Origin of the sequence: Herpetosiphon sp., assembly GCF_003512625.1 — a bacterium.
Taxonomy (GTDB): Bacteria; Chloroflexota; Chloroflexia; order Chloroflexales; family Herpetosiphonaceae; genus Herpetosiphon; species Herpetosiphon aurantiacus.
The window spans coordinates 258,099-312,112 of record NZ_DOPT01000059.1 but is presented as its reverse complement, the minus strand read 5'-3'; the positions used below and the strand labels follow the sequence as shown (position 1 = coordinate 312,112).

Annotated in this window: 46 protein-coding genes; 27 read left to right on the top strand and 19 right to left on the bottom strand. The window is 50.1% G+C overall.

Annotated features, from left to right (window positions below; all coding sequences use genetic code 11):
• The 12 genes from ilvD to leuB form a co-directional block, all read left to right on the top strand.
• Positions 1-1,107, top strand: a 1,107-nt coding sequence (ilvD, locus tag DEF47_RS13890) for a dihydroxy-acid dehydratase (protein WP_287045183.1), incomplete at its 5' end; no start/stop codon positions are given.
• 47 nt (positions 1,108-1,154) lie between these two features.
• Positions 1,155-2,867, top strand: a complete 1,713-nt coding sequence (ilvB, locus tag DEF47_RS13885; protein WP_012191973.1) for a biosynthetic-type acetolactate synthase large subunit — start codon at positions 1,155-1,157, stop codon at positions 2,865-2,867.
• A gap of 20 nt (positions 2,868-2,887) precedes the next feature.
• A complete protein-coding gene (gene ilvN / locus DEF47_RS13880) occupies positions 2,888-3,409 on the top strand; it encodes an acetolactate synthase small subunit (RefSeq protein WP_012191972.1) in 522 nt (173 codons plus the stop codon).
• 222 nt (positions 3,410-3,631) lie between these two features.
• Positions 3,632-4,645, top strand: coding sequence for a ketol-acid reductoisomerase (ilvC, locus tag DEF47_RS13875; RefSeq protein WP_012191971.1), 1,014 nt, complete (start codon positions 3,632-3,634; stop codon positions 4,643-4,645).
• A 162-nt stretch (positions 4,646-4,807) separates the two neighbouring features.
• The gene (locus DEF47_RS13870; protein ID WP_012191970.1) at positions 4,808-6,475 is read left to right on the top strand and encodes a 2-isopropylmalate synthase; all 1,668 of its coding nucleotides are present in this window, start codon (positions 4,808-4,810) and stop codon (positions 6,473-6,475) included.
• 44 nt (positions 6,476-6,519) lie between these two features.
• Positions 6,520-7,344: a prephenate dehydratase gene (gene pheA / locus DEF47_RS13865; RefSeq protein ID WP_012191969.1), complete on the top strand. Its 825-nt coding sequence runs from the start codon at positions 6,520-6,522 to the stop codon at positions 7,342-7,344.
• Positions 7,345-7,465: 121 nt separating this feature from the next.
• Positions 7,466-9,061, top strand: a complete 1,596-nt coding sequence (gene cimA, locus DEF47_RS13860; protein WP_012191968.1) for a citramalate synthase — start codon at positions 7,466-7,468, stop codon at positions 9,059-9,061.
• A gap of 40 nt (positions 9,062-9,101) precedes the next feature.
• The gene (locus DEF47_RS13855; protein WP_012191967.1) at positions 9,102-10,025 is read left to right on the top strand and encodes a branched-chain amino acid transaminase; all 924 of its coding nucleotides are present in this window, start codon (positions 9,102-9,104) and stop codon (positions 10,023-10,025) included.
• Positions 10,022-10,426 (top strand): GNAT family N-acetyltransferase, encoded by a 405-nt coding sequence (locus DEF47_RS13850; RefSeq protein WP_012191966.1) that lies wholly within the window; start codon positions 10,022-10,024, stop codon positions 10,424-10,426. Before DEF47_RS13855 ends, DEF47_RS13850 begins: the two co-directional genes overlap by 4 nt.
• A gap of 265 nt (positions 10,427-10,691) precedes the next feature.
• A complete protein-coding gene (gene leuC, locus DEF47_RS13845; protein ID WP_012191965.1) occupies positions 10,692-12,107 on the top strand; it encodes a 3-isopropylmalate dehydratase large subunit in 1,416 nt (471 codons plus the stop codon).
• A gap of 117 nt (positions 12,108-12,224) precedes the next feature.
• Positions 12,225-12,815 (top strand): 3-isopropylmalate dehydratase small subunit, encoded by a 591-nt coding sequence (gene leuD, locus DEF47_RS13840; protein ID WP_012191964.1) that lies wholly within the window; start codon positions 12,225-12,227, stop codon positions 12,813-12,815.
• Between the two features lie 163 nt (positions 12,816-12,978).
• Positions 12,979-14,052, top strand: a complete 1,074-nt coding sequence (gene leuB / locus DEF47_RS13835) for a 3-isopropylmalate dehydrogenase (protein ID WP_012191963.1) — start codon at positions 12,979-12,981, stop codon at positions 14,050-14,052.
• Positions 14,053-14,109: 57 nt separating this feature from the next.
• Here leuB and DEF47_RS13830 read toward each other — a convergent pair whose 3' ends face one another.
• The 7 genes from DEF47_RS13830 to def all read right to left on the bottom strand — a co-directional run bounded on the left by DEF47_RS13830 (position 14,110) and on the right by def (position 21,519).
• On the bottom strand, positions 14,110-15,255 hold the full coding sequence (locus DEF47_RS13830; protein ID WP_012191962.1) for a glycosyltransferase family 4 protein: 1,146 nt from the start codon (positions 15,253-15,255) through the stop codon (positions 14,110-14,112).
• A gap of 255 nt (positions 15,256-15,510) precedes the next feature.
• The gene (locus DEF47_RS13825; RefSeq protein WP_012191961.1) at positions 15,511-15,984 is read right to left on the bottom strand and encodes a DinB family protein; all 474 of its coding nucleotides are present in this window, start codon (positions 15,982-15,984) and stop codon (positions 15,511-15,513) included.
• Positions 15,985-15,991: 7 nt separating this feature from the next.
• On the bottom strand, positions 15,992-17,152 hold the full coding sequence (locus tag DEF47_RS13820; RefSeq protein WP_012191960.1) for a lysylphosphatidylglycerol synthase transmembrane domain-containing protein: 1,161 nt from the start codon (positions 17,150-17,152) through the stop codon (positions 15,992-15,994).
• A 33-nt stretch (positions 17,153-17,185) separates the two neighbouring features.
• Positions 17,186-18,139 (bottom strand): GDP-mannose 4,6-dehydratase, encoded by a 954-nt coding sequence (locus DEF47_RS13815; RefSeq protein WP_012191959.1) that lies wholly within the window; start codon positions 18,137-18,139, stop codon positions 17,186-17,188.
• Positions 18,136-19,560, bottom strand: coding sequence for an O-antigen ligase family protein (locus DEF47_RS13810; RefSeq protein ID WP_012191958.1), 1,425 nt, complete (start codon positions 19,558-19,560; stop codon positions 18,136-18,138). The genes DEF47_RS13815 and DEF47_RS13810 overlap by 4 nt, the downstream gene beginning before the upstream one ends.
• Before the next feature lie 105 nt (positions 19,561-19,665).
• The gene (locus tag DEF47_RS13805) at positions 19,666-20,622 is read right to left on the bottom strand and encodes a UDP-glucuronic acid decarboxylase family protein (protein WP_012191957.1); all 957 of its coding nucleotides are present in this window, start codon (positions 20,620-20,622) and stop codon (positions 19,666-19,668) included.
• 261 nt (positions 20,623-20,883) lie between these two features.
• Positions 20,884-21,519 (bottom strand): peptide deformylase, encoded by a 636-nt coding sequence (gene def / locus DEF47_RS13800; RefSeq protein WP_012191956.1) that lies wholly within the window; start codon positions 21,517-21,519, stop codon positions 20,884-20,886.
• Between the two features lie 158 nt (positions 21,520-21,677).
• On the opposite strand from def, the gene DEF47_RS13795 reads away from it, so the two are divergent.
• The 4 genes from DEF47_RS13795 to DEF47_RS13780 all read left to right on the top strand — a co-directional run bounded on the left by DEF47_RS13795 (position 21,678) and on the right by DEF47_RS13780 (position 26,429).
• Positions 21,678-23,441 (top strand): PhoX family protein, encoded by a 1,764-nt coding sequence (locus DEF47_RS13795; RefSeq protein ID WP_012191955.1) that lies wholly within the window; start codon positions 21,678-21,680, stop codon positions 23,439-23,441.
• A gap of 74 nt (positions 23,442-23,515) precedes the next feature.
• On the top strand, positions 23,516-23,836 hold the full coding sequence (locus DEF47_RS13790; protein ID WP_012191954.1) for a site-specific integrase: 321 nt from the start codon (positions 23,516-23,518) through the stop codon (positions 23,834-23,836).
• A gap of 183 nt (positions 23,837-24,019) precedes the next feature.
• Positions 24,020-25,606 (top strand): sensor histidine kinase, encoded by a 1,587-nt coding sequence (locus tag DEF47_RS13785; RefSeq protein ID WP_012191953.1) that lies wholly within the window; start codon positions 24,020-24,022, stop codon positions 25,604-25,606.
• Positions 25,607-25,625: 19 nt separating this feature from the next.
• Positions 25,626-26,429: a response regulator gene (locus tag DEF47_RS13780; protein ID WP_012191952.1), complete on the top strand. Its 804-nt coding sequence runs from the start codon at positions 25,626-25,628 to the stop codon at positions 26,427-26,429.
• Between the two features lie 8 nt (positions 26,430-26,437).
• On the opposite strand, the gene DEF47_RS13775 is transcribed toward DEF47_RS13780, so the two are convergent.
• Both DEF47_RS13775 and DEF47_RS13770 read right to left on the bottom strand, forming a co-directional pair.
• A complete protein-coding gene (locus tag DEF47_RS13775; RefSeq protein WP_012191951.1) occupies positions 26,438-27,097 on the bottom strand; it encodes a redox-sensing transcriptional repressor Rex in 660 nt (219 codons plus the stop codon).
• A 335-nt stretch (positions 27,098-27,432) separates the two neighbouring features.
• The gene (locus tag DEF47_RS13770; protein WP_012191950.1) at positions 27,433-28,005 is read right to left on the bottom strand and encodes a hypothetical protein; all 573 of its coding nucleotides are present in this window, start codon (positions 28,003-28,005) and stop codon (positions 27,433-27,435) included.
• Between the two features lie 407 nt (positions 28,006-28,412).
• Between DEF47_RS13770 and DEF47_RS13765 the strand changes: the two genes are divergently transcribed.
• The 4 genes from DEF47_RS13765 to DEF47_RS13750 all read left to right on the top strand — a co-directional run bounded on the left by DEF47_RS13765 (position 28,413) and on the right by DEF47_RS13750 (position 35,354).
• Positions 28,413-32,504 carry a hypothetical protein gene (locus DEF47_RS13765; protein WP_012191949.1) on the top strand — a complete coding sequence of 1,364 codons (4,092 nt, stop codon included), beginning with the start codon at positions 28,413-28,415 and terminating at the stop codon, positions 32,502-32,504.
• A gap of 73 nt (positions 32,505-32,577) precedes the next feature.
• Positions 32,578-33,225 (top strand): hypothetical protein, encoded by a 648-nt coding sequence (locus DEF47_RS13760; RefSeq protein ID WP_012191948.1) that lies wholly within the window; start codon positions 32,578-32,580, stop codon positions 33,223-33,225.
• The gene (locus DEF47_RS13755; RefSeq protein ID WP_012191947.1) at positions 33,226-33,642 is read left to right on the top strand and encodes a hypothetical protein; all 417 of its coding nucleotides are present in this window, start codon (positions 33,226-33,228) and stop codon (positions 33,640-33,642) included.
• Between the two features lie 233 nt (positions 33,643-33,875).
• Complete coding sequence (locus DEF47_RS13750) at positions 33,876-35,354, top strand: PAS domain-containing protein (protein WP_012191946.1); 1,479 nt, start codon at positions 33,876-33,878, stop codon at positions 35,352-35,354.
• A gap of 43 nt (positions 35,355-35,397) precedes the next feature.
• Here DEF47_RS13750 and DEF47_RS13745 read toward each other — a convergent pair whose 3' ends face one another.
• The 3 genes from DEF47_RS13745 to leuS all read right to left on the bottom strand — a co-directional run bounded on the left by DEF47_RS13745 (position 35,398) and on the right by leuS (position 39,694).
• Positions 35,398-36,213 (bottom strand): STAS domain-containing protein, encoded by an 816-nt coding sequence (locus tag DEF47_RS13745; protein WP_012191945.1) that lies wholly within the window; start codon positions 36,211-36,213, stop codon positions 35,398-35,400.
• A 111-nt stretch (positions 36,214-36,324) separates the two neighbouring features.
• Positions 36,325-37,140, bottom strand: a complete 816-nt coding sequence (locus DEF47_RS13740; protein WP_012191944.1) for an STAS domain-containing protein — start codon at positions 37,138-37,140, stop codon at positions 36,325-36,327.
• Between the two features lie 109 nt (positions 37,141-37,249).
• The gene (leuS, locus tag DEF47_RS13735) at positions 37,250-39,694 is read right to left on the bottom strand and encodes a leucine--tRNA ligase (RefSeq protein ID WP_012191943.1); all 2,445 of its coding nucleotides are present in this window, start codon (positions 39,692-39,694) and stop codon (positions 37,250-37,252) included.
• A 381-nt stretch (positions 39,695-40,075) separates the two neighbouring features.
• On the opposite strand from leuS, the gene DEF47_RS13730 reads away from it, so the two are divergent.
• Entirely contained in the window at positions 40,076-40,987 is a 912-nt protein-coding gene (locus DEF47_RS13730; protein ID WP_012187867.1) for an SRPBCC family protein, read from the top strand.
• A gap of 93 nt (positions 40,988-41,080) precedes the next feature.
• On the opposite strand, the gene DEF47_RS13725 is transcribed toward DEF47_RS13730, so the two are convergent.
• The 3 genes from DEF47_RS13725 to pth form a co-directional block, all read right to left on the bottom strand.
• A complete protein-coding gene (locus DEF47_RS13725) occupies positions 41,081-42,223 on the bottom strand; it encodes a GNAT family protein (RefSeq protein WP_012187868.1) in 1,143 nt (380 codons plus the stop codon).
• Positions 42,224-42,299: 76 nt separating this feature from the next.
• Positions 42,300-42,650 (bottom strand): MmcQ/YjbR family DNA-binding protein, encoded by a 351-nt coding sequence (locus tag DEF47_RS13720; protein ID WP_012187869.1) that lies wholly within the window; start codon positions 42,648-42,650, stop codon positions 42,300-42,302.
• Positions 42,634-43,254 (bottom strand): aminoacyl-tRNA hydrolase, encoded by a 621-nt coding sequence (gene pth / locus DEF47_RS13715; RefSeq protein WP_012187870.1) that lies wholly within the window; start codon positions 43,252-43,254, stop codon positions 42,634-42,636. The genes DEF47_RS13720 and pth overlap by 17 nt, the downstream gene beginning before the upstream one ends.
• 93 nt (positions 43,255-43,347) lie before the next feature.
• Here pth and DEF47_RS13710 point away from each other — a divergent pair, with 93 nt between their 5' ends.
• From DEF47_RS13710 to DEF47_RS13695, 4 genes are all read left to right on the top strand, one after another.
• The gene (locus DEF47_RS13710) at positions 43,348-43,884 is read left to right on the top strand and encodes a hypothetical protein (protein ID WP_012187871.1); all 537 of its coding nucleotides are present in this window, start codon (positions 43,348-43,350) and stop codon (positions 43,882-43,884) included.
• Between the two features lie 80 nt (positions 43,885-43,964).
• Positions 43,965-45,131, top strand: coding sequence for a class I SAM-dependent methyltransferase (locus DEF47_RS13705; RefSeq protein ID WP_012187872.1), 1,167 nt, complete (start codon positions 43,965-43,967; stop codon positions 45,129-45,131).
• 400 nt (positions 45,132-45,531) lie between these two features.
• Positions 45,532-47,412: a molecular chaperone DnaK gene (dnaK, locus tag DEF47_RS13700; protein WP_012187873.1), complete on the top strand. Its 1,881-nt coding sequence runs from the start codon at positions 45,532-45,534 to the stop codon at positions 47,410-47,412.
• A 320-nt stretch (positions 47,413-47,732) separates the two neighbouring features.
• Entirely contained in the window at positions 47,733-47,924 is a 192-nt protein-coding gene (locus DEF47_RS13695; protein ID WP_041303836.1) for a hypothetical protein, read from the top strand.
• Positions 47,925-47,979: 55 nt separating this feature from the next.
• Here the strand turns inward: DEF47_RS13695 and DEF47_RS13690 are convergent, their stop codons facing one another.
• The 3 genes from DEF47_RS13690 to DEF47_RS13680 all read right to left on the bottom strand — a co-directional run bounded on the left by DEF47_RS13690 (position 47,980) and on the right by DEF47_RS13680 (position 51,610).
• Entirely contained in the window at positions 47,980-49,188 is a 1,209-nt protein-coding gene (locus DEF47_RS13690; RefSeq protein WP_012187874.1) for a hypothetical protein, read from the bottom strand.
• 216 nt (positions 49,189-49,404) lie between these two features.
• Complete coding sequence (locus DEF47_RS13685; protein ID WP_012187875.1) at positions 49,405-50,760, bottom strand: trypsin-like serine peptidase; 1,356 nt, start codon at positions 50,758-50,760, stop codon at positions 49,405-49,407.
• Positions 50,761-50,842: 82 nt separating this feature from the next.
• Positions 50,843-51,610 carry an MBL fold metallo-hydrolase gene (locus DEF47_RS13680; protein ID WP_012187876.1) on the bottom strand — a complete coding sequence of 256 codons (768 nt, stop codon included), beginning with the start codon at positions 51,608-51,610 and terminating at the stop codon, positions 50,843-50,845.
• 110 nt (positions 51,611-51,720) lie between these two features.
• Here DEF47_RS13680 and DEF47_RS13675 point away from each other — a divergent pair, with 110 nt between their 5' ends.
• Both DEF47_RS13675 and DEF47_RS13670 read left to right on the top strand, forming a co-directional pair.
• On the top strand, positions 51,721-52,485 hold the full coding sequence (locus tag DEF47_RS13675; protein WP_012187877.1) for a hypothetical protein: 765 nt from the start codon (positions 51,721-51,723) through the stop codon (positions 52,483-52,485).
• Positions 52,486-52,501: 16 nt separating this feature from the next.
• On the top strand, positions 52,502-53,350 hold the full coding sequence (locus tag DEF47_RS13670; protein ID WP_012187878.1) for a DNA-methyltransferase: 849 nt from the start codon (positions 52,502-52,504) through the stop codon (positions 53,348-53,350).
• Here the strand turns inward: DEF47_RS13670 and DEF47_RS13665 are convergent.
• Entirely contained in the window at positions 53,310-53,942 is a 633-nt protein-coding gene (locus DEF47_RS13665) for an HD-GYP domain-containing protein (RefSeq protein WP_012187879.1), read from the bottom strand. The two genes, DEF47_RS13670 and DEF47_RS13665, sit on opposite strands and share 41 nt — an antisense overlap.
• Between the last annotated feature and the right edge of the window lie 72 nt (positions 53,943-54,014).

Below are 54,014 nucleotides of genomic sequence, written 5' to 3'. Positions count from 1 at the left end.
TGCTCCGGCATGTTCACCGCCAATTCGATGAATTGTCTGTGTGAAGCACTGGGAATCGCCCTGCCATACAACGGTTCATTACTGGCCACCGACCCTGCCCGCCACGAGCTAGCCCGCACCGCCGCCACCAAAGTCCTCGAATTGCTCCGCCAGAATATTTCCTTCAGCGATATTGTCACTCCCGAATCAATTGATAACGCGATGGCGCTCGACGTAGCCATGGGCGGCTCGACCAACACCATCTTGCACGTTTTGGCCTTGGCGCGTGAAGCAGGCTTGGATTACCCAATCAGCCGCTTTAACGAGGTTGCAGCTCGCGTACCACACTTGGCCAAAGTTAGCCCAGCCTGGGATGGCACTCGCCAATGGCATATGGAAGATGTGCATCGCGCTGGTGGCGTACCAGCAATTATGGCCGAATTGGCCAAAAAGCCCGATGCCCTACACTTGAATGTGCCAACCGTGACAGGCCAAACCTTGGGTGAACAATTGCAAGGCATCGCCAACGAAAACCCTGAATGCATCCGCCCAATCGAACATCCCCATTCAGCCCAAGGCGGTTTGTGTATTTTGTTTGGCAACTTGGCTCCTGAAGGCTCGGTGATCAAAATTGGTGCAGTTGATCAACATCAAATGACATTTAGCGGCCCGGCCCGTTGTTTCCCCAGCGAAGAAGCCGCCACCTACGCCGCCCGCGCTGGCGAAATTCAAGCTGGCGATGTGGTGGTAGTGCGCTACGAAGGCCCACGCGGTGGCCCAGGTATGCGCGAAATGCTGGCCTTAACCTCGTTGCTCAAAGGCATGCCCTTGGGCGAGCAAGTGGCCTTATTGACCGATGGTCGCTTCAGCGGCGGCACACGCGGCCTGTGTATTGGCCATATCTCCCCCGAAGCCGCCGAGGGTGGCCCAATTGGCCTGATCGAAAATGGCGACATCATTCACATCGATTTAGCAAATCGCCTGTTGGCAGTTGACCTCAGCGAAACGCAATTTGCCGAACGCCGCGCTGCGTGGCAAGCCCCAGAACGCAAACATCAACGCGGCTGGTTGGCACGCTACACCCGTTTGGTGACGAACGCCAGCAATGGCGCGGTGTTGGAAGCATAGATCTGCAACTTATTGACATTAAACCTTACGCAAGGCGAGGTATACCGATGAAAACGCTAACTGGTGCTCAAATGATGTGTGAAGCGTTGATAGCCGAAGGCGTTGATGTGATGTTTGGCTATCCAGGTGGGGCGATTATGCCGTTCTACCATGCGCTGCCCGAATATCCCCAATTGCGCCATATTTTGGTGCGCCACGAACAAGCGGCTGGCCATGCCGCCGAAGGCTACGCCCGTACCAGCGGCAAAGTTGGGGTTTGTGTCGCCACCAGCGGCCCGGGCGCAACCAACTTGGTCACGGCAATTGCCGATGCCATGATGGATTCAATCCCGATCGTAGCGATCACTGGGCAAGTTGTCACCTCGTTAATCGGCAAAGATGGCTTTCAAGAAACCGATGTGACGGGCATCACCCAGCCTATCACCAAGCACAATTATTTGGTGACCGATGTGCGCGATTTGCCCCGTGTGTTCAAAGAAGCGTTTCATATTGCCCGAACTGGCCGCCCCGGCCCAGTCTTGATCGACGTTGCCAAAGATACCCAAAACGCTCGGGGCGTATTCGAATATCCAGAATCGGTCGATTTACCAGGCTACAAGCCCAACTACGATGGCAATCGCCGCCAAATCAAAGAAGCTGCCAATTTGCTGAATCAAGCCAAAAAGCCCTTGATTATGGCAGGCCATGGCATTTTGCTGGGTCACGCGAGCGTCGAATTACGCGAATTTGCCGAAAAAACTGGTATTCCGGTGATCACCACATTGTTGGGCATTAGCTGTATTCCCGAAGATCATCCGTTATCGTTGGGCATGCCTGGCATGCACGGTTGGGTTCATGTCAATCGCGCCATCCAAGAATGCGATGTGTTATTTACCATCGGCGCACGCTTCGACGACCGTGTAACTGGCAAATTAGATACCTTTGCCCGCAACGCCAAAATCATTCATGTTGATATTGATCCGGCTGAAGTTGGCAAAAATGTGATTACTGCTGTGCCAATTGTCGGCGATGCCAAGCGTGTGCTAGAAAACTTGACCGAAATTGTCAACGCCAACGAGCATAGCGAATGGCTCAACCATATTCGTGATATTCAGGCCACGCGCTCCAAGCGCCAACGCGACCCAGAAAGTGGCATGTTCACGCCACACCATGTTTATGCCGAATTCACCCGCATTATGCAAGGCGAGTTTCGGGTTTGCACTGACGTGGGCCAGCACCAAATGTGGGCGGCTCAGTTGATCGAATATATGAAGCCCCATACCCACATCACCTCTGGCGGTTTGGGAACCATGGGTTTTGCCTTGCCAGCGGCGATGGGCGTACAAGTCGCTTGCCCCAACGAAGAAGTTTGGGCAATTGCTGGCGACGGCGGCTTCCAGATGAATTTGCAAGAGCTAGCCACGGTGGTGCAAGAAAGCCTGCCCTTGAAGATTTGTATCATCAACAACGGCTACTTGGGCATGGTGCGCCAATGGCAAGAGCTTTTCCACGAACGCCGCTATTCGGCAACGCCAATGTGGAGTCCCGATTTTATCAAGTTGGCTGATGCTTATGGCATTCCTGGGGTGCGGGTCGAACGCGCCGAAGATGTGGCCGAGGCAATTCAGCAAGCCCGCTCAACCAATGGCCCATTCCTGATTGAATTTGTGGTTGAACGCGAAGTCAACGTCTATCCGATGGTGGCTCCAGGCGCGAGCATCAGCGATATGTTCGAAGATCCCAACGAAGTCGAAATCGAAGACGTTGTGGCAGTGAAATAGGCTCACAGGAGATTTTTGCAATGAAACATACCTTAGTTGCTTTATTACGTGACCAACCTGGGGTGCTGAACCGCTCAGTGAGCCTGTTTCGCCGCCGTGGTTTCAATATCGAAAGCTTGACCGTTGGCCATACCGAAACGCCTGGTATCTCACGCATGACCTTGGTGGTCGATGGCGATACCACCAGCGTCGAACAAGTAATCAAACAACTGTATAAATTGATTGATGTGCTGAAGGTCAGTGATGTTAGCCAAGACCCGAATGTCACCCGCGATTTGCTGTTGGTCAAGGTGTATGCACCACCAGCCAAACGCAGCGAATTGATGCAATTGGCCGATATTTTCGGAGCCAAAATTGTCGATGTTGTGCCCGATGCCATGATGATCGAACTCAGCGGCAGCCCTGAACAACTCGACCGCTTTGTTGACCTGATTCGCCCGTTTGGCATTCGCGAACTGGTTCGCACCGGATGTGTCGCGATGACCCGTGGTGCATCGACGGTCAGCGGGCCATATCAAAACCAAGAATTTCGCGCTGCTTAATTGAATTCAACGAGGCAACTGCCTCTTCATTAATAAAGGATCACGACCATGCTGCAACCAATGTTTGAAGAAGAAACCACCGCGACCGCTGATAAAGCCCACTATAGCGACGAAGATGTCAATTGGGATACATGGTGGGGCGATTACGGCGAGACCATGGAATAAACACGGGTAGCAATTGTTCATCGTTCAGCCCATTAGTTATATTGAGGAACTCATTCAATGGCAAAGCTTTATTACGATAACGATGCAGATCTTGGACGCTTGGCTGGCAAAACTGTGGCGATCATCGGTTATGGCTCACAAGGCCACGCCCACGCCTTGAACTTGAAGGATAGCGGCGTGCAGGTGGTGGTTGGTTTGCACGAAGGTAGCAAATCAAAGGCCAAAGCCGAAGCTGCGGGCTTGCAAGTGTTGAGCGTTGGCGAGGCCACCAAGGCTGCTGATGTTGTCATGGTCTTGGTGCCAGATACCACCCAAGCCCAACTCTACAGCGATGAAATTGCCCCGAACTTAAAGCCCAATGCAACCTTGATGTTTGCCCACGGCTTCAACATTCGCTATGGTCAAATCGTGCCACCTGCTGGCGTTGATGTTTCGTTGATCGCGCCAAAATCACCTGGACATCGCGTCCGTGAAGTATTCGAACATGGCGGCGGCGTACCAGGTTTGGTCGCAGTTTATCAAGATGCCAGCGGCGAAGCCTTGCAAAACGCCTTGGCCTATGGCAAAGGCATCGGTTGTGCTCGCGCTGGTGTGCTCGAAACTACCTTTGCCGAAGAAACCGAAACCGACTTGTTCGGCGAGCAAGCCATCTTGTGTGGCGGGGTTTCGGCCTTGGTCAAAGCAGGTTTTGAAACCTTGGTCGAAGCTGGCTATCAACCAGAAGTTGCCTACTTTGAATGTATGCACGAACTCAAGTTGATCGTCGATTTGTTCTATCAAGGTGGCTTGAGCTACATGCGCTACTCGGTCAGTGATACTGCTGAATGGGGCGATTATATTGCTGGGCCACGGGTCGTAACCAGCGAAACCAAAGCTGCCATGAAACTGTTGTTGGAAGAGATTCAAAATGGCGCATTCGCCGAAGATTGGATCGAAGAAAACCACACTGGCCGCGCTCGTTTCAACAAGTATCGCTCAACCGATGTTGGCCACCAAATCGAGCAAGTTGGCCGCGAATTGCGCTCAATGATGCCATTCGTCAATCCAAAAGAAATTAACCCAGGCAGTTAATTAGGGAACGAGGGCTTGGTGTCTTATGTTCCCTCACCCCCTAGCCCCCTCTCCCGCCCAGCGAGGCGAGGGGGAATTGCTTAGGCTAACTCCCCTCTCCCACGCAATGGGAGAGGGGCTGGGGGTGAGGGAATAAAGCTAGCCCTCATTACGGAGAACTTTATGACCAGCGATTATGTACGCATTTTCGATACAACCCTGCGCGACGGTGAGCAATCACCAGGCTGTACCATGCATCTGCACGAAAAATTGGAAGTTGCCAAGCAATTGGCGCGAATGGGCGTGGATATTATCGAAGCGGGCTTTCCGGCGGCCTCACCTGGCGATTGGGAAGCAGTTAACCAAATTGCCAAGAGCGTTGGCACTGCCGATGGTCCAGTGATCTGTGGCTTAGCACGAGCAGTCAAAAGCGATATCGAAGCCTGTGCCACAGCGATTGCACCTGCCGCCAAAAAGCGTATTCACACTTTCCTTTCAAGCTCAGATATTCATATCGAGTATCAATTGCGCTCAACCCGCGAGGAAGTGCTGACGAAAACCCGTGAGATGGTGCGCTTGGCTAGCTCGCTTTGCGACGATGTTGAATTCTCGCCGATGGATGCGACCCGTTCCGACATCGAATTTATGTATCAGATGCTGGCGATAGCGATTGAAGAAGGCGCAACAACCTTGAATATTCCTGATACCGTGGGCTATTCCACGCCTGAGGAATATGCAGCGTTGCTTCGGGGGATTATCGAAAACGTACCTGGTGCTGCTGATGTGATTATCTCAACCCATTGCCACGACGATTTGGGCTTGGCGGTGGCGAATTCGTTGGCTGGCGTTCGAGCTGGCGCACGCCAAATTGAATGCACAATCAATGGCATCGGCGAGCGAGCTGGCAATGCTTCGTTGGAAGAAGTGGTGATGGCTTTGGAAACGCGCAAGCAATTTTACGGCCTGAGCACCAATATCGACACAACCCAACTAACGCCTAGCTCACGCTTGTTGAGTGCCTGCACCAACACCCAAGTGCCACCCAACAAGGCAATTGTTGGCGCGAATGCCTTTGCTCACGAATCGGGCATTCACCAAGATGGCGTGTTGAAACACCGTATGACCTACGAAATTATGAGCGCCGAATCGGTGGGTCAAGATGGCAATGCCTTGGTTTTGGGCAAACACTCAGGCCGCCATGCCTTCCGCCATCGGGTGCAAGAATTGGGCTATAGCTTCGATGAAGCTACGATCAACCACTTGTTTGCCCGCTTCAAAGATGTAGCTGATCGCAAGAAATATGTTGATGATCGCGATGTTGAGGCCTTGATTAGCGATGAAGCAGGCCGCCCAAGCCCAGTTTATGAATTGGAGCATGTGCAATTTGCCTCAGGCGTGAACGCCATCCCAACCGCAACCGTGCGCATGCGCGGCCCCAACGGCGAAGTCAAAATCGAATCAGCCCAAGGCACAGGCCCAGTGGATGCAGTCTATTCGGCGATCAACAAAGTTGTGCTAACTCCGGTTACGTTGCTCGAATTTGCGGTCAATGCGATCACCGAAGGTATCGATGCGGTTGGCGAAGTTAGCGTGAAAGTCGTCGAAGGCAAGCATAAACATGTGCGTGGAGTTTTAACCGACAAAGCAACAGATGCCAAAGTTTGGCGCGGCAATGGAGTCAATGTTGATATCATCGTTGCGGCTGCCGAAGCCTATGTTAGCGCCTTGAACAAATTGCTGAAAGCTCGCCAAGAACGGCTCAAGCAAGAAACCACCGCCCGCATGGAAGTTGCCAGCGCTGCGCCAGGCGTGGATTTGTTCGGTGGCTCGACCCTTGGACGGTATGAATAATTGCTGAGGTTGGGTCAAATCAACCTCGCTAGCCCAAAGAACTTATGAAAATTGCTTATCTTGGCCCGGCTGGTACATTCAGCGAAAAAGCAGCGTTGGAAACGGGCGACCAACAATCCACCTATTTGCCAATGGCAAGTATGCCCGCTGTGATTACGGCTGTTGAAACTCGTGCGGTTGATTTAGGCATTTTGCCAATTGAAAACTCGCTCGAAGGGGCGGTCAGCGTTACGCTTGATGTGCTGATTCACGAAACGCGTCTGCGGATTTGCCGCGAAATCGTGATTCCGATTCGGCATATGGTGGTGGCCAAGCCCGATGTGCAACTCGATACGGTCGAAGTGCTCTACACCCATCAACAACCGCTAGCTCAATCGCGCCGTTTTATCGAACGTTGCTTGCCGAATGTGCCAACCGTGGCCGCGTTAAGCACTGCTGCTGCATTGGTCGAAGCGCTCGCCGATGAGCGCCGCGCCGCCGCATTGACCACCTTGCATGCTGCCGAACGCGCCCAAGCCAATATCTTGGCCTACGATGTTCAGGATAACAACAATAATCGCACGCGCTTTGTGGTGTTGGCTCCTGAGGATGCCGCACCAACGGGTGACGACAAGACTTCGCTGATGTTCACTGCCAAAGTTAATCGCGCAGGAGCGTTATACGAAGCCTTGGCAATTTTCGCCCAAGCTGGGATCAATTTGAGCAAAATTGAATCGCGGCCAGCCAAAGCCGAGCTTGGCGATTATGTCTTTCTGGTTGATATCGATGGCCATCGCCATGAACCAGTTGTTGCCGAAGCCCTACAAAAGCTGGCACAGATCGCTGGCACAGTCAAGATTTTTGGTAGCTATCCAAAGTTTCGCGGATAAACCGCAAAAACGCGAAGGCCGATCCACGAAGAACACGAAGGACACTAAGCTTCAACGTACTAACCTTCGTGCTCTTTGTGCCCTTCGTGGATCAATCGAAACTTCGTGCGAGGATTAAGACATGCAAATATTTTTATATGATACAACGCTGCGGGACGGCACTCAACGCGAAGGGCTTTCGTTATCTTTAGCTGATAAATTGAAAATCGCTCGCGAACTTGATCGCTTTGGCATGCACTATATCGAAGGCGGTTGGCCTGGCTCGAACCCCAAGGATGCAGCATTTTTCGCCGAAGCTGCCAAAATGGAATGGAAGCACGCCAAAATTGCCGCTTTTGGTTCAACCCGCCGTGCCAACAGCAAACCTGAAACCGATGCCAATCTCAAGGCTTTGCTCGATGCGAACACACCTGTGGTAACCTTGGTTGGCAAATCGTGGACATTGCACGTAACTGAGGTGTTGGAAACGACGCTCGAAGAAAATTTGGCCATGATTCGCGATAGCGTGGCGCTGATGAAAGCCCATGGCAAAGAAGTGATTTACGATGCTGAACACTTTTTTGATGGCTACCGCGCTGATAACGACTATGCCCTAGCCACAATCAAGGCTGCCGCCGAAGCTGGCGCAGATTGGATTGTGCTATGCGATACCAACGGCGGCTCGTTGCCCGATTGGATTAGCGCCGTGGTGCAGCGGGTCAAGGGTAAAATCAACACTCAATTGGGCATTCACACCCACAACGATAGCGAGTTGGCGGTAGCAAATTCCTTGGCCGCGATTGTTGGTGGTTGCCGCCAAGTTCAGGGCACGATTAACGGCTATGGCGAGCGCTGCGGTAACGCCAACTTAATCTCGATCATTCCCAATTTGCAACTGAAAATGGGCATGTTCTGTGTGCTGCCTGATCAATTACAACGTTTGACCGAGCTTTCACGCACCGTCAGCGAAATTGCCAATTTGAACCCCGACGAGCATGCCGCCTATGTTGGCAACAGCGCGTTTGCCCATAAAGGCGGGATTCATGTCGCAGCTGTGGCAAAAGTCGAGCATTCATACCAACATATCGAGCCAGTTCAAGTGGGCAATCGCAAACGGGTAGTGATCAGCGAGCTTTCAGGCCGTGGTAACATCAAAATGCGAGCCGAAGAATTGGGCGTGGAAAGCACAGGTCTCGAACGCGGCGTGCTCGAACGCGTCAAACTGCTTGAAAGCAAGGGCTTTCAGTTTGAAGCTGCCGAAGGTTCATTTGAACTTTTGGTGCGCCGCGCCGCTGCCGATTATGCAGCGCCCTTCAAATTGCTCGATGTTGTCACGATTGTTGAGCAACGACGGGGGGTCGAGATGCAGGCCGAGGCGACAGTTAAGCTACAAATTGGCGAGGAAATTTATCATACAGCAGCTTCGGGCAATGGCCCAGTTAACGCACTCGACCAAGCCATGCGCAAAGCCTTGCTCTCACGCTACCCCGAATTGGCCGAAGTCCATTTGGTCGATTACAAAGTGCGGATTCTCGATTCAGAATCGGCGACCGGAGCGACCACCCGGGTGTTGATTGAAGCAGCCATGGGCGACGAACGTTGGACAACCGTCGGCTGCTCCGAAAATATTATCGAAGCCAGTTGGCAAGCCTTGGTTGATTCGCTGGAATTGCCCTTGGTTCGTGCTCGCAGCAACCAGCCAGTGCTACTCAAACACGCCGCAACTGTGGCCGCCTAAGGCCAAGCATCATTCAGTCTTGCTATAAAAGGAACACTGCATGTCAATCAAACCGACCAAATTTATTTGGATGAACGGCGAATTAGTGGAATGGGAGAAAGCCACGGTGCATGTGATGAGCCATGCCTTGCACTACGGTTCATCGGTGTTTGAAGGCATTCGCGCCTACAACACGCCCAACGGCCCAGCTTTTTTCCGTTTGCAGCCCCACCTGCGCCGTTTATACGATTCGGCCAAAATTTATCGCATGCCGATTCCTTTTGATCAAGCGCAATTGGCTGATGCCTGTCATGCGGCGGTTCGTGAAAATGGCTTAAATTCGGCTTATCTGCGACCTTTGGCTTGGCGTGGTTATGGTGTGCTAGGGGTCAACCCACTCGCAGCACCAGTTGATGTGATGATCGCAGCCTTGGAATGGGGAGCCTATCTTGGCCCCGAAGCCCTAGAATTGGGCGTTGATGTTTGCGTTTCGTCGTGGAATCGCACAGCGCCAAATACCATCCCAACCATGGCCAAAGCTGGCGGCAACTATCTTTCATCACAATTGATCGTAATGGAAGCAACGCTCAATGGCTATGCTGAAGGCATCGCGCTTGATGTCAATGGCGTTTTGAGCGAAGGCAGCGGCGAAAATCTGTTCATCATTCGGGATGGCGTGATTTATACCACGCCGGTAACCGCTGCAATTTTGCCTGGCATTACCCGTGATAGCGTGCTGACCTTGGCCAAAGAATATGGCTATGAAGTGCGCGAACAAGCCTTACCACGCGAAATTCTGTATCTGGCTGATGAAATGTTCTTCACAGGCACTGCCGCCGAAGTTTCGCCAATTCGCTCAGTCGATGGCGTGCAAGTTGGCGAAGGCAAGCGCGGGCCAATCACCACCGTTCTACAAGAAGCCTTCTTCGGCTTGTTCAACGGCAAAACCGAAGATAAATGGAATTGGCTGGAGTATCTGCGATGAGCATTCGTTATAGCACCGACGTTGTGATTAGCGCCGAGCAATTCGTGGCGGTGCTGAATGCCTCAACGCTTGGCGAACGCCGCCCTGTTGATGATTTGGCTCGCATACAAACCATGCTTGCTAACGCCGATTTAATCGTGACAGCGTGGGATGGCGAAAAGCTCGTCGGGGTTGCTCGCACAATCACCGATTGGTGCTATGCCGCCTATCTTTCCGATTTGGCGGTTGACCAAACCTATCAAAAACAGGGCATTGGTCGTCAGTTAATTGAGGCTACGCGCGAAAAACTTGGCGATCAATGTTCATTAGTCTTATTAGCAGCGCCCGCCGCCGCCGATTATTACGCCAAAGTCGGCTTTGAATGGATCGAACGCGGTTGGCAAATTAAACGGACACATTAATGGCTATTGGCTGTTGTCTATTTGAAATAGTTTATTGGGTTAGCATTGATGATCATCCCTCACCCCCCTAGCCCCCTCTCCCGCCCGCGAGGCGAGGGGGAATCATCCCATCATGATCATCGATCGCCCCTCGCCCGCCGCAGTGGGAGAGGGGCTGGGGGTGAGAGAACGTTGACCAAATAGCTATAGCCGTGCAGACATTACAAACCGTCCGATAGCCAATAGCCATCAGCCTATAACCTCGCAATCAAATTTGGAGAACCCAATGGCCAAGACATTATTTGAGAAAATCTGGGATGCCCATGTTGTTCAAGCTGCTGACGCTGAATCGCCAGCAACTTTATATATCGATTTGCACTTGGTACACGAAGTAACCTCGCCGCAAGCCTTTACGATGTTGCGCGAACGTGGTTTGACCGTGCGTCGCCCAGCCCAAACCCTCGCCACCATGGACCATAGCACCCCAACCACGCCACGCGGCGCTGATGGGATTATTCCAGTGACCGATGCAATTGCTCGCAAACAGCTTGATCAATTGATCAAAAATTGTAGCGATTTTGGCATACCATTGTACAACTTGGGCACTGAAAACCAAGGCATTGTGCACGTAATCGGGCCAGAACAAGGCTACACCCAACCAGGTATGACGATTGTGTGTGGCGATTCGCACACCAGCACCCACGGCGCATTCGGAGCCTTGGCCTTCGGCATTGGCACCAGCGAAGTTGGTCACGTGTTGGCAACTCAATGTTTGTTGCAGCAAAAACCTCAAACCGCCGAAATTCGCATCGATGGCACGCTGCGTCCAGGTGTGACCGCCAAAGACATCATCTTGGCGATTATTGCCAAAATTGGGGTTGGCGGCGGCACGGGCTATGTACTTGAATACACTGGCTCGGCGATTCGCGCCCTGACCATGGAAGAACGCATGACGATTTGTAATATGTCGATCGAAGGTGGAGCACGGGCTGGCTTGATCGCGCCTGATGAAACCACCTTTGCTTGGCTGAAAGATCGGCCACATACGCCCAAGGGTGAAGCATGGGATGCTGCGGTCGAATATTGGCGCACGTTGCCCAGCGACGAAGGCGCAACCTACGATTTGCAAGTTGTCTTGAATGCTGACGAATTGGCTCCGATGATCACCTATGGCACGAATCCCGGCATGGGCATTCCGGTCACTGGCAATGTGCCAGCACCCAGCGATTTGGCCGATGATAGCCAACGCATGGCCTTGGATAAAGCCTTGAATTACATGGGCTTGCAACCAAACCAATCGCTGATCGGCCAAAAAGTCGATGTAGTGTTCCTTGGCTCCTGCACCAACTCGCGGATTTCGGATTTACGGGCGGCGGCCAAAGTGATCGAAGGCAAAAAAGTTGCCGACGGCCTACGCATGTTGGTCGTGCCTGGCTCACAACAAGTCAAGCGCCAAGCCGAAGCTGAAGGCTTAGACCAAATTTTCCGCGCGGCAGGCGCTGAATGGCGTGAAGCTGGCTGCTCGATGTGTATTGCCATGAACGGCGATCAACTGCAACCAGGCCAATATGCAGTTAGCACCAGCAACCGCAACTTTGAAGGCCGCCAAGGCAAGGGCGGGCGCACCTTCCTCGCCAGCCCGCTGACCGCTGCCGCTACCGCAATCAACGGCCATATCGTCGATGTACGCGAAATCTTGTAAAGTCAAAAGGCAGAAGGCAAAAATCAAAATAATCTGTGGTTTTGACTTTTGCCTTTGATACTGTTTATTTTGCCTTTTGAACTTTGACTTTTGACTTTACATATGGGGTTTTTAAAAATGCAACCAATTAATACTTTTCAGGCCAAAGCAGTGGCCTTACCAATTGAAAATATCGACACCGATCAGATCATTCCGGCCCGCTATTTAAAGGTTACCGATAAAAATGGCTTGGGTGAAGCATTGTTTACCGACTGGCGCGGTGAGCCAGATTTTGTGTTGAACCAACCCTATGCTCAAGGCGCTGGCGTGCTAATTGCAGGCCATAACTTTGGCTGTGGATCTTCGCGTGAACATGCACCGTGGGCCTTGCAAGGCTTTGGCTTCCAAGCAGTGATCAGCACCTATTTTGCTGATATTTTCAAAGGCAATGCTTTGAAAAATGGCCTTTTGCCAATCGTGGTCGATGCACCAACCTTGGCTCGTTTGACCGAGCAATGCCTAGCTAACCAAACCATCGATGTCAGCGTTGACCTTGAAAACCAACAAGTGCATGTGGCAGGCGAAACCATCAGCTTCCCAATTGATGCCTTCTCCAAACATTGCTTATTGCATGGAGTCGATCAATTAGGCTATATTCAAGCCCAAGAAACTGCAATCCAAGCCTATGAAGCTAGCCATGCCGCCCGCGTCAATACGGTTGGAGCATAATAAGGCTTGGTAGAGTGACGTTCCCTCATCCCCAACCCTTCTCCCATGCGTGAGAGAAGGGAGCTTTGGCTTTGTGGTTCCCCCCTCGCTCGCAGGCGGGAGAGGGGGCTAGGGGGTGAGGGAACGCCACCGCTTGTTGGTTAAATTAGCAAGGAGTGTTTTGATGCAGGCAACAATTGCTTTATTACCAGGCGATGGCATCGGCCCCGAAGTTGTCGCTGAGGGGGTTGAGGTGCTCAAGGCCGTCGGTGAACGCTACGGCCATAGTTTTAGTTTCAGCGAAGGCTTAATCGGTGGTTGTGCAATCGATGCCCACGGCACAGCGTTGCCCGAAGCCACAATCGAAATCTGCCGAGCCGCCGATGCCGTGCTGCTGGGCGCGGTTGGCGGCCCCAAGTGGGATGATCCCAAGGCCAAAGTTCGACCAGAACAAGGCTTGTTGGGCATTCGCAAAACCTTGGGCTTGTATGCCAATTTGCGGCCTGTGACCGTCACGCCCGCCTTAGCTAGCCGCTCACCATTGCGCCCCGATTTGGTCGAAGGGGTCGATTTGTTGGTAGTGCGCGAATTAACTGGCGGGATTTACTTCGGCGATAAAACCTGTGTCTACATTCGCCCCGACGAAGAACAAGCTGTCGATACCTGTGTCTATACCACCAGCGAAATCGAGCGCGTGGTGCGGCGGGCTTGTGAATTGGCACGGACTCGCCGTGGCAAAGTTACCTCGGTCGATAAAGCCAATGTCTTGGAAACCTCACGCTTATGGCGGCGCGTCGCCAGCCGAGTGGTTGCCGAAGAATTCCCTGATATTCAGCTTGAGCATATTTTGGTCGATGCCTGTGCGATGCACTTGTTGCGCCGCCCTGCCGACTTCGATGTGATTGTGACTGAAAATATGTTTGGCGATATTCTGACCGACGAAGCGTCGATGTTGGCTGGCTCGTTGGGCTTGTTGCCATCGGCCTCGCTTGGTGCGGGCAAAGCTGGTTTGTACGAGCCAATTCACGGCAGCGCTCCCGATATTGCTGGCAAAGGCGTGGCCAATCCACTGGCGACAATTTTGAGCGTAGCCTTGCTGTTGCGCTATTCCTTGGGCTTAGATACCGAGGCTGAGGCAGTCGAAAAAGCCGTATATGCAACGATCGATGCAGGCATTTTAACTGGCGATTTAGCGCCTGCAGGCCAAGGCCGCTCAACCAAAGAAGTTGGGGCAGCGGTGTTGGAACGTTTGGGCTAAGCATCAATTACGCCCCTGGTTCAATGGCGAGCTAGGGGCGTTGGCATTTTAGGCTTGTTACCCCAGCAATTCGTATAACCCCAAAACGCCCAAACCAGTGCCTTCCCACGTAAATTTAGCGGCTTGGCGTGGGCCTGCTTCAGCCAAGCTTTGGCAAACATCAGGCTCAGTTAAAATTTTTTGTAAAGCCGCTGTTAGTGCCGCTGTATCATGTGGATCGACCAGCAAGGCCGCGTTGCCAGCAATTTCGGGCAAACTGGAGATGGTTGAGGTAATCACGGGTGTGCCACATGCTTGAGCTTCAACAATCGGCACGCCAAATCCTTCATACAACGAGGGATAAACCATGGCGGTCGCGCCGCTATAGAGCTTGGGCAAATCGCTGTCGCTGACAAAATCCAAGAAGATGACTGCTTGCTCAAGGCCATGGCGTTGTACCGCTGCATAAATTGGCTCGGCCAACCAACCCCGTTTGCCGCCGATCACCAAGGGCTGGCTGCGCAACTCAGCGGGCAATTGACCAAAGGCTTCGATCAAACGCTCAACATTTTTGCGCGGCTGCACCGTGCCTACATTTAAAAGGTAGCGTTCGGGCAAGCCCAAGCGTTGGCGCATTTCGGCAATTTCCGCCGCAGGCCGAGGATAAAAATCGCTGCCACTACCCGAATAAACGATTGTCGATTTAGAGGGTGCTGTGCCCAGCAAGCGCTCCATATCGGCTTTGGTTGCCCGCGAATTAACGTGAATATGGTCGGCGCGGCGCACATTGCGCGGTACAACCCCACCCAAATAACGCCGCAACTCGGGTGGCGCAGTTTCAGGGTGAATAATATAGGCAAAATCGTGAATCGAGAGCAGCGTTTTAGCCTTGGTCGGCGGCAACACAAAATCAGTGCCATGCACCACATCAACCGCCCCAACAATCGTCTCGACAGGCAAGGGCATGCGCAAGCGTTGCCAAAGAATCGTCAACAAGCGCTCATTAATTGGAATTGGGCGCGGCTTGATATTGGGCAAACGCCGTTGAAGCTCATGCAAGGCCTGCATCTGAGCACTTTTTGGGTCAAGCCCACGCGCAGCATACCACAGCGAGAAGCGATGCTGAGGCGCTGCCTGCGCGGCGACCTGAGTTATTTCGCGAACAAAGCGGCCAATTCCGCCGCCCTGACGTACCGCTGCATTGTAATCAATTGCTATGTGCATAAGTTAAGAGCATAGAACATATTGCGTCCCCTCACCCCCAACCCCTCGCCCACTGCGGCGGGCGAGGGGCGATCGAATAATCCTGGTGTGATGATTCCCCCTCGCCTCGCCTGCGGGGGAGGGGGCTAGGGCATGCCAATCGACAGTCCATCCCACCCAAGCATTGTTAAAAACCTACCCTTGTAAGTCGCATCCCCCCACTCCTTCGCGTTCTTCGCGGTTTCGATTCTGCGTGCCCTTCGTGTTCTTCGTGGATCATTTGGCTGCTGCTAGCACCTGACCAATTTGCTCAAGATGCAGCTCGCCGTGACGGGCATAGTACCGCACCACTTGCTCAAGCGTCGTTTCGCCATTTTCGGGATGCCAACCAGTCCGTTCAAAACTGGCCAAATCAAGTGAATTTACCAAGGTTGCTGCCCGTTCTTGCAAGCCTTGTAAAATCGTCAAGGAGGTTTCGATTGGGCCAACGCTATCAACAGTTGTGACCCATGTATCCTGATCAAACGGCTTGAGCGTTGGGTAATCTTCCAACAACAAGAGTTTTATGCGAATAAACAGAGTCATCTGTGTATCAGCAAGATGATGGATATTTTGGGCGATTGTCCATTCATTCGATATATAGGCCGTGTTCAATTGCTCAAGATCCAAACGATCAACCAAGGCATGTAGTTGAGCAGGCAAGTGTAAAATGGTCGCTACAAGTGCATCGCGTTCGCTAGCAGTTAACATGGCTGGCTCACTTTCGTTTGCTAAACAGATACAAAACCAACCCCAAAATCACGATGCTCCAATAATTGATGATCCGATCAAGAAACGCCACGGCAGTGCTAGTGGTTTGGCCGACACTAAACAACATCATCACACCAGCAATCCCGACCTCGACCAAGCCCAAGCCACCAGGCAAGGCTGGCACGGCGGTCAACAATGAGCTAGCTAAGGCCACAAAAATAATCGCTGATAACGATAAGCCTAAACCACCCATGGCCTCAATTACGAAAAACAAGCGCATCGACTCGCCCAGCCAAACAATGATTGTCAAAATCAGCAAAATTGGCAGGCGTGAAGGTCGAAATGATGAAAGCGTGCCTTCCTCGAAGCGAGCATAAAAATCGTGGAAACGTTGGGGCAAGGCGCGGCGAATCAACGGACTCAGATAGCGCATCGACATCAAACCAATCACCAGCAAAATTGTAAAGACAATCCCGATGATAAATAATTTTTCGGTCCAGCTATTGAGATGGCCTTGAAAGACCAATAAGCCCGAAACTACCAACATGCCAAACAGCACAATCATATCGACAATGCGTTCGGCGAAAATTGTACCCAAGGTGCGCGAGAATGAGGCGTTGCCGTTTTTCTTAACCAAATAACCCCGATAGGCATCGCCCAGTTTGGCAGGCACGACGCAGTTGGCAAACCACGAAAGCCCAATAAACTCGCTTAATGCCGCAATCCCCGACCAATTTTTACGTGATTGCGGGCTATCAACCTCAAAGCCAGCGCTACGCAAGATAATCCGCCAGCGCCAGGCGCGAATTGGAAAAAGACCATAGAAAACAATAAAACCAGCGCTATACAGCCAAAGATTGGTCTGAAGAATCTGCTGCCACATCTCAGCGAGGTTAATATCGGCTCGCCAAAATGCTAAGCCCAGAATCGCAAAAGCAATGCCAAACGATGCCAAGGATTTAACATTCAGAAATTTATCACGTAGCGAAAAGCCGCTCGAACGCACCTCGGCTAAATCGTCGGGCAGTGCATCGGCAGGTAACGGTGCAGCTTCGGCGGCCTGTTCAACCAATTGTTCGAGCGATTCGGTTTCAGCCGGACGCGGCAAGCCTTGGTTGGTTTGCTCAGGGCGTAAACTAGCAGGATTTGCTTGCGTTTGCGATTTCATAATGATCCAGTTTGTTTCTAACACGATGCCGATCTAGCAATCGTACTCGGTTTTATACCAATGCCAATAGCGCTCTAGGCCATCCTCGATATCGATGGTTGGCTTCCAACCCAGCAATTGTTGCGCCTTGGAGGTGTCGGCAAAGGTAATTGGCGGGTCGGCAGATGATAAAGGCTTGGCTTCAATAATTGCATTCAAGCCAGTAATTGCTTGCAGCGTATCAATAAAACTGCGTAGCATCACCGGAGTTGAGTTGCCTAAATTGAAAATATCAAAGGCGCGATCGCTATCGAGGACCGCAATCACCCCTGAAACAATATCATCAACGTAGGTCCAATCGCGGTAAACATCAACCCCGCCATTGTAAAGCACAATTGGCTCTTGCTTGCGCATGGCCTCAACAAAAATTGTTGGGGTCATATCGGGGCGGCCTTTGGGGCCATAGACCGTGAAAAAGCGCACCACGCGGGTCGGAATTTGGGTTTGGTAGTGGAAGGTATAGGCCAGCAGTTCTGAGGCTTTTTTGGTAGCAGCATAGGGCGATAATGGTCGATCGGTGGCTAATTCTTCGTGCCATGGGGTTGGTGCAAGCCCATACACCGACGATGTTGAGGCTTGAACAAAGGCCTGAATGCCATATTGAATCGCCGCTTGCCAGACATTGACCGAGCCTTCAACATTGACGGCGCTATACAAAGCGGGGTATTGCAACGAATAGCGCGGGTTGGCCATGCCTGCCAAATGCGCTACATGGCTTGGCCGATGTTGCTCAAACAAGGCCAATAAACTGGCCGGATCGCGCAAATCGCCTTCCCACAGCACAAAATTGAGATGATCAAGCAAACCTGCTACGTTACGGCGTTTGCGTTCAGGGCTGTAATAATCGTTGAAATTATCGAATGCAATGACACGTTCGCCACGCTGCAACAGTGTTTCGCACAAATGCGAGCCAATAAAACCCGCACCACCCGTTACTAAATATGTCATGCACGCCACCCTTGGCGCTGTGTCAGAACCACACATAAGGCCCACACTGCGCTCAAATGAATTCCAAAATTCAACACATGGAGATTATCGAAAACATTATGCAATTGAATGGCGGTTATGATACCACAGCAGCCAATTGCTACCATCTGCCAAACCGTGCCGCGCGTCGCCTGAATTGCCAAATAGGCTTGACGATAGACCGCTGCAATCAGCACGAGATAAGCAACAAAGCCTAAAATGCCAGCTTCTGCCGCAATATGAATGTAGTAGTTGTGCGAGTGGCCTTGCGATTCCGACCAGCGCCCGACAAAAAATTCGGGATAGGCTCGATTGAAGTTGTCGGGGCCAACTCCGAGCAGCGGATGAGCCAAAAACATATTTGCCCCCGCTTGCCAATGGGCCATGCGTTCGACAACCGCAAAATTTTCATCGGTAACCGTCACCCGCCCAGCATCAAAAATCCGTAAATTGTTGGTTAGACTGCTAATTCGCTCGGTAATCACTGGGGGGAAAAGCTCAGGTTGGCTGATAATCGCCAACAGCAAGATTCCACCAAGCGCGATTAATGGCAAGGCTCGCCGCCGATCAACCGCCAGCAGCATCACCACCACCGCACCCATAATGCCAATCCAAGCGCCGCGCGAAAAACTAACCCCAACTGCCGCCAAAATGATCAGGCTTGCGCCAGCACTCAAGGCCGAGCCAATTAAATAGTGCCAGCGTTGGCGCTGCTGCCACCAAAACCAGAGCAAGCCCAAGGCTACACTCAAAGTCATGGGCCACATCAACTCCAAAAAGCCGGCAAAGGTGTTGGGCTTACCGATTGTGCCATAAGCCCGCACAGTTTCGCCAATGGCAAATGGCCCAGCACCCACGCGATATTGCTGAATACCGATCAGTGCCTCGATGACCCCAACCGTGAACATCACCGCAATCAGGCCAATCGCGCGTTTGGGCGTGGTAATTGTGGCAACCGTCACCACAAAGGCCAGCAAGGCCATAAACCAACGCACCACCTGCTTCAAGGCATCAACCGCGTTATATTCGGTCAGTCCCGCCGAGAGCAGCAAGGCCATCAAAAACAGGCTCCATGGCACCAGCAAAGTTGTGTCGATGATGATTTTGCGCTGCGCCATGCCATACAGCAACCACGCCCCCAGCGCCATAATCCCAATCACATGGGTGGCGGTCAGGCCCAGCGGAAAGCTCAATAACTCTTGAAGCATGACCGTGGCAACCGTCAGGCTCAAACCTACGGCAGGCTGAATCAGCATGCAAACTAGCAGCATGCCACAAATAATCAAGGTTGCTGCCTGCGTGAAGGGCAGCAGAGTAATAATTGCCACTCCTGCCAGCCCCAAGCTAGCTAGCAACCAATCCAATGGCTGCACGGAGCGCCAAGTTAATGCGTGACGCTGCATGACCTTCCTCGGCTTCTTCGTTGCAAATGCGGCAAATCGATCGCATACCAAAAGCCCGAGCCATCCACGCCGATGCTCAGGAGCTTGGAATAGCCTACGTTGGACTTATTTAATTTCGCCACGTTGGCGCAATTGCTCAGCAAACCATGGAATCGTTTGTTCCAAGCCTGCTTGCAAAGTGACTTGTGGCTCCCAATTCAATACCCGTTTGGCTTTGCTAATATCAGGCTGGCGATTTTGGGGGTCGTCTTTGATGCGTAGTTCGGGCTTAATCACCGTACCAGCGGGATTGCCAGTCATGGCATTGACGATTTCGGCAAACTCACGCATCGTGAACTCGTGGGGATTGCCAATATTAACCGGCTCAACCTCATCGGAGAGCAACAAACGATACACGCCTTCGACCAAATCGCCAACGAATTGGAACGAGCGGGTTTGCAAGCCATCGCCGTAGAGCGTTAATGCCTCGCCGCGCAGCGCTTGTTGAATAAAGTTAGGCACAACCCGACCATCAGCCAAGCGCATACGTGGACCATAGGTGTTGAAAATCCGCACAATCCGCGTTTGCACGCCGTGGTAGGTGTGGTAGGCCATGGTCATGGCTTCGGCAAAGCGTTTGGCTTCATCGTAAACCCCGCGTGGCCCGATTGGGTTGACGTGGCCCCAATAGGTTTCGGGTTGAGGGTGAACTTGCGGATCGCCATAAACCTCTGAGGTTGAGGCGATCAAGAAGCGGGCACCTTTGGCTTTGGCCAAACCGAGGGCATTGTGGGTTCCCAAAGCCCCAACCTTGAGCGTTTGAATCGGCAGTTCAAGATAATCGATTGGCGAGGCTGGCGAGGCAAAGTGCAAGACTGCATCGAGCGGGCCAGGCAAGAAAATATAGTTGGTCACATCGTGGCGAATGAATTGAAAGCCTTCGCGGCCAACTAAATGGGCAATATTTTCGGGGTTGCCAGTGATGAAATTATCCATCCCAACAACCGAGTGACCTTCGGACAGAAACCGCTCACACAAGTGCGAGCCTAAAAACCCTGCTGCTCCCGTGATCAACACGCGCATCGTGAACTCCTTCAAACAGAATATCGGCGCAGAAGTCGCCCTATTCTAAACGCAGATTGCTTGGCTGAAAATTAATTATCGCTAAGCGTTGCTTCGACGAAGCAGCTGCTTATTGTAATGATGGATGACGTTCATTCCCTCACCCCAGCCCCTCTCCCACTGCGGCGGGAGAGGGGAGCACTTGTAACTCGGTTCCCCCTCGCCTCGCCTGCGGGCTAGGGGGCTAGGGGGTGAGGGGCTGTCATCGATTAACCATTACATTTATTCATTGGTTGTCGATTCTGATTCGAGTTCAGCATCGGGGCGTTTTTTACGCGCCAACAAACCGCGCCGTTTGAGGCGTGCGCTTTCACTTTCTTTGCGATAATCGACCAATTTGCTTTCTTCGGTCATGCGGTCGGTAAACATAATCCCATCAAGGTGATCCAACTCGTGCTGAGCAATGTGCCCAACTTTGTAATCTTCAGCAGGAATATGGCGCAAGCGCTGTTCGCGACCCTTCAAATCGTAATATTTGATCGTTACCCATTTATTGCGCGGCACTTTGGTATAGCGGCCAGGCAGGCTCAAACAGCCTTCTTGCAGCATATGGGTTTCTTCGCTGGCTTTGATAATCTCTGGGTTGACCATCACATACAGCACGGCGGGAGCAATTTGGGTCTGCGTACCATCTTCATGTTCTTCGTATTGGGCTGGCTCTTCAATCACCACTACGCGCCGTGAAACCCCAACTTGCGGCGCGGCAATGCCAACACCCCGAGCTTCGCGCATGGTTTCAATCATATCATCAACTAAACCAGCCAAACTTTGATCAAAACTGGTGATGCGTTTGGCCTTGGCCCGTAATACCACTGCATCAGTTGGATCTTCTATTTGCAATACCCGACGTACTGCCATGGGGAAACCTCCTTGATTATTGCTAGCGTTCATTATAGCACCCTCATTTCTTAATCTGATCTTTACATACTGATGAGTTGGGCTTGACATGGCTTACGTATGCTTTGGCTGTGTCCAGTTGAAATGAATGGTGTGTTGCCAACTTTGGAGGGATTTCAATGACCAGCCACGATCAGCGTGCAGAGCGCAAAAGTATTTGGCACGATTTATTAGAACGTCGGATCAATCGCCGGACCCTTGTTGCCAGTGGTGCTGCCGCTGCTGCGGTCGCGGCCTTGCCCTTAGATCTGCAAACTGCTGAAGCGGCGCACTATCATGCTCCATTGTCAGCCCCAGCCTTGGCTCAACGCCAAGCTCAAGGTTCATTGCCCTTCAAACCAATCAGCCCCAGCACCGCCGACGATTTGATTTTGCCCGAAGGCTTCCGCTACGATTTGTTGGCCCACCGCGGCCATGATATGGGCGATGGCAGTTTGTTTGGCGAAAATGCCGATTTCCTGGCGTTCTTCCCAATCGATATGCTCCAAAAAGGCCTCGACCAAAATCGCCCACAATTTGGCTTTACCCGCAGCGATTTATCCAGCACTGATGGTTTGTTGCTGGTCAACCACGAATATATCAACCCTATGTTTATCTCGGGCTACACTGGCTCAGGCGCAAAATCTGGCGATCAAATTAACGCCGAAAAGCATATGGTTGGCATGAGCGTGATTCGGGTTAAGCGCAATAGCGATGGCCGTTGGTATTTCGACCAAACTGATACCGCTCACAACCGCCGCATCGATGCAACTACTCCAATCACCTTAACTGGCCCAGCCGCGCAACTTGATGGTGGCCCGATGGCAATTGGCTCACTTGGCAATTGTTCCGGTGGTGTAACACCTTGGGGCACAGCACTGAGCTGCGAAGAAAACTTCCAAGATTATCCAAATCCAGCACCAACTGGCTATGGCTGGGAACCAGAAATCTACGGCAAGCGCCACTACGGTTGGGTCGTCGAAGTTGATCCATTCGATAAAAACAGCATGCCACGCAAACATACCGCCATGGGTCGCTTCCGCCACGAAAATGTAGCGGTACGAGTTGGCAGCGACGGCACGGTTGTAGCCTATATGGGCGATGACAAAGCCGATTCATGCGTCTATAAGTTTGTGGCTGACCGCAAATTGACCAACTTGGCAGATCGCCCAGGCAATATGCAAATTCTCGAAAGCGGCCAACTCTATGCCGCCGACTTTGCCAATGGCAAGTGGATTTTGCTCGATTACAATAGCCAAAGCGCCTTGCAAAGTGCCAAAGATAGCAAAGGCAATTTGCTATTTAGCTCGCAAGCCGATGTTTTGGCCGATACCCAAGCCGCTGCCATGGCGCTCAAAGCCACGCCCGTTGATCGCCCAGAAGATATTGAAATTCACCCACTCGATGGCAGTGTCTATGTTGCCTTGACCAATAATACTGGCCACGGCAACTTCCACGGCCAAATCGTGCGCATGGCCGAAACCGACAATAATCCAGCTGCAACCAGCTTCGAATGGAGCATCTTCGCGGTTGGTGGCTCGCAAAGCGGCTTCTCATCGCCCGACAATTTGGTGTTCGATGGCGAAGGCAACTTGTGGATGGTAACCGACATCTCATCATCACGCACCAACAAAGGGATCTACAAATTCCAAGGCAACAACGGTCTCTTCTTCTTCCGCACCAGCGGCCCTGATGCTGGGATCGCCTTCCAATTTGCCTCCGGGCCAGTGGAAAGCGAAATGACTGGGCCATGCTGGTCGCCTGATGGCCGAACCCTGTTCTTGGCGATTCAACACCCAGGTGAAGAATCCAAGAGCTTGACCGAACTGAGCAGCCACTGGCCAATTGGTGGTAACGAAGTGCCGCGCTCAGGGGTTGTCGCAATTACCGGGTTCAAGCGCTAGAATTTAGACCGCAGTTATAGCGCAGCCTCCAATGATGTGGGCTGCGCCTTTATTTTGAATTGTTTGGAGTTACGATGACTATGCAAGAACTTTTGGTTCACGAGCGCACGTTGTTGGGCGCTTTGGATAGTTTTGCTGGAACGTTGGTGCGCACCCGCCCGCAACTGGCCGCCGATTACAACGAATATCTCGACGATTTTGCCCAACGCTGGATCGATAGTGGCTATCCCAACGAACTCGATAGCATTTCAACCTACTGGGTGCAAGCCTATTTGAGCAGTCTCAGTTTGGCACAACGTGAAGTTGCCAAGGCCGCCTTACATAGCTTTTTCGATTGGGCCGTGAGCCAAGGGTTAATTGATCAAGCGCCATTGAGTGGTGGCTATCTTTCTTGAATCGTGCTGGCTTGCACCAAACCACATTCTGCCCAACAACCCCAAATTCTCTATTAAATCCGAGCGCTGGCCGCTCGATTATCGGCATCAATCACTGATGCTCGTTTGGGCGTGAGCAAAAAGCCGTCTTTGCTCACGCTAGGCCCGATTGCCTCAAAGGGCAGCCTCGCGTACAATCGCCATATGCACGAACGCTGGAATCGCTTGTTGTATAGTCGTTGGTGGTATGCTGCCGCCTTGCTGTATTTGGCAGCTGCCCTGCTTTGGCCCGCACTCGGCAAACGTTCGGCCCCAATCAGCCGCCTGGTTGAGGTGATTATTTTGCTGGTGTGTGTCGGGCGTTTTTGGTTGCCTGCAATTCAACGCCCGCATTCAGCCTTGGCTAAAGGCTGGCGGATTTTAGCGGTGCAATGGGGCATGCTGGCCTTTTATCGTGGTTTAGGTGGCTCGCTAACTAGCATCAAAGGCTTGAGCCAAGTTATGCTACCAATCATTATTTATGTGCCAACCGTGGTGATGGCTGGGGCATTTTTTGTCAGTTTGCCGTTTAGCCAACGCCGCCGTAGTAGCATTGTGCTCGATTGGTTTGCCCTCAGCGTTGGCTTGATGATTATCACGACCATCGCGATTCGCCAAGTTGTGCCAAATGTCGCTTGGTATGATGGCCTGTTTGTTGGCGCTGATCTTTCGTTACTGTATGCACTTGATCTGATTCGTCAGCAACAGCCTCAACGCTGGCAACAACTATTTCGCCAACTGAGCAGCGGCATTTTGGCCTTGAGCTTGGTCGATTTGGCTTGGATTTTCGACCGAAGCAAGCTGGTTGTCTTGCCGATTGGCGCATTATATTGCGTGGCTTGGCTGATTTTAGCCCACGCTGCGGCGATTCACCCCAACGCTAGCAGCCCTCGCAGCGATCAACTAACGATCGATACCTTTGCCAAACGCAGCATTCCCTATGTGATTTTGCTTGGTGGCTTAGCTTTCACAATTGCCACTGGCGAGTTGAATTTTGCCCTGCTGCTACTGCCATTATTTTTGCTACGAATCAGTGTTGAGATGAGCGAAGCTCAACAACTTTCGCTACGGCTCGAACAAGCGCGACGCGAGGCCACCCACGCCCGCGATGAAGCCGAATTTCTCCGCGAACTGTTGCGCTCCTCAATTCATGATCTGCGTTCGCCGATCGATGGAGCCACAGGCCTGATCAGTGTGTTGGAATCACAGCCACAACGCCCACAATTATGGAACTTGCTGCGGGTACAAATTGAAGATATCGGCCAGCAAATGCACGATCTGTTGGATATTGCCCGAGCACAAACCAGGGCCATGCTGCAACAAACTCCGGTTGATTTAGCCGAACTATGTTGCGCTGAAACTGCTCGTTTAGAGGCCAGCGCCGCCTTTGCCCAAAAAGCCAACAAACCGCAAATTCAACTTAATATTCAAAATCTGCAAGTGGACACCAACCAACGCTTGCTTGGTCGGGCGATTTATAATCTCTTGAAAAATAGCCTTGATCATGGCGGCCAGCAGATTCGCTTAATTGTTGAGCCACATGCTGAGCAGATTAACCTGATTATTCACGACAATGGGGCTGGCTTTCCCCAGCATGTGCTCGATTTAGCCCCAAGCAGCAGCGATGGGCGTGGCTATGGCTTTGGTTTACGCGGCGTTTTGGCCAATCTCAGCCTGATTGGAGCCAGACTTCAGCTCGAAAATCGCCAAGGTGCTTGGGCTTGTATTCAATTGCCCCGCCTATCAGCCTAGCTTTTCAGGAGGATTATCGGTGAGCTATCGTGCATTTGTGGTCGAAGATAGTGAAGTTCATGCCACTTTAGCTGAGCTGTTGTTGCAAGAAGCAGGCTTCGAAGTAACAATTTGGCGTTCAATTCGCCAAGCATGGCATTGGTTCGAACACGATCAAACCAAGCAACCCATGTTAGGCTTGTTGGATATTAAGTTGCCCGACCCAACCTTGCCACGCTTGGAAAGCACAGTTTTGGCGGCAGCAATTAGCGATGCCGTCGCCCAAGGACGGCATGCTCCGGTGCATTTGGTGGCGATCAGCAGCGAATTAACGCCACAACGTGAATGGGCGGCGCTGGCTACTGGTTGTAGCGCCGTGCTGAGCAAACCACTAACCCCACTCAAAGCCCAATGGCTTGCCGAATTAATCACCCAGCCAATGCCCACCCTCAGCGACGAAATTAGCGCAGTCGCGTTTCGCCAAGGCCAGCTCGATGTGCTAAATTTATTGGAACTACAACAACGCCCGCCGCGACGAGTTTGGCAGATTGAGGATGTACGCAATCTATTGGCGGTGCTCACAGCGGGGTTTCATGTGGGTGAGCAAGGGCGACAAGCAGGGTTAAATTTACAACATGAATTTGGCGGGTCAACCGCCGCTCATGTTGCATTACGGGCATGTTTGCCATTATTGGAAAGCGAGCAAGCCCGTTTGCTAGGGCTTTTGCTGCATGGGGTTGCCCAACAAACCATCGCTGGCCGTTTGGGGCTTGGGCGACGTAAACTTGAGGGGCAGATTGAGCAACTTTTGCAACAACTAGCCATTTTGCTGAGCCAGGGTTGATCGCTAGCTCAATGCTCGTTCATGGCGTGGTGTTCATCTTCACGCGAAAGATAATAGGTCATGCTATGCAACAATGCTACTGGATCGATATGGCGCACCCAAACATTATCGGGGGTTTGCACCACAATTGGCGCGTAATTCAAAATGCCTTGAACCCCGTTTTGCACCAATACATCGACGACTTCTTGAGCGCGAACCGCTGGCACAGCCACAATCGCCAAGCGAATATTATGCTCTTGCAAAATTTTAGGTAAATCGGAATCGGGCTGGACGGTGTTGCGGCCTAGTTGCAAACCAATTTTCGAGGTATCGTTATCGAAAACCCCAATAATGTCGATGCCACGGGTACGAAAGCCCTCGTAGCGGGCGATAGCCTGGCCAAGTGGCCCGACCCCAACCAACACCACGGGCCAAACTTCGTGCAAACCCAAAATCCGTCGAATATGTCCCAGCAAATACTCGACGTTATAGCCAATGCCTTGCTTGCCAAATTCACCAAAATAAGAAAGATCTTTACGAATTTGAGCGGCAGTAACCCCAATTCGTTCGCCTAACTCCTGTGAGGAAACCGAACGAACACCTTCTTCAGCCAAATAACTCAGGCTACGTGCGTAAATTGGCAATCGCCGCACTACAACATCGGGAATTGCGTTGGGGGAGATGTCCATCCCGCACACTCCTTTGGAAACACCACAAAACGAGCCGCTCTTGCCAAGCGAATTTGAGGCTGCCCAACCGAGGCTCGCGCCCCGTCGCGCAGCTTAATTGATATTGTGAAGTATAGTGCAAACTATTGATATGTCAAGCGTTTTTAGGCGATTCTAATGCTTTGTTTAGCTAGCACGCTGCGCAATTTTCGCGGTGATTAATTGATCTTCAATCGGGCTAGAGCGATAGTACTTACCAAACTATAAAAAATTCAGAGCCGCAGTTGCGACTCTGAATTGGTGTAGATACTCACATATTTGCTGTTGACTCTCGGTTACCCTGAAATCGTTGATACCTATTGTTGCAGTTTGGCTAGCTCTTCGCTGGTGATCATGCGAAATTGATTGCTGCTCGCATCATTGATATAGACCATCTCTTCTTGTTTGACGCTCACCAACATATCCAAACGTTGGTCAGCATTGACATCGGCAAAGCGCAAGCTAACAGGGGTCAAATCTTCGCCGGCCCCAAAGAGATATGGGCCAACAATCGTTCGGGCTTTAGCTGGATCACCACCAGGCATTTCAACAATCACAATTCGGCGTTCCATATTCATTGCGACAAAGTGTGAAGGCAAGCCATTGGTTTCATCGTGGCCGACAAAGGCGGTGGTTTGCATCGTGCGTGGGCGGCCATATTTCACATCATCGTATTTAACCTTGAACCACGAAACAATTGGGCTGAACATGGCATTAGCTAAGAACAACGCCAAAATAATACAGATGGCATAAGCAAATTTGTTATGCACACCAAAGCCCACTGAGCGACTGCTATACCGCTGCCGCGTTTGCGGTAAGGTAATCACGGTGGTAGGTCTCGTGCGGCGCACAACCTCCGCTGAACGTAGATCGCGACTTGTGATGGCCATAGCGAACCTCCTGTGAGTCAACCATTTGAGAACAAATATGCTGGCTGTGAGTATAGTAGAACATGCGTTCTGTGTCAAGTAAAAAGTAGCCTTTTTACTCATGCACTCTCTGATTGGTTGTCGTATGGTAATGATTCATAGATTCGAGCTACAGCTTTGGTTATCACGCAACACTGCTTTGTTTTAAAGCCGCTGGTTGGTTTACGTCGCACCTAGATATTCGTCGTTGGTTATTTCGACATGGCTAAAAGTCCTACTATATAGATCCCACATGGATTCCTCATACTAGCCCAATTGACCTAATTTGAGCCAATTTGATCGTGTCATGCCAAAAATACTAGGTTTGTGTATCTAGGGTTGGGGTAGCGCTACGATTGTCAGCTTCTAGCAAAACAAGGAAGGCTCCGATGATTCCAATACGCCGTGTTATGAGTATGTTGATTGTAAGTAGTATGATGATTGGTATCGTCCCTTCAACCCCAGCACAATCAACTGCGCCCAAGGCTCACCCAACCGCCAATCAAGCACCATTAAATGATCTATTGCTTGATTCTGATGATGGCGAATCCTCTACGCTTAATGTAGAAGCCGATCCATGCCCAGAACCAGCCGCAAGCCTTGAACTACCAGATTTAGAGCCAACGCCAAACCAGCCACAAAATGCCAGCGTTAAGCATACCAATCAAGCCTTACCGCATACAAATTACCCGCTAAATTGCGAATTTGCCCGTGACCGTGAGGTTCTGGCAATGATCAATCCTGAATCATTCAGCATCACAAATGCTAATCAATCTTTTACGACCGATTCCGTAACTGTGCCCGAAACTACGCAAATGTTGCGCTTTGAATATATGGTTGGCCGTAAAACTGCCGATAGTATTACACCACTGCATATCGAAGTATTGAGTGGGGCAAACTTCGCTACCGTTACCAACATTAGTAATAGTCGCATTAAGAGTCAATATCGGCTTGGTTGGCAAAATGGCGCATTAAATATTCAAGCGTTTCGGGGCCAAACCATCAAACTTCGCTTTATTAACGACTGGTGGTGGACCGATCAACCCTCGGCGCAAGTACGGAATATCCAGCTAACCCAAGAGATCCCCGATTGGGAACTATCAACAGTTGGCGAATTTGCGATTCAAAATGACGCTCTGATTGGGGCACATGCCGTCATTACGGGAGCAAACGCCAATCTCACCTCAATGCCGATCAATATTACCTATCAGACGCAGAGCCTTTCTTTCAACTATCGAACTGGACGTTGGCTCAATGATGGGCATGCACCGCTGTTTGTTGATATTTTGAGTGGCCCTAGCTTCACCACGGTAACCCGCATTGATCAAGGAACCTTGGGTGGAAGATTAACCGATGGCTGGCGTGAAGCGGTAGTAGACGTACAAGCATTTCGCGGTCAAATGATTAAAATTAAAATTGTCAATGATTGGTGGCCAACCGAGCCACAAGTTACTTCACTTGATCGTTTCATGCTGAATTGGGCCGTGCCTGGATGGGATATCTCCAACGCGAGTTTTGTACGTACTCATAGTCTACCTTCTAACGCTGATATACATCCATTAAATACTGACTTCGAGCAAGGCTTTGTTGGCTTTGATGTGATTGAAAATGCCGCTTTTGAACAACCCAAACAACTAGTATCCGTATTAGAACAAACGCCAATTAACCTACAGGGAATCAAAACGAAAGCTACAAGCATTGATTTCTTAGTGCCAGCAGCGACTACCAGTGTTCATTTTGAATATATGCTTGGCGATCTTGATAATCCCAACACAACCCGATCACTTCAAGTTGCAATTCTCAGTGGCGAAGCCTTTGAGATCCGCGAACTACCAAAGGGCCATGAATTTATCAGCTCGCAGCAAGCAGGTTGGCAACTTGGGAAAATCGATCTGGTAGGCTATCGGGGTAAAACTATTAAACTTCAATTTACTAATGCAAGTTTAGGCAAACCTAGCAGCCAAATTAGGCAATTACAGGTTATGCAAGATGTACCCGGCTGGCACGTTAGTAATCATCAATTGGTTAGCTTTGATACGCATGAGCAATATCCAAATCATGTCTATGTGCATGGCAATGCTACACAGCTCACCTCATTTGGTTTCACTGTGCCACTGACCGCCCAACAGGTACGGTTTGATTATCAAGCAGGCCATAGCCATGATAATGCTGCTCGCCAATCAGTTGCCATCAGTGTCTTAAGTGGCGATCATTTCGAAGTTGCAACACTGCTACCAAAAAATTATCTGAGTGGCTCAACCAATCAAGGTTGGCAACGGCTGGCAATTGATTTGCAGCGCTTCCAAGGCCAAACGATTAAAGTCCGGTTTCAGCTAGAAGCCCAAAATAAAGCCTATTTACGCCTCGATAATTTCCAGGTTGGTCAAATCTTGGCAGGTTGGTCGGTCAGCGAACACACACCAATCAGTTTAGAAAGTGCAGGAACCAGTGGCCAAGCGGTTCGATTTACTGGAAATAATGCAACTATAACCAGTGATGCGTGGCAGGTTCCTACCGATACCCAAACCCTCCAATTTAACTACAAAGCCCAGCTAAGTGATCCAAATGCACGCTCATTTATTAAAGTGCATGTGCTGAGTACTGATGACTTTACTGTCATTACCCCAATTGATGCCAAATTAGTCTATGGCACTGCGAATAATGGCTGGCTCCAAGCCCAACTTGATCTGGCACAATTCCAAGGCCAAACGATTAAATTGCAATTCAAGAGCCACACCAGCAACGACGCAATTGTATGGCTCGATCAGCTTCAACTGATTGCAGGCCCACAGCGGAGCAAGCAGGTCACCCAGCAGGCTCCTGACTATTCATTTATTGAAATGACCCAGAATGCTCAACAACTAACCAGTTCAAGTGTTGAAGTGGCGAGCGATAGCCAATTTTTACGCTTTGTCTACCAAGTTGGCAACAAAGATCAGGGGAATGCACGACACTATTTAGCTATGGAAGTGTTATCTGGAGCAAATTTTACAACTGTTACCCGGATCGATCAGAATCAATTACGCGCTAGCCTGAACGATGGCTGGAAGATCGCGCAGTTGCCAATTCAGCAATTCCAAAACCAAACGATCAAAATTCGCTTTGTTGGGCCAGATTTGGTTTCTGCTCCAATCGTGCGGATTGATAAAGTAGCGCTGCTCAGCCCACGTGCAACCCTTACAAATCCGATCGCAACGACTGGCACAACCTACCTGAATGTCCCACTTACTGAATTTGGTGGTCCTACGACAACTGCGACCATGACCATTACCTCGCTCGTTGTCTATGATGAATATATCGATCTAGCGGGAGAAGTATATTATGGTAATACGAGCTACCCATTTGCCTTGACTGGCGATCTCTATCATTCGAACCTTGGTACACCTGGTGATGTGGTGGCTGAGCTTCAAGATACTACTCGAACCTTTGATGCTTTGTATTTGGCGTTCCGCCAACAGCCATTTGGTCCGCAAACTAATCCTTCAATCATCAACGAAAATCTATCGTTATATCTGCAACGCCAAGGAACACGCGAAGCCACGCTGATCGATCTTGGGCTGAATGACTCAAGCAATATGCTGCTAAACCCAATATTCCAAGCTAGTTCGCTTAGCCCTGCTGAGTATGGCAGCGATTATTGGTTTGGCAAACTTGTGGAGCCTGAATCAACCTTCGAGGCATTGGGCGACCCAGATGAAAAGAAGTGGACTTGGACTCGCAGAACTATTGGTGAAGATTGTTCGTTATTCCAACAACTTACTTTTGGGGTTGTGGTTACAAAGCCATACGATATTGGCGTAAATGAAGGTAATTTTGGAAGCCAATTAGAAGTTCTTGGCTCAGTAACGAATGGATACGTTACCCCTGGCCAATCTTGGCCCGACCATTCATGTGATATCTATGATGAGGATAATGCAGGCGTGAGCTTAGGCTCTAAGGACGATCCGGTAACAGTTAAGTTTGTCTCTTCGGGCAATGGTTTAACTGGTAATTCAGCACAAGGTGATTACCTGAGTCATGTAATATTTGGAGGTGAGGCGGCTATATTTAAAAACAATACACTTTGGTTTGATCAATTTATGGGTCACTTAATTACATCTATTGACTTAGTTTCAAAATTCTACTCAACCCCAATCTCAGTCGGTGATGTATCTCAACTTTTCCCAGAAGGTACACCAGCTATGGATGATAAACCAGCTTTATCAAATAGTATGATCCTCAACGACTGGGATGATAATCCCAATACAAAAATGAAAGTTTTACGGGTTCCATTTCAACAATCTGTATTAGTTAATCGAAAAAATTATTTTATGGTGTTGGTATCTGTTACTTGTAAAAAACAAACCGTCAATAAAGATATGCAACTAAAGATATTCTGGCATATCCCCTTATATGATAAGGTAACCAAAAAAGAGCTAAATAAGGGTTTATATAATAAAATATTCTTAATTGATTATAAGAGTGGGCCTTGTAATAAGTAGGTAGTTTGAATAGCTATAACAGTGGCCTGCGATAAACAGTAGGCTATTGTTATGGTGCAACAAAGGAGCTCATATGACCGCAATTCAACGTTGGTTAATGGCCGCTTTAGCCCTGAGCTGTTTGGTGCTTAGTTTTTACAGTTATACAATCAATCATAACTTGCAAGTGGTACAAGCTCGTCAGTATGGGCAAATTGCGACAACTGGTGAATCATTGTGGTTTAGTTGGTATAAATGTGTTGAAGAACTTAGCTTTGCTATGAGTGCAGCTGATCAGAATAATCAGGCGTATGTGCTAGAATACCTTTCAAATGCCGAACTATATTGTCAATTATCAACGCAATTTATCTATAACTACGATTCTGCTTTAAACTGGCCTATCAAACCTTGGTGGAATTTAAGTCTCACCTCTTCTGGTAATGGTGTTGGATTTGTGAATTTATTTATATATTATCCATCCAAAATAAATCAAATTCATAGCTCTATTAAAGAGGAAAGTTTAGTTAGTCCAGCCAATCGTGCTCGAATCCAACAACTTCACGATGACATCAAAATATTTGCCCAGCAAATACCTGAATCAATGCTACAAGAGGGTGATATCGATAAAATCCATGAGGCGCTGGCGGGATGGTGTGGAATGGTCAATGATGTCAAAGCCAAAGAAACAATTATATTGGCTGAAGAACAATACAGAGGTGTTTGTAGGAAGGAGCAGTTCTAAATGTATCATGTACCAAAAACCAGCCGCTGGCAGTATGGTTGTTTACAACAATCCCTGTATCTCGTCAATATTGGGTTGTATTCGCTGATGGTCTTTCTAACTATTTTTAGTGCTTCAAAAATTGTCCGTTGGTGGCTTGATGATCCAAGATATGAATTAGATTATGCAACATTTATTTGGCTTCCGATCGGTTTGCTACTGCTGAGTCCATTTATTTGGCAAAGGATGTATGCGCTGGGAACTTTAGCAATTACTGGAAGTAGCTTGCTATTGCTGAATATATTTCTCATGGTTTTTTTGCGGGTCGATTTTAGTGATGCTGATCAAATCGGTTGGAGTGTGGTAATACTCTTTTCGGTGGCGATAACCTTGGTTGTTTGGTATCGGGCTAAGCCATGGCGTAAGTTCAATCGGTAAATTGATAAACGCATAGGCATGCTAGATGATTGAACAGCTTTAAGATAGTTCGTTCTAGACAACCAAGATCTAGCATGCACTGATTATTCTCCGGTTGGCGGAACATGGGCTGGATGAGCAAAGCATTACAATTGGCAAAATCTACCTCAATAGGCAGCTACAAAGGATGGGCAAGCTCTAGACGATCCGCTATCATACAGTTGTTACACCAATCAACCTAGGATCAAAAATAGATGCTTGCTTATTGGATTAATTTGGTATTTGTGATGCTTGAAACGGCTTTGGGCACGTTTATTTTGGCCCGATCTAGCCATTATCGCCCAGCCCGAATCTTTTTTGGGTTAACCCTATGCTTGATAGTCATTAATAGCACGGCGCTTGCCCGTAATCTAACAACTGATCATGCTACCTCGTATGGGTTGGTTGGGATTGCCCTGGTGAGCCTGGGGTTGCTTTGTTGGTTGATGTTGCTTTTGTTTGCAGCGTTGTTTATGCCACAATGGTGGGAAGGCTCACGCCCAATTCGCTCGATTTCATTGGTTTATGGCCTATCGATTGGCTTATTAGCACTTGATTTGATTGGGCAATTTGGCTGGTTTACCACTGGGATCGAATTAGCCAATGGCAGCTATCGGCCTATCGCTGGGCCAGCGGCGGGTTTGATGTTGGCTTTATTTAGCCTTGGGTGGTTGGTGCAGCTTGGATTGTTAGGCATGGCATTTTGGAGACAACCAGCAACCCGCCGCTCCATTAGTTGGTTGGCTTTTGCAATTCTCTTTTCAGCATTGACCAACTCGGTATTGGGGATTGTCAAGCTTGAGCCAAGTGGCCAGTTGGCAAGTGTGCTACAAACGTTGCCCTTGGTTTTAAGTTTGACCTACATTGTTTTGCGTGGCAGTTTGTTTCAGACCAAACAAGTAGCGGTGCAGCAGGCTTTGCAAACCATGAGCGAAGCGATGGTGGTCGTTGATCGCGAAGGAATGATTGTTTATCTCAATAATGCGGCCCACCAGCTTGGTTTGCAAACTCAGCAACCACTTCAACAGGCATTTCAAACGATTGGAGTTGCAGTTGATGATGTTGCGGCTTTGGCTAAAGCATTAGCGCAGCCGCAAATCCAAGCTTTTACTCAAACGCTGGCCTTGGGCAACCCTTTGCGCTTGCTAGAAAATGCAGTATCACCAATTTTGGATAGCGCTGGACAGAGCCAAGGTACGATGTTGTTCATTCGGGATATTACCGAGTTGGAGCGGCACACGGCTTTGTTGGAGCAGGAACGGCGGCGCTTGAGCGTAATGGTAGAACAACTTGAGCAGGAACAAATCCAACGTAATCAATTGACTCAAGCAGTTCAGGCGCTCTCATTTCCAACGATTCCGGTTTTGCCGGGCGTGCTGGTTCTACCCCTGATCGGGGTACTTGATCAGCAGCGAATTATTGAATGTCAACGGGTTTTGATGGAATCATTGAATCAGCAGCCAGTTCAACGTTTGCTGATAGATTTGACCGGAGTTCAATTGATCGATGCTGAAGGTGCAATTGGCATGCAGCGAATGTTGCGGGCCGCCTATTTGCTTGGTGCTCAAACAACATTAATCGGGGTACGACCTGAGGTCGCTCAAGCCTTGGTTGGAATGGGCGCTGATTTGCAGCATGTCGCGACCGCCGCAACCCTGCAAGCTGCGGTCGGCCAAATTATCGCCAAAGGCTAGGCCACGCCAAACCAAAAAATGACGTGGCTCAGGCAATTAATGTTTAGCGCGGGCGAATCGCTAGGCCTTGCAATTCGAGCGCATATTCAACTCCGGCTTGCAGGTTGGCGCGGGTAACAATCCCAGTCAAATCGATGCCCAATTGAACAATCGTTTGGGCAATTTCAGCGCCAATCCCCACCAGCACCACGGTCGAGCCGAGCAAACGTGCAGCACGAGCAGCTTGGAGGAGATAATTGGCAACGCCAGTATCGATCACCGGAACACCCGTAATATCCAAAATCACGACATCGGCGCTATAGGTGTTGATTGCTTCGAGCAGGGCTTCCATAATTTGGCCAGCTCGCCGCGAATCAACTGAGCCAATCAGTGGCAACACCAGAATTCCACCATAAACTGGCACGATTGGTGATGAAACTTCGGCTAAGGCAGATTCTTGGTTGGAGATAATTTCGATTTGGGCATCTTCATAGCCATTGAACATGCCCATCATACCTTCTTCGGTTAGCTCATGCAGGCGTTCGACCATTTCGAGCAAAAGGATGGGATCTTCAGCATAGTATTTGCGAAATGTATTGGAGGTCGCTTGATTAATGCTGCGCAAGACTTGTTGAACGCTATTTAATGGAATATTTTGGCGGAAGCGCTCATAGCTTATCGCTCGCATATGTTGTTGGTAGGCATGGATATCTGGCTCACGTAAATCGCGAATTAATGCATCGATGGCGGCAACAGCTCGCTTTTTAAGCTCATCACGCGCCATTTTGCTATATTCAACCACATTGGCTTGAATTAATTCGATCGTAGTGTCGATAATTTCATCAAAGTGTTTGGTGTAAAAAGCTGCTAAATCTGACATAGTTGCGAGCCCTCCTAAAACCTTAGGTTTTTTTGATTGCGATAAAAATGCCAACCTACTGCGATCTGCCGAGTCTCTAAAACTATGCTGATTTAACAGCGTTGAGCCTAATTAACGGGGGCGAATCGCCAAGCCTTGTAAATCTAGGGCGTATTCGATGCCCGATTGTAAGTTGGCGCGGGTGACGATGCCCGTAAGATCGATGCCTAATTGGACAATCGTTTGGGCAATTTCAGCGCCAATCCCGACCAGTACCACGGTTGAACCAAGCAAACGCGCGGCGCGAGCGGATTGCAACAAATAATTGGCAACGCCCGTGTCGATCACTGGAACACCAGTAATATCCAAAATGACGACATCTGCGCTATAGGTGTTGATTGATTCAAGCAGCGATTCCATAATTTGGCCTGCCCGCATCGAATCGATTGAGCCAATCAAGGGCAAGACCAAAACGCCTTCATAGACTGGCACGATTGGCGATGAAACTTCGGCCAGTGCGTAGGTTTGTGATGAGATAATTTCATCTTTGTGTTGTTGAAAGCCTTCGTAGACAGCAGCAATCGCAGCGGTCGTAATTTGATGGCCTTTTTCAATCACATTAATTTGATCAGCGGTACTATCGGGGTAGGCTTGGCGCAAACCCTGAATCATAATATCGGTGGAAAGGAGCAAAACCTGCAAGAAATCGCCAATAGGAATACCTTGTTGCGCCCGTAAGTAGCTCGTTTCGCGCCAATAATCAGGAAAAGCCTTGGGATGCTCTGTATCCAAATCGCGGGCATATGGATCAAGCCCAGCGATGACCCGTTTGCGAACATCATCGCGTGATATTTTGCCGTAGGTAGGAATTTGGGTTTGCAAGGTAGTAATAATGGTTTCGACGATCGATTCTTCGTGCTGCTTGAACATTTCGTAATAGTTGGTCATGCAGGCTCCTTGAATGTTGGCAACGTTTCCGAATTGCCAAGCTATCTCGCTTCTTGGGTTGGCCAACGGAAGGGTTTCTCTACGACCCTTCCGTTGTCTGGCCAAAAACTTATTTGATTACGATATTGACCAAGCGATTTGGTACCACAATTTGCTTGACGATGGTTTTGCCCGCGACCAAGGGGGCAATCTTTTCATCAGCCAAAGCGGTTGCAATGATGCTTGGTTCATCGGCGGTGGCGGCTACCTGTATTTTACCGCGAACTTTACCATTTATTTGCACTGGCAATTCAATCGATTCGTCGATCAATAAGGTTTCATCGTAGCTTGGCCAAGCTTGCAAATGGACGCTTTGGCTGTTGCCCAAAAATTCCCATAATTCTTCAGCAATGTGGGGAGCGATTGGTGCTAACAACAAGGTCAAGGTTTCGGTGGCCTTGCGCCATGTTGTAGTGCCATACACATCGGTTTCGCGGACTTTCATCAATTCGTTGACGAACTCCATCAAGCCAGCAATGGCGGTGTTAAAGGCAAAACGCTGCAAATCGTCGCCAACTTTTTTGATGATCCGATGGGTTTGGCGCTCCAATGTGCTAGCATCGCCCACAGCATCGTGGCGTTGTGGCGTATCAGTCACGACCCGCCAAGCCCGATCCAAGAAGCGCACACAACCTTCGATCCCGCGATTATTCCATGGACCGCCTTGCTCCCACGGGCCAATAAACATCAAGAAAGTGCGCACGGTGTCAGCACCATATTGGGCTACCAGCATATCTGGGTCAATCACATTGCCGCGCGATTTCGACATTTTATTACTATCTTCGCCTAAAATCACCCCTTGGTTGATCAAACGGGTCATTGGCTCGTTAGCGCTGACTAAGCCCATATCACGCATGGCTTTCCACCAAAAACGGGTGTACAGCAAGTGCATCACGGCATGTTCGCGACCACCCGTATATTGATCAACTGGCAACCATTTATCGGCAATCGCTTTGGTAAAGGGCGCATTCGTTTCGTGCGGGCTTAAGTAGCGCACTTGATACCACGACGAATCAACAAATGTATCCATGGTGTCGGTGTCGCGCTCAGCCTCGCCGCCACAGGTTGGACATGTGGTAAAGCGCCAGGTTGGGTGCAATTTCAAGGGCGATTCGCCTGTTGGCTTGAAATCAACACTATCGGGCAGCAACAATGGTAATTGATCTTCTGGCACGGGTACAGTACCACATGTTGGGCAATAAATCATCGGGATTGGCGTACCCCAATAGCGTTGGCGGCTGACCAGCCAATCGCGCAAACGATAATTAATCGCCCGTTTGCCCAATTGCTCAGCTTCCAGCCAGTTAATCACAGCTTCTTTGGCCTCGGCTGAGCTCAAGCCATCGATTTGGCCTGAATTAACGACCGTGCCATAGGCTGGCTCGGCTGCTTCCAAGGGAGTTTCGGCAGTTTGCTCAGATTGGGTAACTACGCGTTTGATTGCCAAGCCAAAGGTTTTGGCAAAGGCAAAATCGCGTTCATCGTGGCCGGGCACGGCCATGATCGCGCCAGTGCCATAGGTCATCAACACATAATCGGCAATCCAAATTGGCACGCGCTCTTGGCTCGCTGGATTGATCGCATACGCACCGATCCACACGCCAGTTTTGGGCTTTTCGTCGTCGGTCGATTGGCGCTCAACTTCGGTTTTGCGAATTGCTTCGGCTACATAGGCATCGACGCTGGCTTTTTGCTCGGCGCTGGTCAATTTGGCAACCAACGGATGTTCCGGAGCCAACACCATAAAGGTTGCACCCCACAAGGTGTCGGGGCGAGTTGAAAAGACCGTAATTGGGTCGCCAGCCTCAGATTTGAAGCTGATTTCAGCTCCTTCTGAGCGACCAATCCAGTTGCGCTGCATGGTTGTGATGCGCTCAGGCCAATCCAACTCTGAGAAATTCAGCAATTCATCAGCGTATGAAGTAATTTTGAAATACCATTGATCCAAATCGCGCTTGGTGACTAAGCTATCGCAGCGTTCACAGCGCCGCTCATCGCCCACAACCTGTTCGCGGGCCAAGGTTGTATTACACTTGGGACACCAATCGACGGCTGAGAATTTTTTGTAGGCTAAGCCACGCTTGAAAAACTGAATAAAAAACCACTGATTCCAGCGATAATATTCAGGGTCGGCGCTAACAATTTGCTGATCCCAATCGACCATCATGCCCATCGATTGCAATTGGCCGCGCATATATTCAATGTTGGAATAGGTCCATTTGCGCGGATCTAAGTTGTTTTTGATTGCGGCGTTTTCAGCGGGCAGGCCAAAGGCATCGAAGCCCATTGGGAAAAAGACGTTGTAGCCACGCATGCGCATGTAGCGGGCATGCACGTCGCTGGGCGACATGGCATACCAATGGCCAATGTGCAAATTGCCCGATGGATAGGGCAACATAGTGACGGCATAGTGTTTAGGCTTATCGCTGTCTGGCTCGAAGCGATAAATGCCGTCGCGTTCCCAACGTTCGCGCCATTTTGGCTCGGTGATGCTACTATCATAGCGAGTGGCCATCATCAACTCCTTGGCTAAAAAATATCTGCAATTGGCAAAATCTAAAACTTTTCCCCTCACCCCCTGGCTCGCTTCTGTCAAGGATAGGTTTTAAACATGATCATTGATCATCACCCTTCCGTCCCGCCTCAAGGCGGGAGACGCAGGGGGATTAAAGCCCCCTGCACCCCCTAAAAGTACAATTAGTGATAGCCTGTGGTTGATTGATAAACTTCAAACTAAGCGTTAATTCCTTATTCTTAGTGCTCTTCGCGTTCTTCGAGGTTTCGATTACTTCATGCTCTTCGTGTCCTTCGTGCCCTTCGTGGATCAAATCTTGTGGTACGCAACTTGCGATAGTGCTCAGTAGATTGCAATAGCCTGCTAGTGAAGGAGTTTTGTATGGCTACTGAGAAAAATGTGCATCAAACTGAGCGCTTGCTTTCGGTAGCAAGCGGCAGTGCGTTGGTTGCATTTGGAATTATGCGTCGCCATTTGCCAGTAAGCTTGGCGGCGATTGCTGGTGGTGCGCCGCTCTTGTGGCGCGGCTTGACTGGCCATTGCCCAGTCTATAGTGCGCTCAATATCAATACAGCTGAACCAACGACCCAAGCCATGTGGAGCAAGCCTACTGCCCCAGCAACGCCACGGATTCCAATTCCTACCAACCATACCAATGCCGATCAGGCTGGCGTAGACCAAGCCAAGGCGATCAGCGTTGAACAGACAATTACGGTTGATCAGCCAGTCGCCGAGGTGTTTCGCTTTTGGGGCAATTTTGAAAACTTGCCTAAATTTATGCATTACCTCAATAGCGTCAAGATGTTTCAAAATGGCACGAGCCACTGGGAAGCCAAGGCTCCGCTGGGCTTGAGCATTTCGTGGGATGCAGAAATTGCTGATGCCAAACTGAATGAATATATCGCTTGGCGTTCATTGCCCAACTCAACGTTGCCCAATCAAGGTCGAGTTGAATTTAATGCCTTGAGCGATGAACAAACTGAAGTGCGCGTGCAGCTCGATTATCAACCACCAGCAGGCACGGTTGGTGAGGCTGTCGCCAAATTGTTTGGCAACGATCCCCAAAAGGCGATTGCCGAAGATCTTGAACGGTTCCGCAAGGTAATTGAGGATGAAGAAGAACGCACGGCGGTCAAGGCCAATGCGGTTGGCGAAAAGCCCAATGCTAACAATCCTGAATATAGCGATAAGCTCAAGGTTGAGGCCAAAACTAACAAAGAAGAATCGCTTGAGAATGAAGATAAAGCGGTCGATACCAGTTTTCCTGCCAGTGATCCGCCAGCAACCTGGTAGTAATTTGACTATCTGAGGCGTTAAGAGCAGTGGCTATGCTCGTAGCCCTTGCCTTGCAATACGGGAGCAACCTGTTGGTTGCTCCCGATCAATTTAACTAAGCTTTTTTTCGTAAATGCGATAGGTTTTATAGCGCCGCCCGCCTAAACCAGCAATCGTATTGTTCATCACATCGTTATTTTCAAGAATCCACGACATTTCGGCGGTATGATAGCCGCGCTTGAGGCCTGCATTGCGCACTTCACGATAAAAAACTGCATCGATCCCGCGTCGTCGATATTCGGGCAAAACCCCCATAATCAACACCCGCATTTGGTCGATTTCGCGTTTGCGCCGCAACATCGTGAGCCAGCCAAATGGCAATAAGCGTCCATCACTGTAGCGCAACGGAATATTAATATCGGGCACAGCGATCAGTAAGCCTACCATGCGCCCCTGATCTTCGGCCACAATCATCACTTCGGGGTCGAGAAAAGGCTTGAAGCTATAGGCTAAATGGCGAAATTCAGCCAAGGTCATATGAATTGCGCCCCAATTGTTGGCCCAAGCCTGATTATAAACGTGCCAGCCCGCCTCAACTTCTTCGGCAAAACGTCGCATATTCAGTTTGCGAAAAGTTAAGCCAGTTTGGGCTTGGGCTAAGGCTGCCACCCGCTCGATTTTCGCCCCACGCCCTTTTTCGGCATAGCTGCGCTGATCGACGATCCAGGCATATAAATCGATCGCCTTGCCAAAACCTTGATGCTCGATATATTCAACATAACGGGCTGGATTATAGGTCATCATCATCACAGGGGCTAGCTCAAAGCCTTCGATCAGCAAGCCACATTCATCATTAATCGAGAAGTTCATAGGGCCACGAATCGCTTTATAGCCGCGATCACGCACCCAAGCACAGGCAGTTTGCAGCAGTGTAGCGGCAGCTTCGGGGTCATCGAGCACCTCGAAAAAACCAAAAAAACCAATGTGCTCGTTGTGAGTGCGATTATGCAGAAAATTGATGTGGGCCGAGATTGTGCCAACAATTTCCGTGCCGCGCTGCGCCAGAAACAATTGCACATCGCCATGGGCAAAAAAACCGCCATGTTTGGGGTTAAAAAAGCGTTCGCGTTCGATTAACAAGGGCGGAACCCACAACGGATCGGGGTTTGCGCCACGATAAACCTTCCACGGAAAATGAATAAATTGTTGCCGCTGGCGGGCATTACGCACTGGTACAATCTGCAACGGCAGCATTAATCAACCTCAAATGAACTTAAATCAAGCTCCCCTCGCCCGCCACAGTGAGAGGGGTTGGGGGTGAGGGAAAAGCCTAGGCTTTACGCCGTTTTGGCCGGACTAAATCATAGGAATGGGCGATCAGCGCCAAACATTCCTCATCGGGCACGCTGCCATCAAGCACAATTGTGTTCCAATGGCGCTTATTTAAATGATAGCCAGCCGTAATCGCTGGATATTGTTCGCGCAACATCTCAGCCCGATCAGGATCGCATTTCAGGCTAATTTGGGCTGGCTCACTGCGAACAAGTAGGGCAAACATTTTGCCGCGCTCATCGCCAATTTTAAACACCAAGGGTTCAATCCCAAATGGATAATCTTCAATTACGTCGTCAAGGCTCAGGCAATAGCTGCGAGCTTGGGCATAATCAACGTGGTTGCTCATTGGCTGGCTCCTTTGCTTGATCTTTACTTTTCTTGGGGGCTTCGCCATTGACGGCGTTCATGGCTTTGGTCACGCCATCACTCAAGCACAATTCGCAGGCCTCAACCGCCCGATCGTAGAGTTTTGGCAAGGTTTCGCGTTCGGCAGCATTCCAATTGCCGAGCACAAAATTAATCACTTCCCAACCTTCAGGTGGGCGGCCAATGCCAAAGCGCAAGCGGGCAAATTTTTGAGTTCCCAGCAATTGAATAATCGAATTCATGCCACGCTGACCACCAGAACTACCTTGATTGCGCAGCTTGATCGTGCCAAAAGGCAGATCTAAATCGTCGTAAACCACCAATAATTCGCTGGCTGGGTCGATTTTGTACCAATTTACGAGGCCGACGACTGATTTGCCACTATCGTTCATAAAGGTTTGCGGGCGAGCCAAGGCCACGCGTTGGCCATTGACCAAGCCCTCAGCAATGCGGGCATCGGAGCGCTTGCCATCGAAACTTAAATGATGGCGACGGGCAAACTCGGCTACACATTGAAAGCCCACATTATGCCGATTATTCAGATATTTCTCACCTGGATTGCCCAGCCCAACAATTAAAAACATGACATCCCCACGACAGGTTTGGTTAAAATCGCGATATACTACAGGCAATGCGCCGCCAATGGCGCAGGCTGAAGCATTGTACCATAGGGAAGTATGCGCATTCTACGATTTCTGTTTGTGGCACTAGCGCTGCTGGTGCTCCTGCCCAACCGCGCTTTCGCGGATAATCCAAACGAGCAAGTGTTGATCGACGAAGTTCGCGGAGCGTATCGGGTTGTCGCCACCCTTGCCCCAAATCCACCAGCAGTTGGTGAGGCGCTGTTGCGGGTTGTGATTACCGATGCGACCTCGGGCCAACCTTCGCCGCTTAATTTGGTGCAGCTCTATGCCGCGCCCGATAGCATTGGCCGCGAAGAATTATTTACCATGCTGCCGGAAAATCAAGATCGTAACGCAGGCCGCTATACCAGCGACCGACTGCGCTTTACGATTAGCGATCAATGGACAATGCGCTTAGTGCTGGGCGCTCCTGAAGGCGAGATGGTTTTTACCACCAAAGTCCAAGTCGATTCAGTGTTTAAGGAGATCGGCGAAGCAGCAGTGATTGCCGTGCCTGCAACCTTGGTCGGTTTGGCGGTGGTCTTTATCGGCTATAAAATTTGGCGCAAAAAACGCCAAGCAGCCAACTAAATCAAGGCCAATTTTTGGTGGCGCTAGGCTACTCAATACCAATTAAGTACGTCTTAGCGTCGCCACATTGAGTTAATTCCATGCAACTAACACCAGAAAATTATCATGAGCAGTTGATCGCGTTGGCGTTAACTGACGATTTTGTGCGCCTGACCATGAGTGGTGCTGCCCGTGCCACCGATCTACGTTGGCAACGGGTGGTGGTGCGGCCTGTGCAATTGAAACAAGGCCGCGCTTGGCAAGCAGCCTATTTTGACCAGCGTCAAAATATCACCAAAAATTACGCAATCGAGCAAGCCAGCAGCGCCCTCGGTGAGATTATTGCGATTCCGCTGAGCAATATTACGCTGGAAACCACCAGCGAACGCATCCAAATCCAACGGAGCAAAAAGGGCAAAGTGATTATTAGTCGAGTCCGCAATCAAGCGGCGGCTCCAGATTTGCGCCATAACCACGTTAAAGCCTTGCCTTTGCCCAGCGATAGCCCTGATGCCTATTTACAAAAAACGGGCATTATGACCAACGATGGGGTGATTCGTGCCAGCATGAGCAAAAAATACACCCAAATCAATGAATTTTTGCGGGTGTTCGATGAGCTTGATCTCAAACCCAGCCCTGAGCAACCGTTGCGAATTCTTGATGCTGGCTGTGGCTCGGCCTATTTGACCTTTGCGGCCTATCACTATTTGGTCAACATTCGTGGCTTAGCGGCGGTGGTGATTGGGGTTGATTCAAACGAATATTTAATTGCTAAATGTCGCGCTCAAGCAGAAGAATTGGGCTACACCGATATGCAATTTATCGCCATGCCCTTAGCCGATTGGCAGCCTGAGCAGCAGCCAGATGTGGTGTTTTCGTTGCATGCCTGCGATACCGCCACCGACGATGCCTTGGCTTTGGCGATTCGCAGCCAAGCCCAAGCAATTTTGAGTGTGCCTTGTTGCCATAAACATCTGACGCATCAAATTCAAGCCGAGGTGCTCAACTCCATGTTGCGCCATGGCAGCATTCGCCAGCGCACCGCCGATTTAGTGACCGACAGCCTGCGGGCGCAACTGTTGCGGATCAATGGCTATCGTAGCGAGATTATTGAGTTTGTTGATGCAGAGCAGACTGGCAAGAATTTAATGATTCGGGCTATTCGTAGCAAAAAACCTGATTCCAAAGCCGTGGCCGAATATCAGGCACTTAAGCAATTTTGGGGTGTTACGCCCTATTTAGAGCAGTTGTTGGGATCAGGCAACTGATCCCTTTTTTGATCCACAAAGGACACAAAGAACGCGAAACCACGAAGGACACGAAGATCGCGAAGGATTATTTTTTAGCCACGAATTGCCCAGATTGTTTTGATTATTCTTCTAGATCCAAAAACCTCACATTCTCTGCGCCTCTGCGTTAAACCTGCCTCTAGGCTCTATCTTCTATATTCTCAACTTCATCCCTCGTTCTTTTTGCCTTCTGCCTTCTGCCTTTTGATTTTCTCCCTGTTAACCATCTCTTACACAAAACTAACACTCCATCTATATTGTTCTAGTGGATGATCGGCTATACTCCATACACAGGTCGGGCAGTAAACGCCGCCTGTTCCAACAAACATACAAACACATTAGACATATCAATAAACACATTTTTGGAGGATTAACCGCTATGGCAAAGATTGTAGGGATCGACTTGGGGACAACCAACTCGGTAGTCGCTGTTATGGAAGGTGGCGATCCAGCGGTTATTGCAAACGTTGAAGGTGGTCGCACCACACCATCAGTTGTGGCCTTCTCGAAAAACGGCGAACGATTGGTTGGGCAAACTGCCAAGCGGCAAGCAACCGTCAACCCCGAAAATACTATTTTCTCAATCAAGCGCTTTATGGGCTTGGAGTTTGATAAAGCAACCCAAGAACGCAGCACGGTTCCATACGAAATTGTCAATGGCCCACGCGGCGATGCTCGGGTACGCGTACCACGCACTGGCAAGGATTACACACCCCAAGAAATTTCAGCTATGACCTTGCAAAAGCTCAAAAACGATGCTGAACAATATTTGGGCGAGCCTGTGCGCCAAGCGGTCATTACCGTGCCAGCCTATTTCAACGATGCTCAACGCCAAGCAACCAAAGATGCTGGTCAAATTGCTGGGTTGGAAGTATTGCGGATTATCAACGAGCCAACCGCTGCGGCTTTGGCCTATGGTCTCGATAAAAAGAACGACGAAACGATCTTGGTCTTCGACCTTGGTGGCGGTACATTCGACGTTTCAGTGCTCGAAGTTGGCGATGGCGTGATTCAGGTCAAGGCAACCAATGGCGATACTCACCTTGGCGGCGATGACTACGACCATCGGATTGTTAAATGGTTGATCGACGAGTATAAAAAAGATCAAGGCATTGACCTGACCAGCGATAAGCAAGCCTTACAACGCTTGAAAGAAGCTGCTGAAAAAGCCAAGATGGAACTCTCGACGACCATGGAAACCGAAATCAACCTGCCCTTTATTACGGCAGATGCCAGCGGACCCAAGCACTTGGTCACCAACTTGACCCGCTCGAAGTTCGAGCAATTGACCGCTGATTTGACCGAACGGCTCAAAGGGCCATTTACCCAAGCGCTCAAAGATGCTGGCTTGAAGGCCACCCAAATTGATGAAGTGGTCTTGGTCGGTGGTTCAACCCGGATGCCAGTGGTGCAAGAATTAGTGCGCAAACTGACCGGCAAAGATCCACATAAGGGTGTGAACCCAGACGAAGTGGTGGCAATCGGCGCAGCAATTCAAGCTGGTGTGCTTGGCGGCGAAGTCAAAGATGTGCTCTTACTTGACGTAACGCCATTGTCGTTGGGCGTGGAAACCCTTGGTGGGATCATGACCAAGTTGATTGATCGCAACACCACCATCCCAACCCGCAAATCGGAAGTATTTAGCACGGCGGCTGATGGCCAAACTGCGGTTGATATTCACGTTTTGCAGGGCGAACGCGAGATGGCTGGCGACAACATGACCTTGGCTCGCTTCCAATTGCAAGGGATTACGCCTGCGCCACGTGGTGTGCCACAAATCGAAGTGACCTTTGATATTGATGCAAACGGCATTATCAACGTTTCGGCCAAAGATAAAGCCACCAACAAAGAGCAAAAGATCACGATTACCGCTAGCACCAACCTGAGCAAAGACGATGTGCAAAAAATGGTGCGTGATGCTGAATCGAATGCTTCAGCCGACCAAGCTCGTCGTGCCAAGATTGAGCTGAAAAACCAAGCTGATAACATTGCCTATCAAGCTGAAAAAACGCTCAACGACCTCGGCGATAAGGTTGACCCAAGCGCCAAGAGCCAAGCCGAAGCCCAAATTGCCGACTTGCGCTCGAAGATTGCTGCCGAGGATGATGCTGGGATTCAATCTGCAATGGCTACCTTGCAACAAACCTTGATGAGCATTGGCGAAGCCCAGTACAGCGACCAAGCTGCTGCTGCTGGTGCACCTGCCAACGCCAAGGCCGCTGATGATGGCGTAGTCGATGGTGAGTTCACCGTCGAGTAAACCGCGCTCGCTTCGCTCAAACCACCTCTATGCTAGGTCATAGGGGTGGTTTTTTGGTTAATCAGGGTAGGCAAGTTAACACCTTTTGGGCTAAAATTCAGTCTTGCGATGGAGCCAAAAAATTGGTATGCTATTTACACTATCGACCAGATGACATTTTGAAACCAAGGAGGGTGCATATGGCTGCTGTAATTGTGTTCTCAAACGGGGAGCTCTAAGTAGCTGGGGCACGATAGCCTAATTTAAATCGGCCCTGGGGCAGGCTCCCCGTAGCGCTCGTCGTTGCGGAATCAATTTCTATTGAGGAGTATGCTGTCGCCATGAAAGGCCAAACACGCAATTATTTGAATGAAGAGTGGTTGGAAGACCAAGAAACTGAAGAAATAGCTGAGCGCCGCGAACGCAAAAATGATGATCGCCCACCGCCCAATCCGCGCCAACAAAAGGCCAAAGAATGGGGGCGGGCAATGGCGAAATATCATCGTCAGCGCAAAAAAGAAGGTCGCCAATAATGCCAACAGCCCGCTGCATAGATTGCAGCGGGCTTTGTTGTGGATGCTTGGTTATTTATTGATGGAGCCATAATTGGTGGGTGAGTTTGTTCACATCCGCATCAGCAATTGCGTAAAACAAACGTCCGTCACCACCATCGACCCCACTAAACCCATCGGTAAACATATGTTGATCTCCACCAGGATCAAGGGTGATAACTGAACCCGAGGTGCTCAGCGTATTCTGAAACAAAGACCCAAGGATATTTTCTCGGAGTAAGACCAAATCGCCACCGCCCATATCAAAGATTTGGACACCATTACTTGATCCAGTTGATAATGAGCCACTTGCATCCAATGAGATTTGATTCGTGAACGGATCAACATTCCACATTTCAATCACCGTTGTCCCATCAGATTTATAGCGGGCAGTGAGGAGCCGTTGACTTGAAAAGGCTACATCGAAGCCCTCGATTGATGTGCCATAGACAACGCCTGAAAGAAAATTGATCGAACCACTTGCATCTTGATCTACGTTCCAGACGCGAATGTTCATAAGATCGTTACTATTCTTATGGACGGTTGCAAACTGCCAGAGATTGGTTGTATTTCTGATCATCGCGATCTCATCGCCGATCTGAAGTCCTCCGTCCACAAAATCAAGCCATGTAAAGGTAACTGTGTTGTTATTGTTGCGTACAACTTTCCACGAATCTAACCGCATTGTGCCGTCTTGTCGGCGGACGATCGTCACAAACTGTCCTCTGTTCAGCGAACCGACGCGAGCAATTTGCACATCTGAGACAAAGGATAAATCGGGAATCGAGGGAATATGATCATTGAGCCGATCAATCGTTCGACCATTCGTTCCGGTCGTAACATCGTAGGCAATGAACTTCAGGCTCCTGTCGTTCATCTCCACAGCCGCAACCACGAGACCTGAGCTACCAACGCGATCAATTGCGACATCGTTCATTGCCCCGCCATCTTCGATATCGGCCCCAAGTTTTGTGTTGGTAGTGGTATTGACGTAATAAGCACTGACCCGCAGATTGCCATCATCTTTGCGCACAGCGCTGACAAAGGTCTGAACTCCAGCAATATCATCGAAGTCACCAATTGCTGTGGCCATCCCGTAGTCCATCACATTTACCGTGTCCTTCACATCAACAGTGTTGTAATCGGTAAATTTATTGGTCAACGTCCCACTTGCAAAGGCGGGAGTACTTAATCCAACGACGAGCAATCCAGCGGCAACCGCTTTTACTATTTGTCGAGCAACCATCGTTCCATCCTCCAATAAGAGATTCACTCTTAATTTGATGGATATAGCATAGCAGCGCGACCCATGGCAAAAGTCTCATTTCACGATTAAAAAGTCTCATCCTCCGACTCCAGCCACTAGCGACAGTATTGACGCAACCACAGAACGCCGTTGCGTAACTAAATAAAAGCCCGCTGCACGAGTTGCAGCGGGCTTTGTTGTGGATGCTTGGGTTTGCTAGTTGAAGATTTCGCGTAAGGCGACATAGTTGTCGATGACTGAAGGCGTTACGCGGCGCACCGTATTGACATATGAATTCAGATTCGAACAGGTGAAACATTCTTCGGTGATAATCACTGCTGACACAACCGGAATATCTTTGCCGTGGTGGGCGCTGTATTCATAATGATAAACTGGGCTGCCACTATGACCAGCGCTGGCATCACATTTCACATCGTAGCGCCGTGACCAACCATCACCATCAAGGTTCTTGAACCAACGTGCCCCACAATTGCCAGGATCACCATACATTCGAGCAACTTGACAGCCAGCTGGAGCATTGCCACGAGTCGCTCCGTCGCCATTACAGTTAGGGTAACCACGATTATAGCTGGTTGTATTCTTCAAATAGGTCGCTGTACGTGGAGCAACGCCCATCCATGAAGTGGTATCGCCCAAACGATCAGGTACAACGATCATCCCAATGTCCCAGCGAGTGCGATTGTTTTGGTTTGGATCGCGCCATTCTTCAAAGGTCCAATACCATGATTCCACTGGTGGCTGTGGATTGGGCATGATCACGGTTGAGTTATACGGTGCTGAGCCTGTGCCCGTGCCATTCCGGCCAGGCGTAACTTTGGTGGTAAACCAAACATTGGTTGCTTCACGATTGATACAGTGGGCGGCGGTAATCAAGTGACGTGGCCCTACAAAAGTCCCGGTACAGTTGGAATCTTGGTTGCCGCTCACCCGTGAAAATTGGCTGATTGTGCGTAATGGAAATTGGGTATGGTTGGTTTTTAATTCACGATTATCGTCGCCATTGCTCCAGCCAAACGGTGTGAACACTTCGGTTTGCTTGCTGCGTTGTGGTGGCGGTGGTGCATCAATATCGCCAGTGTAATCGGTGGGTATTTTGCCATTGAGCAAATCGTTGCGCTCGTAGCAATCGCGAATTGTGCCGACTGTGCTGGCTTGCATCACCACCCGAAATTCGTTCAAAGTTAATGTGTTGAACACGCGGAAGGTGGCAGTTGAAGCAGGCACTGGCTCGCGTTCGTATGGCTCATCGTCGCCAACTTCGGTAGGGAGCACTGGCATAGTTGGCGCTTCATCAGTCAACACGCCAGTGGTGATAAATTCGACCGTCAATGTGCGATTGACTCGTTGAACGCCGCTGGGTGGATTGACCTGGCTAAGTTTGGTTTTGAGCGCGGCCAGTTGGAATGGATCGCCACTCAAACATGGTTGGGCACTGCCGCTCGTCTGGGCCGAAATTGAACTAGTGGTGATTGAAAAACTACTGGCTATTAATCCGACCGTTCCTAACAGGCTCAGCGTCGAGCGCCAAAGTTGGCGAGTTTGTCGTTGCATTGCTACACTCCTTCTTGATTCCGATGGCTGTAGCATAGCAGCCCGCCGCTGAGCAAAAGTCTCATTTCGCGATCAAAAAGTCTCATTCTCCAATTGGCAACACCAAGCCATCATAGGCTAATTGAACATGCTTGGGTAGCGTGGCATGCTCAGTGTTGTAATCAAGGCTATGGCTCATATGCACAAAAAAGGCCTGTTCTGGCTGAATTCGTGCTACCGCAGCCAGTGCTTGCTCAACCGTAAAGTGCAATGGATGCGGTTCATGGCGCAGCGCTCCGATAATTAAGCTCTTTACGCCATGCAACATCTCAAATGTTGGCTCTGGAATATGGCTCACGTCAGTCATATAGGTCAAATCGCCAATTCGAAAGCCTAAAATCTGCCAATCACCATGATCAATCGGCAAGGGAATAATCGGCACATCGCCAATCTGTAACGCTGAGCCATCAAGCAGATTCAAGCCCAAGCTCGGGCGAGTTGAAGCCGATTCGCCGCTGGCAAAGGCATAATCATATTGGTAGCGAATGCGATCGAGGGTAAATTGGTTGGCATACAGCGGTAACATTCGTTGGGTATGCAAGGTAAATGGCCGCAAATCGTCGATGCCACCAATATGGTCTTGATGCGGATGAGTGACTAAAACTGCATCGAGCTGCTGCAAATTATGGCGCAAGCCTTGAAGCCGCAAATCTGGGCCAGGATCGATCAAAATGGTTGTGGTTGGGCTTTGAATCAAGGCAGCGGTGCGGGTGCGCTGGTTGCGTGGCTCAGTTGATGTACAGACTACGCAGTCGCAGGCCAACATTGGCACGCCCATCGAGCCACCACACCCCAGAATTGTCAATTGCATCAAACCATCTCCTTGTGCTAGTTGGGTTGCAATGCTCAGCGCATTTTAGCATGGCCTCGCCCAGTTTGCCGTTACAATGGAGTGAGCTTTGTTGATGTTTGGAGGTTGGTATGAGCGCAGTAGTTGAGTTAAGCCGCGCCGAAATTGTGACAATTTGTGCTGTGGTTAGTGCAGCAAGTATTATGGGGGTTGCTCCAGCCCAAAATCCTGCTGAGCACGCTCAATTATTACAGCTTGGCGAAGCCGCACTGCGCCAACGCCAGCTTGCTCAATCCGACCAAGATGGAATGTTGATGATCGCCCGTGATCCGCTGGCCTTGGTCGCAACCTGTGCTTACCCCCAGCGCAGTTTGATCATCCATCATGTGCAACATAATGGGTCGGTGCTGCAAGCATTTGGGCATAAACACGCCGATTCAGTGGTTTTCCACGAGGTGCTCAATTCCGATATGCAGCGTTTGCAGGCCTTTGGTTCGTTGGCACAACTAGCAAATTACAGCCTTGATTGGTGTGGCTACGCGGGAAGTGCTGAGTTAAGTGTGCGCTGGCATATTCAAAGCACGGTTTTGGCCGAAGCCCGTAGTTTGGTTGAACAAAGCGAGGAACAAGCTGCCCTACGAGCCTTGGGCAATTCGGGTGTTTCGGCTGAAGCAGCCATCCGTTTGATCGAGTTGTTGAGCCAACCACATACCACCACGATTTTCAATGCAGTGGTCTATCAAGGTCAGCAGGTGTTGAGCCGTGAATATAGTTTATTGCAGGCAGGCCAACACACCTTACTCATGACCCAAACTAACATTGAGCAAGATCTCTATCAACTTGAAACGACCAGTCGCGAACGCTTGGCCAATTTGTTGATTCAATCGTTAGCATAGTTTAGAAGGGCTTGGCGTGAATTCGCAGCAATCAAATCAGCTTATCCAAGGCGAAATGCTCGATGTTATCGGCTCAATCGCGCCTCAATCGATCAATCTGTTGTATCTTGACCCGCCATTTGCTGCTGGTCGGGTGTTTGCCGATAGCGCTGGAGCTTTTGATGATCGTTGGCAAGGTGGCTTAACTGAATATTTGGCTTGGCTTGAGCAACGTTTGGTGGCTGCTCGCCGAATTGTGGCTGAGCATGGCTCGTTATTTTTGCACCTTGATCGGCGGGCGGTGCATTATGCCAAAGTGCTGCTTGACCAAACGTGGGGTTTCGAGTGCTTTCGCAACGAAATTATTTGGCATTACACAGGCGGCGGGCGAGCACGACGCAGTTTTTCGCATAAACACGATACAATTTTGTGGTATAGCAAACATCCGCAACACTGGACATTTAATCTCCAAGCAATGCGTCAACCGTATAAAGCCAGCAGTGGTTTTGCCAAGGCCGGCATTCGTTCGGCGGCTGGCAAGCGTTATTTGCCGCATCCCGATGGCACGCCCGTCGATGATGTTTGGGATATTCCGATGCTCAACCCCATGGCTGCTGAACGTTTGGGCTACCCCACCCAAAAGCCCGAACGCTTGCTGGAGCGAATTATTCTCGCAGCAAGCAATTCAGGCGATCTGGTAGCTGATCTCTGTTGTGGCTCAGGCACGACGGCGGCAGTGGCTCAGCGCCTAGGGCGATGCTGGATTGCAGCAGATCAATCGGCTGATGCCTTGGCTTTGGTGCGTGGTCGCTTGCGCCAACAAGCTGCCGAATGGCAAGAGACGCTTATCCAACCTCAGCCAGCTTCGTTTGCTGCCAAGCGCTAAGCGCCGTCGCAGCCACTGCTGAATCCCAATGGTGATCAATCGCTTGATCGATTAAGCCTTGCAGATTGGGGCTAAGGCTGCTTGGTTGTGCTCGCAAATGGTCGAGCGCATTGGCCAAAGCCACGATTTGGGCACTACGGGCTGGATATTTGCTGCCACGTGGAAAACCTGTGCCATCAATCCGTTCGTGATGCTCAGCCACTAAGGGAATGAGCAAATGCAGCGTGGGATAAGCATGTAAAACATCAAGGCTTTCGTTGACATGCTGTTGATAGAGCGCAACTTCCCAATGTGGGCTACCTGGCGGTGGGCAAAACAGCAAGCTTCGTGGCATGCGGGTTTTGCCACAATCATGCAACAGTGCTGCCAACCAAATCTGCTGCCGTTCATAGGTTGGTACACCCAAACTATGGCTCATATGCCAAGCCATGTGGCCAACCCGCAGCGAATGTTGATATAGTTCATGCGAATGGCGAGCGATCGAATTTAAGATCAAATGTGCGTCGTAGGGTAATTCGGGTGAGTTTGGCATCAGGGCTGCAATGTCACGCGGGATGGAGTGCCAAAATTCAGGAAAGCTTGTTGTGTCCATGCCGCGTTCTCCTCTTCAATTAAAGCATCCCTTTGCTTGATTCGATGTTGCCCCATTGCCAAGCGGTGTTGA

Bases quoted from the DNA above. Each gene is read 5' to 3' on its own strand.
- pheA (WP_012191969.1), top strand. From the start codon at position 6,520: ATGAAAATTGCTTATCTTGGCCCGGCTGGTACATTCAGCGAAAAAGCA.
- DEF47_RS13675 (WP_012187877.1), top strand. From the start codon at position 51,721: ATGAGCGCAGTAGTTGAGTTAAGCCGCGCCGAAATTGTGACAATTTGT.
- dnaK (WP_012187873.1), top strand. From the start codon at position 45,532: ATGGCAAAGATTGTAGGGATCGACTTGGGGACAACCAACTCGGTAGTC.
- DEF47_RS13755 (WP_012191947.1), top strand. From the start codon at position 33,226: ATGTATCATGTACCAAAAACCAGCCGCTGGCAGTATGGTTGTTTACAA.
- DEF47_RS13830 (WP_012191962.1), bottom strand. From the start codon at position 15,255: ATGCACATAGCAATTGATTACAATGCAGCGGTACGTCAGGGCGGCGGA.
- leuB (WP_012191963.1), top strand. From the start codon at position 12,979: ATGCAGGCAACAATTGCTTTATTACCAGGCGATGGCATCGGCCCCGAA.
- DEF47_RS13740 (WP_012191944.1), bottom strand. From the start codon at position 37,140: ATGACCAACTATTACGAAATGTTCAAGCAGCACGAAGAATCGATCGTC.
- ilvC (WP_012191971.1), top strand. From the start codon at position 3,632: ATGGCAAAGCTTTATTACGATAACGATGCAGATCTTGGACGCTTGGCT.
- DEF47_RS13795 (WP_012191955.1), top strand. From the start codon at position 21,678: ATGACCAGCCACGATCAGCGTGCAGAGCGCAAAAGTATTTGGCACGAT.
- DEF47_RS13820 (WP_012191960.1), bottom strand. From the start codon at position 17,152: ATGAAATCGCAAACGCAAGCAAATCCTGCTAGTTTACGCCCTGAGCAA.
- DEF47_RS13680 (WP_012187876.1), bottom strand. From the start codon at position 51,610: ATGCAATTGACAATTCTGGGGTGTGGTGGCTCGATGGGCGTGCCAATG.
- DEF47_RS13665 (WP_012187879.1), bottom strand. From the start codon at position 53,942: ATGGACACAACAAGCTTTCCTGAATTTTGGCACTCCATCCCGCGTGAC.
- DEF47_RS13810 (WP_012191958.1), bottom strand. From the start codon at position 19,560: ATGCAGCGTCACGCATTAACTTGGCGCTCCGTGCAGCCATTGGATTGG.
- ilvN (WP_012191972.1), top strand. From the start codon at position 2,888: ATGAAACATACCTTAGTTGCTTTATTACGTGACCAACCTGGGGTGCTG.
- leuS (WP_012191943.1), bottom strand. From the start codon at position 39,694: ATGGCCACTCGCTATGATAGTAGCATCACCGAGCCAAAATGGCGCGAA.
- ilvB (WP_012191973.1), top strand. From the start codon at position 1,155: ATGAAAACGCTAACTGGTGCTCAAATGATGTGTGAAGCGTTGATAGCC.
- DEF47_RS13770 (WP_012191950.1), bottom strand. From the start codon at position 28,005: ATGGCCATCACAAGTCGCGATCTACGTTCAGCGGAGGTTGTGCGCCGC.
- pth (WP_012187870.1), bottom strand. From the start codon at position 43,254: ATGTTTTTAATTGTTGGGCTGGGCAATCCAGGTGAGAAATATCTGAAT.
- cimA (WP_012191968.1), top strand. From the start codon at position 7,466: ATGCAAATATTTTTATATGATACAACGCTGCGGGACGGCACTCAACGC.
- DEF47_RS13705 (WP_012187872.1), top strand. From the start codon at position 43,965: ATGCAACTAACACCAGAAAATTATCATGAGCAGTTGATCGCGTTGGCG.
- DEF47_RS13775 (WP_012191951.1), bottom strand. From the start codon at position 27,097: ATGGACATCTCCCCCAACGCAATTCCCGATGTTGTAGTGCGGCGATTG.
- DEF47_RS13765 (WP_012191949.1), top strand. From the start codon at position 28,413: ATGATTCCAATACGCCGTGTTATGAGTATGTTGATTGTAAGTAGTATG.
- leuC (WP_012191965.1), top strand. From the start codon at position 10,692: ATGGCCAAGACATTATTTGAGAAAATCTGGGATGCCCATGTTGTTCAA.
- DEF47_RS13730 (WP_012187867.1), top strand. From the start codon at position 40,076: ATGGCTACTGAGAAAAATGTGCATCAAACTGAGCGCTTGCTTTCGGTA.
- DEF47_RS13760 (WP_012191948.1), top strand. From the start codon at position 32,578: ATGACCGCAATTCAACGTTGGTTAATGGCCGCTTTAGCCCTGAGCTGT.
- DEF47_RS13695 (WP_041303836.1), top strand. From the start codon at position 47,733: ATGAAAGGCCAAACACGCAATTATTTGAATGAAGAGTGGTTGGAAGAC.
- DEF47_RS13710 (WP_012187871.1), top strand. From the start codon at position 43,348: ATGCGCATTCTACGATTTCTGTTTGTGGCACTAGCGCTGCTGGTGCTC.
- DEF47_RS13745 (WP_012191945.1), bottom strand. From the start codon at position 36,213: ATGTCAGATTTAGCAGCTTTTTACACCAAACACTTTGATGAAATTATC.
- DEF47_RS13750 (WP_012191946.1), top strand. From the start codon at position 33,876: ATGCTTGCTTATTGGATTAATTTGGTATTTGTGATGCTTGAAACGGCT.
- DEF47_RS13825 (WP_012191961.1), bottom strand. From the start codon at position 15,984: ATGTTAACTGCTAGCGAACGCGATGCACTTGTAGCGACCATTTTACAC.
- leuD (WP_012191964.1), top strand. From the start codon at position 12,225: ATGCAACCAATTAATACTTTTCAGGCCAAAGCAGTGGCCTTACCAATT.
- DEF47_RS13855 (WP_012191967.1), top strand. From the start codon at position 9,102: ATGTCAATCAAACCGACCAAATTTATTTGGATGAACGGCGAATTAGTG.
- DEF47_RS13850 (WP_012191966.1), top strand. From the start codon at position 10,022: ATGAGCATTCGTTATAGCACCGACGTTGTGATTAGCGCCGAGCAATTC.
- DEF47_RS13870 (WP_012191970.1), top strand. From the start codon at position 4,808: ATGACCAGCGATTATGTACGCATTTTCGATACAACCCTGCGCGACGGT.
- DEF47_RS13690 (WP_012187874.1), bottom strand. From the start codon at position 49,188: ATGGTTGCTCGACAAATAGTAAAAGCGGTTGCCGCTGGATTGCTCGTC.
- DEF47_RS13685 (WP_012187875.1), bottom strand. From the start codon at position 50,760: ATGCAACGACAAACTCGCCAACTTTGGCGCTCGACGCTGAGCCTGTTA.
- DEF47_RS13790 (WP_012191954.1), top strand. From the start codon at position 23,516: ATGACTATGCAAGAACTTTTGGTTCACGAGCGCACGTTGTTGGGCGCT.
- def (WP_012191956.1), bottom strand. From the start codon at position 21,519: ATGGCAGTACGTCGGGTATTGCAAATAGAAGATCCAACTGATGCAGTG.
- DEF47_RS13720 (WP_012187869.1), bottom strand. From the start codon at position 42,650: ATGAGCAACCACGTTGATTATGCCCAAGCTCGCAGCTATTGCCTGAGC.
- DEF47_RS13815 (WP_012191959.1), bottom strand. From the start codon at position 18,139: ATGACATATTTAGTAACGGGTGGTGCGGGTTTTATTGGCTCGCATTTG.
- DEF47_RS13725 (WP_012187868.1), bottom strand. From the start codon at position 42,223: ATGCTGCCGTTGCAGATTGTACCAGTGCGTAATGCCCGCCAGCGGCAA.
- DEF47_RS13805 (WP_012191957.1), bottom strand. From the start codon at position 20,622: ATGCGCGTGTTGATCACGGGAGCAGCAGGGTTTTTAGGCTCGCACTTG.
- DEF47_RS13785 (WP_012191953.1), top strand. From the start codon at position 24,020: ATGCACGAACGCTGGAATCGCTTGTTGTATAGTCGTTGGTGGTATGCT.